54 protein-coding genes (1 of these 54 cut by a window edge) are annotated in these 57,671 nt (G+C 44.9%); 7 read left to right on the top strand and 47 right to left on the bottom strand.

Annotation, left to right across the window (positions count from 1 at the left end; translation table 11 throughout):
* Positions 1-397, bottom strand: partial view of a carboxy-terminal processing protease CtpB gene (gene ctpB, locus ACXN9U_RS16360; RefSeq protein WP_420913150.1) — the start only. Its footprint begins 962 nt before the window's first position; 397 of the gene's 1,359 nt are visible here — the first part of the coding sequence; the start codon lies at positions 395-397; its stop codon lies beyond the left edge, outside the window.
* A 209-nt stretch (positions 398-606) separates the two neighbouring features.
* On the opposite strand from ctpB, the gene ACXN9U_RS16365 reads away from it, so the two are divergent.
* Positions 607-2,013 carry a right-handed parallel beta-helix repeat-containing protein gene (locus ACXN9U_RS16365; protein WP_489201915.1) on the top strand — a complete coding sequence of 469 codons (1,407 nt, stop codon included), beginning with the start codon at positions 607-609 and terminating at the stop codon, positions 2,011-2,013.
* 46 nt (positions 2,014-2,059) lie between these two features.
* Here the strand turns inward: ACXN9U_RS16365 and ftsX are convergent, their stop codons facing one another.
* From ftsX to degS, 26 genes are all read right to left on the bottom strand, one after another.
* Complete coding sequence (ftsX, locus tag ACXN9U_RS16370) at positions 2,060-2,950, bottom strand: permease-like cell division protein FtsX (RefSeq protein WP_016937789.1); 891 nt, start codon at positions 2,948-2,950, stop codon at positions 2,060-2,062.
* On the bottom strand, positions 2,943-3,629 hold the full coding sequence (gene ftsE, locus ACXN9U_RS16375) for a cell division ATP-binding protein FtsE (protein WP_003151418.1): 687 nt from the start codon (positions 3,627-3,629) through the stop codon (positions 2,943-2,945). The genes ftsX and ftsE overlap by 8 nt, the downstream gene beginning before the upstream one ends.
* A gap of 218 nt (positions 3,630-3,847) precedes the next feature.
* The gene (gene cccB / locus ACXN9U_RS16380) at positions 3,848-4,189 is read right to left on the bottom strand and encodes a cytochrome c551 (RefSeq protein ID WP_016937788.1); all 342 of its coding nucleotides are present in this window, start codon (positions 4,187-4,189) and stop codon (positions 3,848-3,850) included.
* Between the two features lie 35 nt (positions 4,190-4,224).
* The gene (locus tag ACXN9U_RS16385) at positions 4,225-5,073 is read right to left on the bottom strand and encodes a YitT family protein (RefSeq protein WP_060964157.1); all 849 of its coding nucleotides are present in this window, start codon (positions 5,071-5,073) and stop codon (positions 4,225-4,227) included.
* Positions 5,074-5,242: 169 nt separating this feature from the next.
* Positions 5,243-6,344, bottom strand: a protein-coding gene (gene prfB / locus ACXN9U_RS16390) for a peptide chain release factor 2 (RefSeq protein WP_155816738.1) whose coding sequence is annotated in 2 segments (ribosomal slippage) — positions 5,243-6,271 and positions 6,273-6,344 — 1,101 coding nt in all. Because the reading frame shifts where the segments join, the coding sequence is not laid out codon by codon here.
* A gap of 74 nt (positions 6,345-6,418) precedes the next feature.
* Complete coding sequence (gene secA / locus ACXN9U_RS16395; protein WP_047475776.1) at positions 6,419-8,944, bottom strand: preprotein translocase subunit SecA; 2,526 nt, start codon at positions 8,942-8,944, stop codon at positions 6,419-6,421.
* Positions 8,945-9,109: 165 nt separating this feature from the next.
* A complete protein-coding gene (gene hpf / locus ACXN9U_RS16400; protein WP_489202505.1) occupies positions 9,110-9,676 on the bottom strand; it encodes a ribosome hibernation-promoting factor, HPF/YfiA family in 567 nt (188 codons plus the stop codon).
* Positions 9,677-9,870: 194 nt separating this feature from the next.
* Entirely contained in the window at positions 9,871-10,248 is a 378-nt protein-coding gene (locus ACXN9U_RS16405) for a DUF8042 domain-containing protein (RefSeq protein WP_029575299.1), read from the bottom strand.
* Positions 10,249-10,257: 9 nt separating this feature from the next.
* Entirely contained in the window at positions 10,258-10,602 is a 345-nt protein-coding gene (fliT, locus tag ACXN9U_RS16410) for a flagella biosynthesis regulatory protein FliT (protein ID WP_060964153.1), read from the bottom strand.
* Positions 10,602-11,003: a flagellar export chaperone FliS gene (gene fliS, locus ACXN9U_RS16415; protein WP_045926616.1), complete on the bottom strand. Its 402-nt coding sequence runs from the start codon at positions 11,001-11,003 to the stop codon at positions 10,602-10,604. The genes fliT and fliS overlap by 1 nt, the downstream gene beginning before the upstream one ends.
* Before the next feature lie 18 nt (positions 11,004-11,021).
* Complete coding sequence (locus ACXN9U_RS16420) at positions 11,022-12,542, bottom strand: flagellar hook-associated protein 2 (protein ID WP_489201916.1); 1,521 nt, start codon at positions 12,540-12,542, stop codon at positions 11,022-11,024.
* A 248-nt stretch (positions 12,543-12,790) separates the two neighbouring features.
* Complete coding sequence (locus ACXN9U_RS16425; RefSeq protein ID WP_438420743.1) at positions 12,791-13,945, bottom strand: flagellin N-terminal helical domain-containing protein; 1,155 nt, start codon at positions 13,943-13,945, stop codon at positions 12,791-12,793.
* Between the two features lie 144 nt (positions 13,946-14,089).
* The gene (gene csrA / locus ACXN9U_RS16430) at positions 14,090-14,314 is read right to left on the bottom strand and encodes a carbon storage regulator CsrA (RefSeq protein WP_003151402.1); all 225 of its coding nucleotides are present in this window, start codon (positions 14,312-14,314) and stop codon (positions 14,090-14,092) included.
* On the bottom strand, positions 14,308-14,739 hold the full coding sequence (gene fliW, locus ACXN9U_RS16435; RefSeq protein WP_016937778.1) for a flagellar assembly protein FliW: 432 nt from the start codon (positions 14,737-14,739) through the stop codon (positions 14,308-14,310). The genes csrA and fliW overlap by 7 nt, the downstream gene beginning before the upstream one ends.
* A 29-nt stretch (positions 14,740-14,768) precedes the next feature.
* Positions 14,769-15,338, bottom strand: a complete 570-nt coding sequence (locus tag ACXN9U_RS16440) for a DUF6470 family protein (protein WP_049627496.1) — start codon at positions 15,336-15,338, stop codon at positions 14,769-14,771.
* 90 nt (positions 15,339-15,428) lie between these two features.
* Positions 15,429-16,346, bottom strand: a complete 918-nt coding sequence (flgL, locus tag ACXN9U_RS16445) for a flagellar hook-associated protein FlgL (RefSeq protein WP_060964149.1) — start codon at positions 16,344-16,346, stop codon at positions 15,429-15,431.
* A 12-nt stretch (positions 16,347-16,358) separates the two neighbouring features.
* Entirely contained in the window at positions 16,359-17,876 is a 1,518-nt protein-coding gene (gene flgK / locus ACXN9U_RS16450) for a flagellar hook-associated protein FlgK (RefSeq protein ID WP_060964148.1), read from the bottom strand.
* Between the two features lie 15 nt (positions 17,877-17,891).
* Positions 17,892-18,374: a flagellar protein FlgN gene (locus ACXN9U_RS16455; protein ID WP_060964147.1), complete on the bottom strand. Its 483-nt coding sequence runs from the start codon at positions 18,372-18,374 to the stop codon at positions 17,892-17,894.
* Between the two features lie 14 nt (positions 18,375-18,388).
* A complete protein-coding gene (gene flgM, locus ACXN9U_RS16460) occupies positions 18,389-18,655 on the bottom strand; it encodes a flagellar biosynthesis anti-sigma factor FlgM (protein WP_016937773.1) in 267 nt (88 codons plus the stop codon).
* A 69-nt stretch (positions 18,656-18,724) separates the two neighbouring features.
* Positions 18,725-19,144, bottom strand: coding sequence for a TIGR03826 family flagellar region protein (locus ACXN9U_RS16465; RefSeq protein ID WP_489201917.1), 420 nt, complete (start codon positions 19,142-19,144; stop codon positions 18,725-18,727).
* Between the two features lie 73 nt (positions 19,145-19,217).
* A complete protein-coding gene (locus ACXN9U_RS16470; protein ID WP_489202506.1) occupies positions 19,218-19,907 on the bottom strand; it encodes a phosphoribosyltransferase family protein in 690 nt (229 codons plus the stop codon).
* Positions 19,908-19,912: 5 nt separating this feature from the next.
* On the bottom strand, positions 19,913-20,197 hold the full coding sequence (gene comFB, locus ACXN9U_RS16475; protein WP_016937770.1) for a late competence protein ComFB: 285 nt from the start codon (positions 20,195-20,197) through the stop codon (positions 19,913-19,915).
* 57 nt (positions 20,198-20,254) lie between these two features.
* Positions 20,255-21,640, bottom strand: coding sequence for an ATP-dependent helicase ComFA (locus tag ACXN9U_RS16480; protein ID WP_489201918.1), 1,386 nt, complete (start codon positions 21,638-21,640; stop codon positions 20,255-20,257).
* A 107-nt stretch (positions 21,641-21,747) separates the two neighbouring features.
* On the bottom strand, positions 21,748-22,596 hold the full coding sequence (locus ACXN9U_RS16485; protein ID WP_438420748.1) for a DegV family protein: 849 nt from the start codon (positions 22,594-22,596) through the stop codon (positions 21,748-21,750).
* 97 nt (positions 22,597-22,693) lie between these two features.
* Positions 22,694-23,383, bottom strand: a complete 690-nt coding sequence (gene degU, locus ACXN9U_RS16490; protein ID WP_003219701.1) for a two-component system response regulator DegU — start codon at positions 23,381-23,383, stop codon at positions 22,694-22,696.
* Between the two features lie 76 nt (positions 23,384-23,459).
* Positions 23,460-24,623 carry a two-component sensor histidine kinase DegS gene (gene degS / locus ACXN9U_RS16495; RefSeq protein ID WP_326351119.1) on the bottom strand — a complete coding sequence of 388 codons (1,164 nt, stop codon included), beginning with the start codon at positions 24,621-24,623 and terminating at the stop codon, positions 23,460-23,462.
* Positions 24,624-24,845: 222 nt separating this feature from the next.
* Between degS and ACXN9U_RS16500 the strand changes: the two genes are divergently transcribed.
* Together ACXN9U_RS16500 and ACXN9U_RS16505 are read left to right on the top strand one after the other, a co-directional pair.
* Complete coding sequence (locus tag ACXN9U_RS16500; protein ID WP_007614107.1) at positions 24,846-25,493, top strand: YigZ family protein; 648 nt, start codon at positions 24,846-24,848, stop codon at positions 25,491-25,493.
* A gap of 4 nt (positions 25,494-25,497) precedes the next feature.
* Positions 25,498-26,736: an LCP family protein gene (locus ACXN9U_RS16505; protein WP_060964143.1), complete on the top strand. Its 1,239-nt coding sequence runs from the start codon at positions 25,498-25,500 to the stop codon at positions 26,734-26,736.
* Positions 26,737-26,834: 98 nt separating this feature from the next.
* On the opposite strand, the gene ACXN9U_RS16510 is transcribed toward ACXN9U_RS16505, so the two are convergent.
* From ACXN9U_RS16510 to ACXN9U_RS16565, 12 genes are all read right to left on the bottom strand, one after another.
* Entirely contained in the window at positions 26,835-27,911 is a 1,077-nt protein-coding gene (locus tag ACXN9U_RS16510) for a glycosyltransferase family 4 protein (protein ID WP_060964142.1), read from the bottom strand.
* 132 nt (positions 27,912-28,043) lie between these two features.
* On the bottom strand, positions 28,044-29,240 hold the full coding sequence (gene tuaH, locus ACXN9U_RS16515) for a teichuronic acid biosynthesis protein TuaH (protein WP_060964141.1): 1,197 nt from the start codon (positions 29,238-29,240) through the stop codon (positions 28,044-28,046).
* A 19-nt stretch (positions 29,241-29,259) separates the two neighbouring features.
* Complete coding sequence (gene tuaG / locus ACXN9U_RS16520; protein ID WP_060964140.1) at positions 29,260-30,018, bottom strand: teichuronic acid biosynthesis protein TuaG; 759 nt, start codon at positions 30,016-30,018, stop codon at positions 29,260-29,262.
* 23 nt (positions 30,019-30,041) lie between these two features.
* Positions 30,042-30,722, bottom strand: a complete 681-nt coding sequence (tuaF, locus tag ACXN9U_RS16525) for a teichuronic acid biosynthesis protein TuaF (protein ID WP_060964139.1) — start codon at positions 30,720-30,722, stop codon at positions 30,042-30,044.
* Positions 30,719-32,206: a teichuronic acid biosynthesis protein TuaE gene (gene tuaE, locus ACXN9U_RS16530; protein WP_489201919.1), complete on the bottom strand. Its 1,488-nt coding sequence runs from the start codon at positions 32,204-32,206 to the stop codon at positions 30,719-30,721. The genes tuaF and tuaE overlap by 4 nt, the downstream gene beginning before the upstream one ends.
* Positions 32,207-32,273: 67 nt before the next feature.
* Positions 32,274-33,614 (bottom strand): UDP-glucose 6-dehydrogenase TuaD, encoded by a 1,341-nt coding sequence (tuaD, locus tag ACXN9U_RS16535; RefSeq protein WP_489201920.1) that lies wholly within the window; start codon positions 33,612-33,614, stop codon positions 32,274-32,276.
* A 4-nt stretch (positions 33,615-33,618) separates the two neighbouring features.
* The gene (tuaC, locus tag ACXN9U_RS16540) at positions 33,619-34,815 is read right to left on the bottom strand and encodes a teichuronic acid biosynthesis protein TuaC (protein ID WP_489201921.1); all 1,197 of its coding nucleotides are present in this window, start codon (positions 34,813-34,815) and stop codon (positions 33,619-33,621) included.
* Entirely contained in the window at positions 34,812-36,260 is a 1,449-nt protein-coding gene (tuaB, locus tag ACXN9U_RS16545) for a teichuronic acid biosynthesis protein TuaB (RefSeq protein ID WP_060964135.1), read from the bottom strand. Before tuaB ends, tuaC begins: the two co-directional genes overlap by 4 nt.
* A gap of 36 nt (positions 36,261-36,296) precedes the next feature.
* Positions 36,297-36,956: an exopolysaccharide biosynthesis polyprenyl glycosylphosphotransferase gene (locus ACXN9U_RS16550; protein ID WP_060964134.1), complete on the bottom strand. Its 660-nt coding sequence runs from the start codon at positions 36,954-36,956 to the stop codon at positions 36,297-36,299.
* Between the two features lie 218 nt (positions 36,957-37,174).
* Positions 37,175-38,665 carry an N-acetylmuramoyl-L-alanine amidase gene (locus tag ACXN9U_RS16555; protein ID WP_060964133.1) on the bottom strand — a complete coding sequence of 497 codons (1,491 nt, stop codon included), beginning with the start codon at positions 38,663-38,665 and terminating at the stop codon, positions 37,175-37,177.
* 21 nt (positions 38,666-38,686) lie between these two features.
* The gene (locus tag ACXN9U_RS16560; RefSeq protein ID WP_060964132.1) at positions 38,687-40,807 is read right to left on the bottom strand and encodes a SpoIID/LytB domain-containing protein; all 2,121 of its coding nucleotides are present in this window, start codon (positions 40,805-40,807) and stop codon (positions 38,687-38,689) included.
* A gap of 32 nt (positions 40,808-40,839) precedes the next feature.
* Complete coding sequence (locus ACXN9U_RS16565; RefSeq protein WP_016937755.1) at positions 40,840-41,157, bottom strand: hypothetical protein; 318 nt, start codon at positions 41,155-41,157, stop codon at positions 40,840-40,842.
* A gap of 181 nt (positions 41,158-41,338) precedes the next feature.
* Between ACXN9U_RS16565 and tagU the strand changes: the two genes are divergently transcribed.
* The gene (gene tagU / locus ACXN9U_RS16570; RefSeq protein WP_060964131.1) at positions 41,339-42,256 is read left to right on the top strand and encodes a polyisoprenyl-teichoic acid--peptidoglycan teichoic acid transferase TagU; all 918 of its coding nucleotides are present in this window, start codon (positions 41,339-41,341) and stop codon (positions 42,254-42,256) included.
* 30 nt (positions 42,257-42,286) lie between these two features.
* Here tagU and wecB read toward each other — a convergent pair whose 3' ends face one another.
* Positions 42,287-43,426 carry a non-hydrolyzing UDP-N-acetylglucosamine 2-epimerase gene (gene wecB / locus ACXN9U_RS16575; RefSeq protein WP_060964130.1) on the bottom strand — a complete coding sequence of 380 codons (1,140 nt, stop codon included), beginning with the start codon at positions 43,424-43,426 and terminating at the stop codon, positions 42,287-42,289.
* 229 nt (positions 43,427-43,655) lie between these two features.
* Here wecB and galU point away from each other — a divergent pair, with 229 nt between their 5' ends.
* Positions 43,656-44,540 carry a UTP--glucose-1-phosphate uridylyltransferase GalU gene (gene galU / locus ACXN9U_RS16580; RefSeq protein ID WP_016937752.1) on the top strand — a complete coding sequence of 295 codons (885 nt, stop codon included), beginning with the start codon at positions 43,656-43,658 and terminating at the stop codon, positions 44,538-44,540.
* A 39-nt stretch (positions 44,541-44,579) separates the two neighbouring features.
* Here the strand turns inward: galU and tagH are convergent, their stop codons facing one another.
* The 5 genes from tagH to tagD all read right to left on the bottom strand — a co-directional run bounded on the left by tagH (position 44,580) and on the right by tagD (position 51,445).
* Entirely contained in the window at positions 44,580-46,124 is a 1,545-nt protein-coding gene (gene tagH, locus ACXN9U_RS16585) for a teichoic acids export ABC transporter ATP-binding subunit TagH (RefSeq protein WP_489201922.1), read from the bottom strand.
* 20 nt (positions 46,125-46,144) lie between these two features.
* Positions 46,145-46,972 (bottom strand): ABC transporter permease, encoded by an 828-nt coding sequence (locus ACXN9U_RS16590; protein WP_016937750.1) that lies wholly within the window; start codon positions 46,970-46,972, stop codon positions 46,145-46,147.
* Positions 46,973-47,156: 184 nt separating this feature from the next.
* The gene (locus ACXN9U_RS16595; RefSeq protein ID WP_060964128.1) at positions 47,157-49,331 is read right to left on the bottom strand and encodes a CDP-glycerol glycerophosphotransferase family protein; all 2,175 of its coding nucleotides are present in this window, start codon (positions 49,329-49,331) and stop codon (positions 47,157-47,159) included.
* 49 nt (positions 49,332-49,380) lie between these two features.
* Positions 49,381-50,919: a glycosyltransferase family 2 protein gene (locus tag ACXN9U_RS16600; protein ID WP_060964127.1), complete on the bottom strand. Its 1,539-nt coding sequence runs from the start codon at positions 50,917-50,919 to the stop codon at positions 49,381-49,383.
* Between the two features lie 136 nt (positions 50,920-51,055).
* Complete coding sequence (gene tagD, locus ACXN9U_RS16605) at positions 51,056-51,445, bottom strand: glycerol-3-phosphate cytidylyltransferase (RefSeq protein WP_016937747.1); 390 nt, start codon at positions 51,443-51,445, stop codon at positions 51,056-51,058.
* 355 nt (positions 51,446-51,800) lie between these two features.
* On the opposite strand from tagD, the gene ACXN9U_RS16610 reads away from it, so the two are divergent.
* The gene (locus tag ACXN9U_RS16610) at positions 51,801-52,571 is read left to right on the top strand and encodes a WecB/TagA/CpsF family glycosyltransferase (protein WP_489201923.1); all 771 of its coding nucleotides are present in this window, start codon (positions 51,801-51,803) and stop codon (positions 52,569-52,571) included.
* 32 nt (positions 52,572-52,603) lie between these two features.
* Positions 52,604-53,770, top strand: coding sequence for a CDP-glycerol glycerophosphotransferase family protein (locus ACXN9U_RS16615; protein WP_489201924.1), 1,167 nt, complete (start codon positions 52,604-52,606; stop codon positions 53,768-53,770).
* Positions 53,771-53,829: 59 nt separating this feature from the next.
* On the opposite strand, the gene ACXN9U_RS16620 is transcribed toward ACXN9U_RS16615, so the two are convergent.
* Positions 53,830-56,475 carry an N-acetylglucosaminidase gene (locus tag ACXN9U_RS16620; protein ID WP_489201925.1) on the bottom strand — a complete coding sequence of 882 codons (2,646 nt, stop codon included), beginning with the start codon at positions 56,473-56,475 and terminating at the stop codon, positions 53,830-53,832.
* Between the two features lie 142 nt (positions 56,476-56,617).
* Complete coding sequence (gene manA, locus ACXN9U_RS16625) at positions 56,618-57,568, bottom strand: mannose-6-phosphate isomerase, class I (RefSeq protein ID WP_489201926.1); 951 nt, start codon at positions 57,566-57,568, stop codon at positions 56,618-56,620.
* Between the last annotated feature and the right edge of the window lie 103 nt (positions 57,569-57,671).

The raw sequence follows: 57,671 nt of genomic DNA on the forward strand, positions 1-57,671 counted from the left end.
TTAAATCTTTCCCGTTCATTGACTCGCCGTTTATACTGATGATTTCATCATTCGGCTTGAGGCCTGCCTTTTCAGCCGGAGATTGCTTAAACGGTGATACGATAATGATTTTATTCTCTTCCATACCGACTTCAGCGCCGATCCCTTCAAAAGATGAATCCAGAGAATCGGAAAACTGCTTGGCGGTCTGCTTGTCCATATAAACGGAATAAGGGTCGTTTAATGTAGACAGCATCCCCTGAATCGCTCCTTCAAGAAGCTTTTCTTTATCCACATTTTCCACATATTCGTTCGAGATCAGCTCATATGCTTTTTCGATTTTTTCCATTGCCTGGCTTCTTTCTGCTTCTGATGATTTCGGCTGTGCCGCCCCGGCAGTATGGGCTCCGCCGCACATGATGCTGACGGCCGCTATCGCTGCGATCATTTTCTGCTTCATCGTTTACCTCCTCTTAGTCCTTTTACGAAAACCTGGAGATAGTATGTGTAAACCGAAAAGAATTCATGTAACGGCAACAAAAAAACGGAACCAATAGATTGTTTCATATAAATGGGTAACGTATAATAATTTGTATGCAATTCATTAAATATACAGGAGAATGCGATATGAACATAAAATTGTCGATTTTATCCGCGGCGGTGCTGGCCGCAGGCATTACCGCCTTTGTCTGGCATAAAACAGAGGCCAATGAAAAATCACAGGCTGACGCTCTGTATGTTTCTCCCGCGGGAAACGATCAAAATGACGGAACGAAAGAAAAGCCGTTCCGCACATTGAAGCATGCGGCGGAAAAGGCGGAGGCCGGAACAACCGTATTGATTCGGGGAGGAACGTACGACGAAACATTTGAAGTAAAGCACAGCGGGACGGCGAAAAAGCCGATTACATTTCAGAACTATCAGAATGAGCATGTCGCCATCAGCGGCAAATCTGCGCCTAAAAGCGATTCTGAAACACCGTTAATTCAAATCCGCAATAAACAGTACATTACCATTCACGGCATTACGCTTGAAAACCTATCTGTCTCATCAGAAGATGCGACAGCCATAGGCATCTACGTCACCGGATCAAGCAGTCATATCGCCATTGACGGCAACCATATCCGGAATATTAAAACAATGGCTGATGAGGGAAATGCACACGGCATCGCGTTTTACGGCTCGGGCGCCATGAAGGATGTCAGCATCACAAATAACACGGTTGAAAAACTGACGCTCGGCGCAAGCGAAGCGGTCGTGCTGAACGGAAATGTTGACGGATTTAAGATCGCCGGCAATACCATCCGGGACAACAACAATATCGGGATTGACGTGATCGGCTATGAAGGAACTTCCAAGCAAAACGACTATGCGCGAAACGGCGTCATTGAAAACAATACGGTGAGCCATAACTCTTCTTACGGAAACCCCGCCTACGGCAATGAATACTCTGCTGGCGGTATATACGTTGACGGCGCAGAACATGTGGACATTAAGAAAAATACCGTTTACAACAATGACCTCGGCATTGAAGCCACTTCCGAGCATAAAGGAAAGTACGCACAAGATATACGGATTACGGATAACAAAGTGTACAACAATGCTTACACGGGTATTTCAATCGGGGGATATGACACAAAACGAGGCGGCACAATCAATTCCGTGATCGCTCACAATATCATGTACCGAAATGACACGAAGGACCTTGACGGCGGCCAGCTGCTGCTCCAGTACGATACAAAAGGGAACACCATCGAAAAGAACATCTTGACGGCAAGCGGTTCACGGATTTTTATCGCAAATGATTATACGAAAAACGAAGGCAATACTGTTAATCATAACGTCTATCACAAAGAAGCGGGAAAAGACGGCATTTGGAATTGGAAGAACAAAGAATATGATTCATTCGCAGCTTACAAAAAAGGAACGGCAAACGATTCAAATTCCATATATGCCGATCCGATGTACCGTGACGAATCGTCTTATGACTTTACATTAAAGCCGGGATCACCGGCCCTGCCCGTCATTCAATAACGGAACCATCAAAAAAAGCCAGTCTCACAAAGACTGGCTTTTGCATTTATACACGAAGGAATTTCCGGATGGAAGTCAAACTTCCCCATACTCCGATAACCGCGCCGATCAGAATGAGCACAAGTGATACTTGGAACACAAACGGACTGTACGGCAGGAGTGAAACAAATGAGCCCTGAACTTTCGGAGCCACCCAAGCGACCATTGACTGGTACGTGCTCAGCACGAGAGCGATCGGTATGACAGAACCGAATACCCCAAGCAGCAGCCCTTCAAGGAAAAACGGCCAGCGGATAAACCAGTTTGTCGCGCCGACAAGCTTCATGATTTCAATCTCTTTTCTTCTGGCGAAAATCGTGATTTTAATTGTATTTGAAATTAAGAACATCGCCGTGAACAGAAGGCCGATGATTAATGCGATCCCGATGTTGCGTGACACTCCGACGACCTTAAACAGACGGCTGACTTCTTCTTTCCCGTATGTCACTTTATACACATGATCCAGCTTCTCAATTTTTTTCGCGACTTTCGGCGTATCATGCGGATCTGTCGTTTTGACGATAAACGCGTTGTTCAGCGGGTTTTCCTGATCTTGCATTTTCATGGCCTTTCCGCTGTCGCCGAAGCTTTTGACCAATTGATCAAGCTCTTTATCTTTAGATGAAAACTCTACGCTTTGGATTCCCGAGATATCTTTAATCTCATTCTGCAGCGTATCCTGCGTTTTCTTATTTGACGTCAGATCGATTAATACTTTAATTTCCACTTCTTTTTCAGCATTTTTAGCCATGTTGTTTAAATTCAGCATAATGACTAAAAACACGCCGACCAAAATCAATGTAACGGTAACAGCGCTGATGGATGCAAATGTCATCCATGTGTTTCTTCCGAGAGATTTAAAACTCTCACGCAAATGGCGCCCGAGAATTTTAATCATAAGAACCATACTCCCCTCTTGACTCATCACGCACAATAATTCCGTCTTCGATTGCGATGACCCGTTTCTTCATGGTGTTTACTATTTCTTTATTGTGTGTCGCCATCACGACGGTCGTCCCACGGTTGTTAATCTCTTCCAGTGTCTTCATGACTTCCCATGATGTGACCGGATCAAGGTTGCCCGTCGGTTCGTCAGCTATAACGACGTCAGGATTGTTGACGATGGATCTTGCGATGGAAACACGCTGCTGTTCTCCTCCGGAAAGCTGGTCGGGAAACTGCCGCGCTTTATGCTTCAGCTGCACAAGGTCGAGCACTTCGAGCACGCGTTTTTTAATGACTGACTGCTGCTCTCCGATAACTTCAAGCGCAAACGCTACGTTTTCAAATACCGTCAATTTCGGAAGAAGTTTAAAATCCTGGAAAACAACACCTATTTTACGCCGCACGAAAGGAATCTCTTTTTCTTTCACAGCCGCGAGATCTTTATGATTAATCAATATTTGCCCTTTTGTCGGTTTTTCTTCTCTGTAAATCATTTTAATAAAAGTAGATTTACCGGCTCCGCTCGGTCCTACGACATATACAAATTCTCCGGGATGAATCATGACTGACAGCCCGTTAATCGCTTTTACACCGTTCGGATAGGATTTATATACTTCTTTCATCTCTATCATGAAATCACCTAATCTTTTATTTATGTCTTGCAGCCATAGAGTTCGCAAAAATACTGCGGTTTATGGCCGATCTACCAGGAAACAGATGAAAAATCTGAAAGTTCCTTTTCCTCAGTACACTTCATTATACGTCAAATTTAGACATATTACTATTACAGTTTCTTTTCATTCCCAGGCCGTGAAAAAACCTTGCCCCTATAACAGGCAAGGTTTTTCTGTTATTTTTTCTGTGACAGCCATTTTGCGATCTTCGCGGCTTCCTCATCATTTACAAGATGGCTCGGCATATTGCCCCGTCCGTTTTTAATGATGCTTTCAATCTTGGCTTCATCATACTTCCCGCCGACTTCTTGTAAATTCGGACCTCCGCCGCCTTCTAAATCTTTACCGTGACAGCCGATACAGCTTTGCTGATAAAGCTCTTCGCCCGCTGACGCAGATGCTTTCGATCCGCCTGAGCTGTCAGAGCTTTCTTTTTTCGATTCATTGGCTCCGCCGCATGCCGCCAGCAGGACGGACATGGTCAGAACCAGCGCCAATAGCGCCCATTTTGATTTCATATGTAAGATGCACCCCTTCGCTATTATAACCCTGTTTATGCGCGTTTGAAACCCTCGCCGAGCACCTCGCTTGCGTCTGCGACAATGACAAAGGCTGACTCATCAATTTGTTTGACGATTTGTTTCAGTTTTGTGAATTCGGTCTGGCCGACGACACACATTAAGATCGGCCGGTCATGTTCCGTATACCCGCCGACTGCGGAAATCTTCGTCACACCCCTGTCAATTTCCGTAAACACAGCCGACCTGACGGCTTCTTCATGCTGCGTAATGATTAAAGCCATTTTGGAGCGGTTGAACCCGACCTGCACGACATCAATCGTTTTGCTTGAAATAAATACTCCAAGCATCGCATACAGTCCCTGTTCCACTCCGAAAACGAGCATCGCGCTCAGCACAATTAATCCGTCCATGATGGCAAGGCACGTTCCCAGTGAAAGCCCCGTGTATTTGTGGATGATCTGCGCCGCCAGTGCCGTTCCCCCTGTGGAGCCTTTGCCGAGATACACGATGCCGATCCCCGTGCCGATCCCGACGCCTCCGAAAATCGCCGCCAGCAGTTCATGGGTCGTCGCGGCAGGCAGGTCTCTCGTTAAAAAGACGGCAAGCGGCAGAACGATGGAACCGACAAGTGTCTTCATTCCGAATTTGCCGCCGAGAATGATCACGCCGGCGATAAACAAAGGGATGTTAATGATCCACTGCACGTAAGCCGGCTCAAAACCAAATGTCTCCAAAATGGTGCTGATCCCGCTTACTCCCCCCGCTGCTATACGGTTCGGCAGCAAAAATACGTTAAACACGACCCCTGTAATCGCCGCGCCGATCACGATATATATGTAATCTTTGATCAGACGGAGCGGCTTATTGTGATTCACATCCATGCAAAATCCTCCGTTCTCCGATTTTCTCTCGATAGCATTTTAAGTCTTCCCGGCTTAGAAGTAAATAACAGCCAAATACCGTATTAATTTGCTAAAGCGCTATTGTGAAAAATGGAAAAAGAGAACGGATAAAAAAACACACCATGCCAAAGGCAGGTGTGTTCCCGGATTAAGACAGTTTAGAGCGTAAGTAGGCATCAATGAAGATATCAATATCTCCGTCCATAACCGCCTGTACGTTCCCCATTTCCGTATTGGTCCGGTGGTCTTTCACCATGGAGTACGGATGGAATACGTAAGAGCGGATTTGGCTGCCCCAGCCGATTTCTTTCTGTTCGCCGCGGATTTCGTCAAGCTCCGCCTGCTGTTCTTCAATTCTGCGCTGGTACAGCTTCGCTTTGAGCATTTTCATCGCTCTGTCGCGGTTTTTAATTTGTGAACGTTCCGTCTGACATGTAACGACTACATTTGTCGGCAAGTGGGTAATCCGAACGGCCGAATCAGTCGTGTTGACGTGCTGTCCGCCGGCACCGCTTGCCCGGTACGTATCAACTTTAATGTCTTCGGTACGAATATCAATGTCGATTTCTTCATTGAATTCAGGCATGACTTCACATGACACGAATGACGTGTGGCGGCGGCCAGATGAATCAAACGGAGAAATCCGCACGAGTCGGTGTACGCCTTTTTCCGCTTTTAAATAGCCGTATGCATTGTGGCCCTTAATGAGCAGTGTGACCGACTTAATTCCGGCTTCATCTCCTGGCAGATAATCAAGCGTTTCAACTTTGAATCCGCGTCTTTCCGCCCAGCGGGTATACATTCTGAGCAGCATGGAACCCCAGTCTTGGGATTCTGTACCGCCTGCACCCGGGTGAAGTTCTAAAATCGCGTTATTTTTGTCATATGGTTCACTGAGCAGCAGCTGAAGCTCAAATTCATTCAATTCCTTCGTTAATGACTTCAGTTCTTTCTCAAGCTCCTGCTGAAGATCCGTATCGGGTTCTTCTTTTAAAAGATCATGTGTCATTTGGAGCTCTTCATGAGACTCGCTCAGCTGATGGTAGGAGTTCACGTATTCCTTCAGACCGTTCGCTTCGTTGATGACAGTTTGGGCCTTCTGCTGGTCATTCCAGAATTCCGGTTCCGCCATCTTTTCATCTAATTCTGCAATGCGGGCTTCCTTTGATTCGAGGTCAAAGAGACCCCCTGAAGTCCGCTAAACGAGAAGCCATATTTTCGAGCTCTGCCCTGATTTCTGATAATTCCATTCCATTCACCTCATTAAAAGATCCGGGGCGCCATAAGACGCAGACCCGGTCATGTTCGATGCATACAGTCCTGACTATTCTGTCCGGCCGCAGCAATTTTTATATTTTTTTCCGCTTCCGCAATGGCAAGGTGCGTTGCGTCCGATATCTACGACTTTGCGTACCGGCGCTTTTTTCGCTTGTTTGGCCTCATCGCCGTCCTGCGGCTGGTGAGCCGTCGTTTGGCCCTGAACAACTTCTTCGCGTTCCAGATTGCTTTCAATCTCGGCCTTCATGACGAATTTCGCAACCTCGTCCTCAATGGACTCAATCATGTGCTCAAACATAGCGAAACCTTCCATTTGGTATTCACGCAGCGGATTTGTCTGCGCATAGGCGCGGAGGTGAATCCCTTGACGCAGCTGATCCATCGCATCAATATGATCCATCCATTTTGAATCGACGGCACGCAATACGATGACTTTTTCGAATTCACGCATCTGCTCTGTGCCGAAATTCTCTTCTTTTTCATTATATTTTGTCATGATGCGGTCCATGATCATCTCATGCATTTCATCCGGTTCTTTTCCGAAGATATCGCTCTTTTCAAGCGCGCCTTCATCAAGATACGTTGTATTCACGAGCTCCACGAGGCCGTCAAGATTCCATTCTTCCGGAAGCTCCTCTTTCGGCGTATAAGCGGCAATTGCACGCTCCAGTGAAGACTTGATCATGCCTTCCACAATGTCACGCAGGTTTTCAGAGTCAATGACTTCAAAACGCTGCTTATAAATGACTTCGCGCTGCTGACGGAGCACGTCGTCATATTGGAGAAGCTGTTTACGTGAATCGAAGTTGTTTCCTTCGACACGTTTTTGAGACGATTCCACGGCGCGTGACACCATTTTGCTCTGAATCGGCGTGGAGTCATCCATACCGAACCGGTCAAGCATCGCCATCGTCCGTTCAGCTCCGAAACGGCGCATCAATTCATCTTCCATTGAAAGATAAAATTGTGTGATACCTGGGTCTCCCTGACGCCCTGAACGTCCGCGGAGCTGGTTGTCAATCCGGCGGGATTCGTGGCGTTCCGTACCGACGACTGCAAGGCCGCCAAGCTCTTTTACGCCTTCACCGAGTTTAATGTCGGTTCCGCGTCCTGCCATGTTGGTTGCAATTGTGACAGCGCCTTTTTGTCCCGCTTCTTCAATGATCTGAGCTTCACGCTCATGGTTTTTCGCGTTCAGCACCTGATGCGGAATTCCTTTATTCTTCAGAAGTTTAGAAATCAATTCAGATGTTTCAACGGCAACCGTACCGACAAGAACGGGCTGTCCGGTCATGTAGCGCTGGGCGACATCCTCCGCCACCGCCTTGAATTTCCCTTCCATTGAGCGGTAGATCAAATCCGGACGGTCTTCACGGATGACCGGCTGGTTGGTCGGAATGGATACAACCTGCATGTTATAAATATTGCGGAATTCTTCCTCTTCCGTTTTTGCGGTACCGGTCATGCCGGCAAGCTTTTCATACATACGGAAATAGTTTTGGAACGTAATCGTCGCCAGAGTCATGCTTTCATTTTGAATCTCCAGGCCTTCTTTCGCTTCAATCGCCTGGTGAAGGCCTTCGCTGTAGCGGCGTCCTTTCATCAGACGGCCGGTGAAGGAATCGACGATGACGACCTGGCCGTCCTCAACAACATAATCCACGTCTTTCTGCATCGCCGCATGGGCTTTTAAAGCCTGGTTGATATGGTGATTCAACGCCACGTTTTTGACATCAAACAGGTTGTCGATGCCGAACGTTTTTTCAGCCTTCGTCATTCCTTCTTCCGTCAGCTGAACGCCCTTCGTTTTGACGTCATACGTATAATCCTGATCCTGCTTGAGTGTGCGGACAAATGCATTTGCCTGCACGTACAGTTTTGTGGACTTCTGAGCTTGTCCGGAAATAATCAATGGCGTTCTCGCTTCATCGACTAAAATGGAATCGACTTCATCAATAACGGCAAAATGAAGCGGGCGCTGCACCATTTGTTCTTTATAAAGCACCATGTTGTCACGCAAATAATCAAAGCCGAGTTCATTATTCGTTGAATATGTGATATCGGCCGCGTAAGCTTCGCGTTTTTCGTCTTTTGACAACGAATTCAGGTTCAGGCCGACTGTAAGCCCGAGAAACTCGAAAATTTCTCCCATTTGCTGGGCATCACGGCTTGCCAGATATTCGTTGACCGTTACGACGTGAACGCCTTTTCCCGTCAACGCGTTTAAATATACCGGAAGGGTGGACGTCAGCGTTTTCCCTTCCCCTGTTTTCATTTCGGCGATATTCCCCTCATGAAGGGCAAGACCCCCCATCAGCTGCACTTTAAACGGAAACATGCCGGTTACGCGGCGTGAAGCTTCACGAACGACGGCAAACGCTTCGACAAGAAGGTCATCCGTCGTTTCTCCTTTTTCAAGCCGCTCTTTAAATTCTGCCGTTTTTTGTTTAAGCGCATCGTCAGAGAGATTTTCATAATCTCCTTTTACAGCATCAATGTCATTCGCTATTTTTTCGTATTTGTTCAGCGCACGTTTGGTCGGATCAAACATTTTATTTAAAATCCCAAGCATCTATAACGCTCCTCTATGTTCACATGCAGATTTCGCATGGAATAAATGATAATTTTCTGTCCATGTATACCTCTCATTATCATAACATACCTTTTGCTATTTCCAAAGAATTTGCAGATAAAGAAAGAGAAAAACCTTCCGCGCGTTCACGGAAGGCTGGATGGTTTATTCAGTCGGTTCAATTAATCCGTATTTGCCGTCATTCCGGCGGTAAACGACATTTGTCAGATTCGTTTCCGCGTTGGTGAATACGAAGAAATTATGTCCGAGCATATTCATTTGGAGAATCGCTTCTTCATTATCCATCGGTTTTAAATTAAAACGTTTCTGACGGACAATTTTCGGGCTGTCATCTTCAATTTCGTCCTGAACCGCTACGTTTGTATCAGCTGCGCTTCCGTTCTCGAAGTAATGTTTCGGAAGACCCTGCTCGCGGAATTTTCGGTTGACTTTTGTTTTATGCTTTCGGATTTGACGTTCCAGCTTGTTTGTTGCGAGATCAATTGCATTGTACATATCCTCGTTATGCACTTCAGAACGAAGCGACAGATCAGTCATCGGAATGGTGACTTCAACTTTGGATTCCTTATCATTATAGAATTTTAAGTTGACGTTCACATCGGCATTGACGCTCTGCTCGAAATATCGTTCCAGCTTGCCGATTTTTCTTTCCACATGATCCTTTAACGCAGGTGTAACCTCAATGTTTTCTCCTCTGATATTGTAGTTCATCAAAGAACGCCTCCCTTTATCTAAGGATATGTAACTATTTCTCTTTTTCCCCTTCTGATCCCTGCTGAAACGTTAAAATAATGTGTAAATTCGGTGAACGATGACGAATGGTGTCGGCTTATATCCGCTGCTTCCGGCAGGATTATCAGTATATGCAGAAGACGCAGGCAAAAGACCTGCCGCTTGCAGCAGGTCTAGTGAAGAACATACGGTTTGATGCAGTCGTGCGTCTGCTCCATCCACACCTTATAATGCGGCAGAAAGATGGTTTTTAAAAACTCCTGAAATGGAGCGGACGGGAAATCATAATCATTTAACATGCTGAAATCCTGAAAAATCTCGTCAAATGACCGAATCGCCGTCTCCACGCATCGGCACTCAACGATAGACAAGAGAAGCGCATGAGAGGAATCGAGATGAAAAAAAGCCTGAATCAAATCGTTGTAAATCCGTTCGCCCTCCGTCTTAAAAAAATCATCCTGCGTATCCAATAGGTAGCAAAGCCCCTCATCAATGGTAAAAAGAAGCTGGTAGTATGCTGACACCAAATGGTAATCGTTCAAACTTCTCAAAACACTCACCTATTTGCGTTTGTCGTAATAACGGCCGTCACTTGTCGTTTGATGATACGGATTAAAATACGTATTATGGTACACCCGTTTTTTCTTGAGAGTTTTTATTTCATTTCGGATGCCATCCTGGAGCCGTTTCACTTCTCCGGTAATCAAGCGGTCCATCGCGGCCACCTGCTGAAGCAGCGTTTTTTCTTCTTCGGAAAAAGGCGGCTTTATGCCCGCAAGCATCTCTTCCCTTTTCTCCGTAAATGCCGTAAAGCTGCTGATGAGGCCGTCGCTTTCCGGGGCATCCTTCAGTGCGGCGTGCATGTTCTTCGTTTCGTTATACAAAGAAAGGACATTGCTGTTCATCAGGCAAGGCCGCCCGCGCCATGGCTGTTTTTCCGTTCGCTCTGCATGGCTTGTTTCCACGTATCGCGAAATTCAGTAACAAGCTTTTCCGCTTCATCTAACAATCCTTCATTATTCTGTACGTTCGCTTCAATCAGGCGGCGGCGGATGTAATCATAGATTGATGACATTTGCTCAGAAATCTCAATCTCCCGGTTTAACGTGATGCTGAGCTCTTGAATGATGTTTTGCGCCTTTACGATATTTTCATTTTTGGCTTCAGGGTTGTTTTGCTTCATCGCCTGCCTTGCCAGCTTAATGAATCGCAGGCAGCCGTTATAAAGCATAAGGGTCAGCTCTTCCGGAGCGGCTGTAAAGACGGATGTCTGCTGATAAGCAGCAAAAGGATTATTTATTGCCATTTTGTGAAACCTCCAAGATTATGATGTTGAAGATCCTAACATTGACGTGAGATATGAAGATTGGCTGTTCAATTTCTCCAATGCCGTATCCAACGCGCTGAACTTTTTATAATATCTCGTCTCGATGTCATCCAGCTTTGTTTTCATATTCGTAATATTTGTTTCTACTTCGTTCAGGCTTTTTCCGATGGCAAAGCTGGTTGATACCGAGCTTTCCGTACCGGCCTGTTTTGAAATTTGAGTCTGCATTTTGTTTAATGTGTCTTTTAATCTCCGGGCAATCCCCTGTTCTTCGGGGTTTTTGGTTTTCGCTGTATCAGGGCTGTCCGCATTAAACAGCTTAGCCACGAGAGACGGATTCTCGGTAATTTTCTGTTTCAGTTTTGCTTCATCTTTAATGACTAGCTTTCCTTGATCGGTGTAGTTATCAGACGTTTCGATTCCGAAATCCGTGAGCTGATATTTTTTTCCGTCAATCGTAACCGTCGAGTACAGATCCAGCCGCATCTCCGCCAAACCGTTCTGCAGGGTGCTGTCGCTCCGTAATAAACCGCTTTTGGCTTTTGCCTCCCACTGCTCAACCTGCTTATCGGTCATTGATTCTTTTTGTTCATCGGTTAACGGCGTATAATCACGGTATTTTGATTCCGTCACCTTCGCGTTTACGCTTTTAATTAACGTGTTGTACTTATCAACAAAATCTTTAATGTTATTAAAAATGCCGTCCGTATCAGTCGTGCTGTTGATCGTAACCGTTTTATTGCTGTCCGTCACGCTGTTCAGCGTATATTTGATGCCGTTGATCGTAAAGTTATTTGACGTTTTGGTCATTTCAAGCCCGTTGAACGTAAACTTCGCGTTTTTCCCTTTGGCATTGGCCGTAAGTTCATTCGTTGTATCATCAACGGCAAAACCGAGCTGATCTTTCAGGAAGCTTTTAGTTGCGTCATCACCTGCGGCAAGAGCAAACCCTTCTCCCGTTTTATTGGAAGTAAACGCGATCGTATCCACATAATCCGTGCCGTTGGAGATTTTCTCTTTTAAAGCCGTCACCCCGAGGCCCGAGCTGTTCAGTTTGGTGACCACATCATCAATCGTATCGGTTGCGGCGATCGTGACGCTTACCTCAGTCGGCTTCGTTTCACCCGGGTTTGTGACATTGAATTTCAATGTCTGGCTCTGGCCTGAGGTGAAATGAATTGCGCCTGAAGATTTATATGTCGTCGGCGTGGCCAGCTGCTGAACAGACATGCTTGTTGAAATATTTTGCTCAGCACTGACGGCCGTCGCGCTGACACTGGAATCCGAACTTGTTACTGTTTTTTTATTCCAGTTTGTGGACATCAGCATATTATTAAATGTAGTGGAATACATGTCGGCAATCTGGGTATTCATTTCCCGATAAGCATCGCGCTTCCATTCAAGCGTCTGCTTTTGCTGGTTTAATTTATTAAGCGGCTGCTTTTCGGCATCCATCATTTTTTTCACCAGAGAATCTACATCAAGACCGGAATTAAGGCCTGTGATTCTTGTGACCATATGTACCCTCTCCTTTTCGGCGTTTAGTCGTAGACGGCTCTATGACAACAGTGAGTTTCCGACTGTTTATCATATCACAGCTCCATAAATGTATGATCTTATTCTTATATCGGTCAGATTAAAAGGTTTTCAATAATTTAACTGCAAATTATAATGTTTCATTTTGTCAATAGTGTTCTTTGGCATGATGAGGAGAGATAGCTGAAGGAATAAAAAAAAGACCCTGGAGAACCAGGATCTTTCCGTCATTAACCTTTAAGCAATTGAAGAACTTGCTGAGGCTGTTGGTTAGCTTGCGCAAGCATAGCTTGAGAAGCCTGAGTAAGGATATTGTTTTTCGTGTACTCCATCATCTCAGAAGCCATGTCTACGTCACGGATACGTGATTCAGCAGAAGTCAGGTTCTCAGAAGAAGTACCAAGGTTGTTGATTGTGTGCTCTAAACGATTTTGAACCGCACCAAGTTTAGCGCGCTCGCTAGATACTGTGTCGATAGCTGTTTTGATTGTTGTAAGAGCTGAAGACGCAGCTTTAGCTGAAGATGAGATGTCGATACCTTTTGTAGCGTCTTTAGTTACTGTAGTAGAAGTTGTAGTGTCAGCTCCCGCAGTAGCTTTTTTAGTTAAGTCTGCGCCATCAATAGCAGTAGCTTTAACAGCCCCTGTTTTATTTAAAGAATTTAGAACGTCTTCTTGTGAAGCAGTAATAGTACCATCAGCTTTTTGCGCTAATGTTACAGTTACAGTTTTGCTAGTCTCATCATAAGACGCAGTTGTTTTATCTACATCAGAAGTTCCAGCCGCAGTGAATGAAATTTTCACGGCTTCACCTTGATCGTTTCTTACTTCGAGTTCAGAGTTTCCATCAAGTGCTGTCTTTTCGCCAACTTGGCCAATAACTTTTAAAGAATCAGCGTTCATGTTGTTGATTGAAAGGCTCATTGTTTGGCCTTCGTTAGCACCGATTTGGAAAGTCAGTTTGTCAGCCGTGCCATCAAGCAATTTCTTTGTGTTAAACTCAGTATCAGTAGAGATTCTTGTTACTTCAGATGATAATTGGTCCATCTCTTTTTGAAGCTCGTCACGGTCAGAAGTAGTGTTCGTGTCGTTCGCCGCTTGAGTTGCAAGCTCGCTCATACGCTGAAGAATGCTGTGAGTTTCGTTCAATGCACCCTCAGCCGTTTGGATAAGAGAGATTCCGTCTTGAGCGTTTTTAGACGCCATGTCTAAACCGCGGATTTGAGAACGCATTTTTTCAGAGATCGCAAGACCCGCTGCGTCATCACCAGCGCGGTTGATGCGAAGACCTGAAGATAATTTTTCCATGTTTTTTGCAGCAGAACTTGAACCTGCATTCAGCTGACGGCTAGTGTTAAGAGCCGCGATATTGTGGTTGATTCTCATTTTGTATTTCCTCCCTGAATTGTTTTTCGCACGTCCTTGTGCATTTGCGCAGCATCATTTTTGAAGAAAATTTTTCCTCTCATTGGCTACACTATATATATCGGACGGCCGCTTCTATTGTTTATATTGAAAATAAAAAAATCCTCACTTTTTTTGTGAGGATAAATTAAGTAATAAATCAGTATTAAAAGATACGGCTCTGTTATTCTCTTCCAGGATAGACAAGTATATTTCCTTCCGATGAATATCCACGTGCTGCGGCGCTTCAATTCCCAGTTTCACTTGCTCTCCTTCGATGGCAATCACCTTGATTTCAATATCCGGCCCGATCTGAATGGACTCATTCACTTTTCTCGAGAGAACTAGCATGATCCTCCTCCTATCAAATGTTTTGTTTCATAGGAAGCATCATGTAAAATGATTTGTTTCGCCTTCATTTCCTTTTTATTGACGATAATCGGCGCTTTTAAATTGGCGGTCGTGTTTTCAAAAGGCTCTTCCAGCGTTAAAATCGCCATCACTTCGACGTCCTCTATATCTTCAATGTGCAAAAGCTCCAGCGTCGATTGGTCAATGTCAAATTCGTATCCTTTAAAGAAAATAAACGGACTGGCGACAATAAAGGCAATATGCTCCTGTTTGACAGACTGCAGCGCCAAAAACGGTGAATCTTCCGACAAAGGAAGAACAACAAATTGAGTCTCGTCATTAAATCCCGGCAGCCCGTTTTCAAATGAGATAATCTGCCCTTCGTCTATTCTGATTTCTCCGTGATATTTTGTTTTAATAATCATGCTTCACAATCCTTTACCACTTTCATCTTTTATTCTGTATTACCGTCGTCAACCGAAATCGTCACTTTAGGGTCTTGCCTCATATCAATCTGAACTCTCCCCGGTGTGTAATTCCATACCGGTTTATGGGCGGTGGCTTCAATTGAAGGTTTGCGGGCTTCAATATCAACCGTAAGCTTTGAAGGAATGCAGTCAATATCAACGAGAAACTGCGCAGGCAGAAAGTCGCTGAATTCGCCGAATGGATCGGGCGGGCTGACATCCGCTGCCTGTCGGGCCATCACATTGCCGGTTTTCTTTTCGATAGCCGCCATTTCCTTCCCTTCTCTGACTGTTTTCGCAATAAACTCACTGCATGCTTGCGCACCTTTCTGGGCGGCTTCAGCGTTCAGCTTTTCAAATGATTTCAGATTTAAGTTCTCCCACGCCCTCGTCTGATCAATCGTCAGTTTGGCCGGCGTGCTTTCAATGTTCAGCTCTGCCGGCGGCTGCTCGATTTCCAGGTCAGCGGGCGGCTGTTCCATCTCGATTTCTTCCTTCTGAAAGGTTATACCGATTTTAGCAGGCACACTGTCAATAATCAATCTCGGCATCTGCATAGAGACCCCTCCTCTTTAGAGTGTTCTAGTAAAAAAAGCGATCTCCCTGTTGTGAGTCGCTTTTTTTATATATAGAAGACGTTTCATCTATTATTTCAGGAAGTCGATCAGTGACGGCTGAATGATATTCGCATTTACTGACAGCGCAGCTTTATGAACCGTCTGCTGAGATAAATAATCAACAATCACATCTTCCATTTCTACATCTTCATTATCTGACAATACTTTTTCAGCGGTAGCAGCTTGAGATTCCAACCTTGTCTTAATGAGTTCCAAACGGTTTGTTCGAGCGCCGATATTGGATTTTTCAGCATTCATTTTGTCAGTAAAACCGTCGATGTCTGACAAAATTTGATTTGAATCCGCTTCAGAAAGCGTACCTTTGCTTAAAGAAGCTTCTAATGAGTTGAGAAATTCAAATACATTATCTCCATTTTGAGCGACGCCCCCGAAAGCTGAATTCGGGTCAGAATTCACTTTCAGCACTGCCCCGTTCGAAATGTTAATGTTAACGTCCGAAGCACTCGTGTAATTTTCATAGTTGTACGTATACGTGCCGTCGGCATTTTCAGTGATCGGCGGGACATCTGAATTTGTTCCGTTAAACAGGTAACGCCCGTTCACTTGAGTATTCGCGACAGAAACGAGCTGCTTTTTCAGCTGGCCGATTTCTGTACCGATGGCTTTTAATTCCGTTTCACCGTTCGAATCACTTTTTGCCTTAATCATCAAGTCCCGGATTTTCCCCATAATATCCGTTTCTGAGTTTACGCTGGATTCCGAGTTTTCCAGCCATGTGAAACCTTGCGAAACATTCCGCTGATACTGGTTGACCTGTGCAAGCTGAGTACGGTACTGCATTCCCTTCATTGCGACGACTGGATCATCAGAAGCTTTGGTGATTTTTTTCCCCGTAGACACTTGCTGCTGAAGCCGATCGAGCTTGTCATAACTTGAGCCGATAAATCGAAGAGAATTTTTTGCGATCATCCCTTGAGTTACTCTCATTTACTTATCTCCTTATCTTCCTCCGGTGCCCATACCGTTAATAATTTTATCGAATATTTGATCCTGCATCGTTATGATTCGCGCAGCGGCATTATAAGCGTGCTGAAACTGAATCATATTTGTCATTTCTTCATCTAATGACACGGCGCTGACTGATTGTCTCCGTTGATCGGCCGAAAGGGTGTTGCTTTCAGAGTTGTTCATAAGATTGGCCGCTTTTTGTGAATTAACGCCCAGCTTGCCGATAAGGGATTCATAAAAGTCATTAATTGTAGTGGTTTCACCGTTAATTGTCAGCTTGCTGTTCTGCACGGCTGCCAGGTTTGTCGCGTTTGTGCCGTCACTTTTTTCTCCGTTTAACGACGCTGCGATATTGTCGGTAGACGCAAGGACTTTGTCACTGACTTTTATTTTCGCTGCCGCCCCTTTTACCGGCACCGCTTCATCACCGCTGAAATCAAAAAATGCTGCGCCCTGTTCGCCTGTATAGGTCTTTCCTTTTTCGTGAACCGCATTAAACGCGTCAGCAAAGGAGAGCGCCATATTATCAAGAGCAGTCATCATTTCAGGATAAAGGCCCTTTTCTTCTCCATTTGACATATAGCCGTATGACTCAATAAGACCTAAAAGTGATCCTTTGCCGGTAAATGCATCCGCATTAACCGCATTGCTGCCGACGGATACGCTTGACACAAGACCGCTGTCCTGGTCGTAGTTGATTTTCATTTCTGAAACCGTTTTTGTATTACCATCAAGCAGTGTTCCGAGAGAATTGTTGTTTCCGTTCAGCAATTCCACGTTGACCGTGCCTTCAGCAGTCGCCAAGGCATGTCCGCCCGACTTATTATATGAAACTTTTATATTTGCCATAGAAGATAGTTGGTCAATCAATCTGTCTCTTTGGTCATATAAATCATTAGGAAGCATACCGCTCGGCTCAACTGCCGCTATTTGAGTATTAAGGTCATTCAGCTGATTTAAAATTGAATTGGCCTGATCCGCTGTGTTATCCAGGTTCTTTTTAATATCCCCCTGAATGTTAGTCAAAGAGCTTGATATATAGTTAAAACTCTCGACAAGAGATTTCCCCTGCTCCTGCAAGACTGAGCGCGCTCCCGTATTTTCCGGGTTCGTCGCCAGGTCCTGAAGGGCATTCCAAAACGAACTGAATGATCCGTTTAATCCGTTATCATCAAGCTCTTTCATGACGCCTTCCATTTGCGACAATGAATTGGAACGGGCTGTATAGTAGCCTAATTTTGTATTTTCAGTTCTGTACTGATAGTCTAAAAAACTGTCTCTGACACGCTCCACTGAACCGGCTTTGACCCCGGTTCCGATTTGGCCGGCCGTCAGCTCACTGTTTTTTGATACAGCGGGGTAAGGACTCGTCGATTGTAATGTGACGCGCTGCCTTGTATATCCTTCTGTATTTGCATTTGCAACGTTATTTGAAACTGTGCTCAATGCAGTCTGCTGCGCACTCAGTGCACGTCTTGCTGTTTCGAGCCCCATAAATGTCGATGGCATTGAAAATCCTCCGTTCTAAGCTTTTGAATCGAATAATGTCAAACGGCTGACAGGCTGGCGCGCCGCTTGCGGCTCTTTATAATTCATATTCTCTTTTTCATCCGGCATGATCATATCGAATGCCCCTGAGATGAATTGCAAAGCCTGAATCGTGAGCTGCTTATTCATCTCATTCACTTCTTTCAGACGGTTAAGAAGCGCAGATAAAGAGTGAAATAATCCTTCAAGCTCCTGTTTTTCACTGCCTGAAGCTCTTGAGATACATGCAGCAATTGTGTTATCTTCACCGCGGCTGAGAAACTGGGAAGTTAACTTGATTCGCTCTTCCTCAGTCTGCCCGATTGCCTGAATATACTTTTGCTCTTTGGTCAATATGTTGGAAAGCTCTTTTGTTTTACCTGCTTTCAGCGCTTCCGTTTTCTCCTCAGACAGCGTGAGCAGATGTTCATGCAGTGCGCAAAGTCGCTTCAGTTGATCGATAATTGGCTTTGCTGACATTGGCTTTCTCCTTTTTATTGCTTTTTATAGAAATTCATTATTTTTTCAGCGATGCTGTTTGAATCTATTTTATATGTTCCGCTCTCTATATCCGCTTTTAGCTGAGCGATTTTTTCCTGACGTGTTTTAGTGACCGCATCTGACGCATTTTGAAGCTCTTTTGCATGAGAAGAAATTTCCACTTTGTCTTTCGGCTTTGCAGCCTCTTTTTGTACGGCTTGCTTTTCGTAATTTTTTTGGTATGGATTAACGGATTGTGTTCCGTACTGATTGATTTTCATTGGATTCCTCTCGCTTTCTGTTCGCAGTCTAATTCTTTTATCGACTGCGTTATCAGTTAGTTTAGGGAATCAGGTGTTTTTGGTATTATAGGCATAGTATGTGTCTTTAGTACCATTTTTCTCTTTGAATTCAGCAGCTGTTTTTCGGTTCATATGATCTAATTGCGACTCGATATCAGTCTGACAGGACTTGCAGAATTTCCCTGTCCTGATCGGATTTCCGCACCTTTCGCAAGGGTATGCCAAATTCGGAAGATGGCTGATTTGAATCCTTTTTTGTTTGATAAACTTGAGGATCAGCTCTTCTTCCACACCTGTTTCCTCAGTAATCTGCTGCATCGTCGACTGTCTGTTGATCTGCTTTCTTAAAAATTTATAGACGGTTTCAAATGCTTTTTCTTCTTCTTTAATACATGCCTGGCATACGGTCTGCAGGTTCGTTTTAAAAAATAAAGCATTGCATTTTGGACAATTTGCCAATTCACCCATCGTTTTAACTCCTATTCCTTCATTTATCTGCCTTATATTTCTATCAATTATATCGGCAGAAAAAATGAATGATTTAGCTCCTGATTAAAGTAAAAGAGGAGACCGATAACGCTTTGCCTGCTGTCAGCAGAGCTTCGGCAGCTTGATGCAGTGTGGCGCCCGTCGTATAAATATCGTCTATTAAAATGACGTTCATACCTTCGGCGGAGTTTTCAGCAGCTGAAAACTTTTTTTCTGCGGAGAGCCTTTCTGTTTTGCTTTTTTTGGATTGTTTTTCATTGTTCAGTCGGATGAGGGGGTAAATGACGGGCATTCCGAGCAGAGAGGCCAGCAGCTCGGATTGATTGAATCCGCGTTCCGCCAGCCGTTCGCCGCTCAGCGGAATAGGGACGAGGGTATGTGTATTTGACGGGTACGCCGCTTTAAAGCCGGCAGCAAAATCACGTTCAAATGCTTGAATGATTTTCGCATCACCCCGAAATTTAAACCGGGTCAATGCATCCTTCATCGCATCATTATACAAATATACCGAACGGTTCTGCCGCAGTAAAAAGCGCTTTTCCGTTTTTGATTCCCGCGATATGCAATCAGCGCATTTTTCATTTGACTCCTGAGACCTTCCGCACAAACAGCATACGGGACCTTCAATTTTTTCGAATTGATTGCTGCATGCGCTGCATACCTCTTGTTCCGGTGCAAGGGAAAATAGAGATCTCCAGGTCAGTGAACTTGAAATTGGTGAATCACACAATAAACAATTCAGAGATATTACGCTCCTTCCCGATTTTCACAGAACTCGCTTGGTTTAACTGAAACAATCGCGGCTGATTCAGCCAGAATGACAAGCAGCGCCGTATTTTTCTGTTTATCAACCATCTCTGCTTTTGCATAAGCAACTTTCTTTTTATCAGTAACATATGCCGGTTCAGCCCGGTTTAATGAAAGAGCCAGTACATCATTTTTGCATACGCGGCATGTGCATTTCATATGAAGCTGAGGCATATGGCGGTCGAGAAGTTCCCTTAATATGATTTCTTTAGAATTGACAAGCATGTTGACAGCTCCTCATAGGAAAGTATGAGTATACTGTATCACGTTTTCTGAAATTAACTAGTCCAACAATTTACTTTTTTGTGCCAATTTGTTCATATGTTCTATATGTTTTTTTGCTTTTTTCATTCCGTTTGTCATTCCGAAATGAAACATGACGACATCACCGCTGAAATGTTTATAGTGCCTTCCCGTTCTGCCTGCGATCTGCACGAGTGCGCTCTCAGTAAAGATAGGTGCTTCCGCGCCGAGGACACATGTCTGAACTTTAGGTACGGTAACTCCTCTTTCTAAAATCGTAGTTGTTACCAGCAGATCAAGCCGGCCGTCTCTGAACCGTTTCACTTTATCCTTTCTGAATGTGTCTTCCGCATGTACGCCTTCTGCGCGGATATTTAATTTCTGAAAATAATCCGTTGTCTTTTTCAATACGTGTACAGACGGAACGAATAAGAAAACCGGCAGCCGTGATTGAAGTTTTTGCCGGACCCAATCCGTTACTGAGTACGGCAGTTTTCCTTTCTCAAGCTTCTTCTTCCAATTGCCGCACCATAAAAAACGCGGCTCCGGGAGAGGTTTTCGATGATATCTGGCCGGTATGCGGACGCTTTTCAGCAAACCGGCTTCAGCCTTCTTTTTTAATGCGTCTGAAGGAGTTGCCGTTACATAAACAAGGGCGCTGTTGTTCTTTCTGGCTTTATCAACCGCGAATCTTAATGTCTCATCGGCTGAAAAAGGAAATGCATCCACTTCATCTATTATCATGACATCAAAAATGTCCCGATATCGCAGCAGCTGGTGAGCGGTTGAGATCATTAGCGGAGTTAAACTGCCTTTGTCTTCACTGCCGCCGTACAGAGCAGAAACTTCAACATTCTCAAATGCTTTTTTCAGTCTCGGCAGAAGTTCAAGCACGACATCTGTACGCGGAGTCGCGACACAGATCCGCAATCCGTGATTCAGTGCAAACTCTATACCCGGAAACAGCATCTCTGTTTTCCCTGATCCGCAAACCGCCCACACTAACAGCTCTTGTTTCTCTTTTATCGCTTTTATAAGGGCGCCGGCCGCCTGCTTCTGTCCGTCTGTCAGTGTTCCTTCCCAAGCAAGCTTTACAGGCTCCCAGCTGCTTTCTGAGATTTGATTCCAAGAATATAATGACGTCAGTTCATCAGCCCTTCCCATGACGACACAGGCACGGCAATAGGTAATATGTCTTTTGGCAGAAGGCGCCCAGAATGCGGCAAAGCAGGATTGGTCAGACTGGCCGCATCGGCGGCAGACGTAACGTTTTTTCCTGCGGATGACAGACGGCTCGGCCGTTATATATTCTTTTTCTATAAAAGGACTGATACGCTGATCTGAAAACAGTATCTCAGATCTCAACAAATGCCTGCCGTAAAAGAAATCCCGCACCCCTGAAAATTCTGAAGCATCTTCGGACATTTCTCTGCCTCCTTTCTGCTCAAAGTATGCCTGCCGGGAATTTTTTTGTCGAATCCCGAAAATTAAAAAACAAAAAAATCTCCGCCCTTGAAAACGGAGATTTCCACTTAGTTTTTAAAGCACCAGCCGATTCCGATGGCGCCTTCGCCCAAATGCGTTCCGATCACTGCACCGAAATAGCTGTTATAGAATTCGACATGAGGGTATTTACCGCTTAATTCTTGAATAATATCCGCGGCTTCTTCCTCCCTGTTTGCATGAATGACAGCTGCCCGCATCGGGATTCCTTTACTTGCATCCTCGCCAAACAGCTCGAAAATTCTAGAAATCGCTTTTTTGCGTGTCCGAATCTTCTCAAAAGGAACAATTAGTTTATTGTCAAAATGAAGAATAGGCTTTACCTTTAACAGACCGCCGATAAAAGCCTGAGCACTGCTTAGGCGCCCGCCCCTCTGCAGATGTGATAAATCATCAACCATAAAGTACGCACGGACTGTTTTCTTCATTTCTTCCAGCTCTTTTAAAATCTCGTCCGGAGAGTCAACACCGTCTTTAATAAGCTGTGCAGCTTTTAATGCATAAAAACCTTGTGCCAAACAGCTGATCTCTGAATCAAACGGATAAACTTCGATATTATCAACCATAGCGTTTGCCGAAGCGGCGCTGTTATAAGTTCCGCTGATACCGCTGGACAAGTGTATGCTTATGACCGCATCATATGTTTTGCCCAGTTCTTCGTACAATGCGATCAATTCACCGAAAGAAGGCTGTGACGTAGTCGGCAGCTCATCATGATTTTTTACTTCTTTATAAAAGCTTCTCCAGTCGAGCTCTGTTTCTTCGCGGAATGTTTTTTCACCGAAAACCACTTGAAGAGGAATCATATGAATATGATGTTCATCTCTCATCTCTTTCGGAATATATGCTGTACTGTCTGTTACAACTGCAATATTCATCACTTTACCTGCCTTATTAAGTACTTAATAAGTATTTTAATAGATATGAAGCTGTAAAAAAAGACTTGCCTATTATGGCAAGTCTTCTCATACATGACTAACGCATCTCTACCCAGCCGTTTTTAATGGCTACGACAACAGCTTGTGTCCGGTCGTTAACGTTCATTTTCTGCAAAATATTACTCACGTGGTTTTTCACTGTTTTCTCACTGATAAACAATGATTCACCGATTCCGCGGTTGCTTTTTCCGTCTGCAAGCATTTGCAGCACTTCACATTCCCGTCTCGTTAATATATGTAATGGTCTCCGAATTTCCGGATAAACCTCATGCTGAGGATGAGCGGAAACTCCGCTTGTCGCAAGACGTCGGAATTCGTTGACAAGATTGTGGGTTACTTTCGGGTGAAGGTACGAACCGCCTTCGGCTACTACTTTCACTGCCTCAATTAAAGTATCCGCGTCCATCTCTTTCAGGAGATAGCCTCTTGCGCCTGTTTTTAAAGCATGGGTCACATAGTTTTCATCATCATGAATGGAGAGGATAATCACCTTAGATTCAGGGTACAGCTCAACAAGCTGCTTAGTAGCCTCTACTCCATTTACATTCGGCATATTGATGTCCATTATGACGACATCGGGATGATAATGCTCGACGATACGAGCCGCTTCATCTCCATCGTCACCTTCTGCTACCACTTCAAAGGTAGGTTCAAAATCCAATATTCTTTTTACACCCTCACGGAATAGTTGATGGTCGTCGATAATAACAATATTTACTTTAGTCACACGCTACGCCTCCTTATCCTATTGTTCTATATACGCCGCTGTTCGGTCAATATGTCTTTTGGCTCTATTTAACAAATTATAGGCCGAGAGATAACGGAACCTTAATCATGATAAATGTCCCAAGACCTATTTTAGAGTCTATCGTTATCGTTCCTTCAAGCAGATCTACTCTTTCTTTCATTCCCAGCAAGCCGAATGACTTGTTTTTCTTTTGTTTAGCTTCCTTAATATCAAAGCCTTTTCCGTTATCCTTAATGATAAGAACGACAAAATCAGCGGTTATTTCCACTTTTACCGTAATTTCCTCTGATTCTGAATGTTTGAGAGCATTTGTGACGGCTTCCTGAGCGAGACGGAAAAGCGCCACTTCAAATTGCGGGGCAAGCCTTTTGTTCTCCGTGTCTCCGATACACTGAAAATGTATTTTCACCTTTCCGTTGTATTCTTCAGTTGTATAAAGATATTTTCTCAGTGTCGGAATCAGCCCTAAATCGTCCAATGCCATCGGTCTTAAATCATATATAATCCTTCTGACTTCGTAAAGGGCATTCCGCACATTCTGCCGAAGATTTCTGATTTCCTGAAAGCCGTCCTCCGTGCCGCGGTCGCGGAAGATCCGTTCTATCAATTCCGATCTCATCATGACATTTGCCAGCATTTGCGCGGGACCGTCATGAATTTCTCTGGAAACTCTTTTTCTTTCTTCCTCTTGGGCTTCGATAATTCTTAAACCGAAATCTTGTTTAGCCTGCGCATCGGCAAGCAGAAGCCCTACTTGGCGAAGGTCTTGATTCAGGTAATTCAGAACGACGGTTATTTGGCTGACCAATGATTCTGACCGTTCAATGATTTCCTGAAGCCCTAAAAGCCGGCGTTCCAGATCATCCCTGCGCTCCCGCAGCTGTTTTTCACGCTGCTGAATCATCGTCAGTTCCACTTGAAGTTTGTGCGCCTTTTCATAGGCGTTGCGAATTTCTTCTTCGCTGAACTTATGGAAATTCCTGCTTACTTCAGACAAACGGTTTCTTGCGTGCCGAGTATGAACTTCAAGTTTGTCGCCCAGCTCAATCACTTCGTAGACCTGCTGTTTGATCTGTTTAAGTTCTTCGACCAGCTGCTCATATTGCTGGCGCGACTGCTCTCCGATTTGAAAAACCTCGTCTTTGCTCCCGTCCACGGTTTTCAGCATTTTCATGAGTATAGAATCCAAAACTTTGGAGTCCATCTTCGATTTATTCATCAGTCTCCCTCCGTAACGGTGTTGTTATGTATTTTTATTATAAATGTAATTGAACTGCAATTTATGTCGAATTATAATGAAAGAATGCGTATATTCTAGAAAAAAACATTTTTATATAGTATCTTACTCTTTCATGATACCAAAATATGCGCAAAAATTCTAAAGTCTGTTCGAATTTGTAGAAACAAGTCTTTTAATGCTTGTCAGGAGGGTCCAGCAATCATGCTGCACAGCTATTTAACTGTTAAAGAAACGGGTGAACACGAGATTGTGATTGAAAAATCACGTTTTATCTGCCACCTGAGCCGTGCTGCTTCTGAAGAGGAAGCGCAGGAATTTATACAAAAGATAAAAAAACAGCACTGGAATGCGACTCATAACTGCTCAGCTTATCTGATCGGAGAAACGGATCATATACAAAAGGCGAATGATGACGGAGAACCAAGCGGCACAGCAGGCGTACCCATGCTGGAAGTGCTGAAAAAACGCGGCCTGAAAGATACCTGCGCGGTGGTTACCCGGTATTTCGGCGGAATAAAGCTCGGAGCAGGCGGATTGATTCGTGCATACGGGAAATCAGTGTCTGAGGGGTTAAATCATATAGGAGTTACGGAGCGGAAGCTGATGCGGATTATGCATACATCGGCGGATTATACGTGGCTCGGCAAGATAGAGAATGAATTGAGGGAGTCAGTTTTTTTACTGAAGGATATCCATTATGCAGATCACGTCGAATTTGAAACGTACGTTGAAGAAAAAGACAAAGACGAGTTTATAAAATGGATGACAGAACTGACGAACGGCAAGAGTAAGAATACAGAGGGAGAACTGACGTATTTAGAAACAGACGTCAGCCCTAAAGGAGACTAATGTAATGGCTGAACGTGTAAGAGTGCGTGTTCGAAAGAAAAAGAAAAGCAAACGAAAGATTATTTTCAAGCGAATTTTGCTGCTGCTTACCCTCGTTTTGTTAGTCGCTGCCGGGGTCGGCGGGTACAAAGTATACAAAACGATCAATGCGGCAGATAATGCATATGATGCCCTTTCCCGCGGAGATAAATCAAAGCTTCGGGATGAAGTCATAGATATGAAGAAAAAACCGTTCTCCATTTTGTTTATGGGGATCGAAAATTATGCCACTAGCGGAAAAGGCGGACGATCAGATTCTCTTATTGTCGTTACCCTTGATCCGAGAAATAAAACAATGAAAATGCTGAGTATTCCGCGTGATACGCGGGTGACGCTTGCCGGCGACACAACCGGTAAAAAATCAAAAATCAATGCGGCTTTTGCTAAGGGCGGAGCGGATGAAACCGTGGCGACCGTAGAGGACTTATTAGACATTCCGATTGATAAGTATGTCACTGTGGATTTTAACGGATTTAAGGATGTTATTGATGAAGTCGGCGGAGTCAATGTAAAAGTGCCGTTTGACTTCGACGAGATGAGTGACGTCAGTAAAAAGAAACGGATTTACTTCAAGAAAGGAAACATGCATTTGAACGGTGAGCAGGCTCTGGCTTACGCGCGGATGAGAAAGCAGGATAAGCGCGGAGACTTCGGCCGGAATGACCGTCAAAAGCAAATCCTCAATGCACTGATCGACCAAATGTCGAAGGCTGGAAATATTGCTAAAATCGATAAAATCGCTGAAACAGCGAGCAATAACGTACAAACGAATATCCGAATCACTGAAGGGCTCGCTCTTCAGCAGATTTACAGCGGCTTTACCAGCAAAAAAATTGATACACTGTCCATTACAGGATCAGATTTATATTTAGGCGGCGGCGGAACCGCATCTACGGGCGGAACGTATTATTTCCAACCGGATCCGGCCAATCTCGAAAAAGTACGGCAAACCTTGCAGAAACATTTAGATTACCCGTCCGGAAACGGCACCGCTGCCGATTCTGCTTCTGACAGCACCGGAACGGACAGTACGACTGGTTCAACTTCCGGCGGCACAGGAACAGACGACGGGACGACTGATTCGACTTCCGGCAGCACGGGAACCGGCGGCACAACTGATTCAACCAGCGGTACTCCAGGTGCAAACGGAACGGACAGCACACAGTCCGAGAGCACAAATTCAAACGGCACAACAGGCTATTAACAGCAAACCCGATCCTTTGAGAAGGATCGGGTTTTTCTATATAATAAGAGAATAGAAGAATCCATAAAAAAGCAGACCATTCGCATGATCTGCTCTTTTTAATTTTTCTTTACCAATCTCTTGTAAAACTTGGTAAATGGTTTAAATTGTTCATTTACTAACCCTGTGACCTCTGCTATGATTTGCATAAATACAATCAATACAAAAATAATAAACAGCGAAAGCCATATGGTCGCGCTTTTCAGCAGGATTGCACTGATGCTGAAAATAAAGCCGATTAAATAAATGATGATGACAGCCGTACGGTGTGAAAGCCCGAAGGCCATCAGCCGGTGGTGTATATGTGACTTATCAGGCGCTGAGATCGGCTGTTTGTTTAAAATCCGCCTGATGACAGCGAATGTCGTATCAAAAATCGGCACGCCCAAAATAATGATCGGAATGATGATACTGAATAAAGTAACGCTTTTATAAAGACCCAATAATGAGAGTACTGAGATGACGTATCCGAGAAAGAGCGATCCGGTATCTCCCATAAATATTTTTGCCGGGTGAAAATTATAAAATAAAAATCCGAGTGTGCTTCCTATCACTACGAGAGAAAGTGACAGAATCAGGATTTTGCCTCCGGACAACGCCATTACTGCAATGGTGGACAGTCCGATGACTGACAGGCCCGCAGCGAGTCCGTCCAAACCGTCTATCAGGTTCATCGCGTTCGTGATACCGACGATCCATAACACAGTCAGCGGGTAAGCGATCCATCCCAATTCTAAACGTTCCGTTAAAAACGGCACGGAGAAAAAGTCCATTTTCAGTCCCGTGCTCACAATCATAATGGCCACGGCTAACTGGACGAAAAACTTTACCTTTGCGCTTAATTGGTATTTATCATCAAGGATTCCTAAAATAACAATAATAAACGCGCCCACCGTGATAGCGGTCATCTTCGTTTCATTATATATGCCGGCCGCGAGCACCCCTGCCGCTACGCCGATAAAGATAGCCAATCCGCCCATACGGGGCATTATTTTATCATGTACTTTTCGGTTGCTGGGCTGGTCAACTGCACCTATTTTGATCGCAATTTTTTTCACGATAGGAGTTAGGATTAAAACCGTTAGCAGAGAGACAAAAAACGCAACAACTATGCGAAACATGCGTTCGTCAAGCATAAAGAAGTCTCCTTTGGAATTATATGAAGTCTTTTCTGATATTGAACCGTTCCTTCCATTATAATTCTTACTAGTTATTATAACAAGCATCATCAAAAAGAAACACGCAAATCAAAAAATGCGCTTTCCCTTTTAATGGGATTGCGCATTCTTCAATATACCCGTGCATTCGAGCATTCGGCCGAATAAAACGTTCCAATCCCGTCTCCGGGCCAATTCACGGCGCAACGCCTCATATGATCCGCTCCGTTCCGATGCCAGCAGAGCGTCGCAGGCTGCGATGAAATCTGCGGGGTCGCTGCCTTCAACGTATTCATAAACGAAAGGCCTTTTGATTTTTGCCGTAGAAGTAAGGTTGCACCCGACAACCGGTTTCCCGGCAGCTAAAAATTCAAAAAGCTTGAGCGGAAATACCGCGTCATTATAAGGAGAATTTTTATAAGGCATAATGCCGATGTCGACGAGCTGCATATAGGACGGCACTTCATTCGGCGCGGCGGGTCCCGTCCAGATAACATTCGGGCGCTCCAGAAGCGACTTGAAATCCGGGTCATCCTGAGCCGTGTTCGGGCCTACCAATAAAATCGTCCAGTCCGGCCGTAAATCTGCCGTTTCCGCCAAAAGCGCGAAATCAAGCTTCGGTTTGATTCCGCCGATAAAACCGAGAACGTTTCCGTTTCTTCCCCGTAAAATGTCTGCATCCGGCTGTTGATTTTCCCGTGAAAACAGGTCATATTCCACTCCGTTTTCAATGGTGAACACTTTCTGGCGCGGATTCTCCAGCTTTTTTCCGACCTCCTGGTGCAGAAAGTCAGATGTGCAGGTAATGGAATCCGCCCGCTGAATGATTCTCATTTCCGCCTGTTTAATGATGTTTCTTCTTACATTTGACAGCACACCGGCACGGCCGCTGATCGGAGCGGCCCACAGATCGCTGCAATCGTAAATGACTTCATCCCAAGGGTAAAGATCTGATAAAAGCGGAAAACCGGGGAAGGTGTACCATAAGCAGCAGCGGGCCCCTTCTCCTTCTTCCTTCAGCACGGCCAGCAACGGTGAAAGCTTATGCCTGTAACACATATCTGTATACCTGCCGAATCGGAATGCTTTTTGCCTGAAGAGATCCTTTACCGCGAACTGCCGGATTCCCTCGGAAATTCCGGTCATCTGTCCGTCATTTGCCCGCGGAGACGGACATACCCAAATGACGCTTTTCGTTTCTTTTTGCCGTGCGAGAAATTCAGCCAGCCGGTGCCGTCTGTATCTCAGCCGGTCATGACCCCATTCCGCCGCTCCGACGATTACGTGAACAATCGGTTCCACCTTCATCACCCAGCCCCTCTTACGCCTACAGCCTTTTCATGACCGCGTTTTTCGCATATTGCATAAAACACCATGAAGCCTTGATAAAGTGCAGGCGCTCAATTTCTCTATAGACAAACCATGTTTTTTTGGCGGCTTTCCACTTGTTGCTTGAAATCGAATTCTGCACAAGTCTGTATTCTGAAAGACACTCATTCAAGCCGTAAGCTGTAAATCCCCTTTTCAGCAGGGAAAGCCAAGTCGCCAAATCCTGCCGCGTTCTGATATCAGGCATTTGAATCTGCCCCGTCTGCTCTCTGTCAATCATGACCGTTAAACATCCGATAATCGTGTTTTTTAAAGCTTCATCATATGACAGGCTTTCAGGCGCTTGAATCGTTTTATCCGTCGGCGTTCCGTCCTGCTCCATGACGCTGTAGCCCGTGAATGAAAAGGCGCAGGACCGCTCTGACATAAACGTCAGCTGTTTCTGAAGCTTTTCCTTCTTCCATCTGTCATCGCTGTCCAAAAATGCGACATAACGCCCCTCGGCATGCTCGAGGGCTGTATTTCTGGCAGCCGCGGCTCCCTTGTTCTCGTCTAAATAAACGACGCGGATCCGCTCATCCTTTTGTTCATATTGCCGTAAAATATCTCTCGTTCCGTCCGTTGAACAATCATCCGCAATGATCATTTCCCAATGCGGATGGCTTTGATGTAAAACGGATTGAATCGTGTCTTCGATATATTCACTTGCATTATAAGACGGTGTAATGACAGATACGAAAGGTTTCCAGTTTGTCATGGTCACATCTCCATCGCAGATTTTTAAAAGGACTCTCTAAAAAACTCAGGAATGACAATGAACATAAATGCAACTGCAATGCCGATCAAAACACCCAGAACCGCTTTCTTTTTCGGCGGCATGCCTTGTCCCGCCGTTTCACTCACCGGCTCTGAATTGATGACGGCGGCTGATTTCAGGTTCAGCTGTGTATTTTTCAATTCGTATAAAAATCGTTCCTTATCCACTTTGGCATCCGCGCTGACGGTTTCTCCTTCAAGTGCATCAATGCTCTGCCGGACCACTTTTGCCCGTTTCTCAAACAGCTCCTGATCATTCTTCAGAAATGTCTTCATGACGGCCTGAAACACCGATTCGGTCTCCTGCTTGTTTTGATCGCTGTAGCTGACCGTGATCAATGAATCTGATTGTGTTTCGACAGTCAGTTTACTTTTCACGGCCGTCCTTTCTTCGTCTGTTTTGTCAGGCAGAGCCTGTTTTAAAAAAGCATCGCTCGTCAAAAGGAGCGGAATTTCTTTTGTGTTGTTATAAAGCGGATGATCATAGTTTCCTGCGGCAATCGCGGCTTCCGATGTGAAACTGCTGCTTCCGGTGATTTTTGACGGCAATAGATAACCCGCCGCCCCCAGCACTACGGGCAGCGCAATGATCCAAATGATATTCTTTTTGATACGCCGGATTATTCTTGTCAACATATCCTTCATCTCGCATCTCCCTGTTTTTCATAGTACGCCGTAACGGCAGGCTCCTTTTGTAAACGCCTCAGAATATTGACCGCCGCAATCACGAGTGAGAGAAATACCCAGTGGAAAAATAAATTTGATACGGAGCTTGGGCTGATGCTGCTTACCAAAAAACCGGCCATTGCCGTGATGAGTCCTTCTGTGATCAGTCTTGACTGATTTACCGATTTTCTTTCATGGCATTTATAAAGTGTCCAAAAAAGGTACAAATAGACTGTCAAATAGCCGAGCATCGCAAGCACGCCGAAGTTCGTCATAATCTCGACGAGCCAGTTGTGCACCTCAACTACGCCGCCCGTATCATAAACGGGCTCGGCTTTTAAATAGTACGAGACGTTTCCGGCACCCACTCCGAACCCCCAGGAATCAATCACGTAGTAAAAGGCGTTCTTTAAAAGATTCGCCCGCGCGAGGTTCGATGGAAGCGGGTGCTGTCCCGGCATCGCCTGCGGAGCTGAAAACAGATTCAAGACGGCATTTGTGATACGGCCCGCAAATAAAACCGCAAACAGCGCAGCACCCGCTCCCGCTGCGTACAGTGCGAGTTTTTTCAGCAGAGAAGGCAGCAGGATAAAGACGTATACAGCCGCCCCCGCGCATATGCCCAGCAGGCTCGCACGCGAACCGGTCAACATGATTAAATACAAAGCGCTGATCGCAAAGAGCAGGCTGACGGCTTTTACATAGCCGTTTTTCACATTTTTCACCGCCGCCGCGTACAGAAAGAAACTGATGCACAAAAACGTCGCAAAATCATTTTGATTAAAGAAAACGGACGTCGGATAATGCTGTTTGTACTGCGGCCCGTTATAAAGCGTAGAACTCGGCAGTTGGTGGTGAGTAAAATGGTTGTAAAAGCCGATCGCCATCACAAAAATGGTCATCACAAGCCATATGCCGTAAAAAACCATCAGCTGATCAAAGCGCTGAATAAACATGACGATGAGATAAATCAGAAACATGCCCATCGCCATTAAAGCTAAATATTTGATCCCGTACGTCACGGATTTTGCCCACAATAACGATATGAGACCGTATGTAAACCATAAGGCGAAGAACATCAGGATGCCTTTTACATTCACCCGATTCCATCTGTCAATATGATGACGGTTTGTCAGGATGCCGGCGATGTGAAGAGCACCCGCCCCGATTAATAACAGACGGTATATAAATAAGCTGAAAAACCCGAGATGGATCGCAAAGAAGGCCTGATTTAAAAATGTACACGCGATCAAGACATAAATGAGCCCCATAAACATCTGACCGTTTGCGGTAAAGGCGGATAGCAAAGCAAGACCGGCAATCCCGATCATGGCGGCAAGCAGCAGCACGGTGATTGTTCCGAAGCCGGCATCCGCCCTGACCGCCTCCACCATGATAAATCCTCCTGTAATGACAGCGGCAAGCAGCACAAGAACATGTGCCGCTGAACGTTTGATAATCACATGGCAAACCCCTTTCCAAAACCGGCAGCCGAGCCGGGCCGCCGAGAGCCTGAAGACAAATCTTTTTCTATCTTGCCAGTTCTTTTATTTGCCGATCGGCATGAACCGCTGGACGTCCGACGGAATGATAAGTGAATCCTGAAACCCGCATATATTCCAGCGGGAACATATTTCTGCCGTCAATGATGACCGGTTGTTTGAGCAGCTGCTTCGCCCTCTGAAGATCCATTTCCTTGACTTCCGGCCAATCGGTTGTAATCAGGCATGCATCCGCATTTTTGATGGCGCTGTACAGCTCTGTGTAATAGTCAATGCCGTCGTTTCCTAATACCGCAGACGCTTCGGGAATCGCGATCGGATCATACGCTTTTACGTGAGCGCCCTGCTCTTTAAGACGCGGAATGATATCAAGAGCCGGGGCGGAGCGGACGTCATTTGTGTGCGGTTTAAAGGCCACCCCCAGTACGGCCACGGTTTTCCCTTTTACCGAACCGATGGCGCGGTTTAATTTTTCCGTTATTAGAACCCGCTGCTTCTGATTGGTTTCTATGACGGCTTCCATCATTTGAAACGGATATCCGGCGCTGTTTGCGATATGCAATAAAGCCGTTGTATCTTTCGGAAAGCAGGACCCGCCGAACCCGATGCCCGCCTGGAGAAATTTATTCCCGATCCGGCTGTCAAGGCCGACGCCTTCTGACACGTGAGAAATGTCCGCGCCGACACGTTCGCAAATATTTGCGATATCGTTAATAAAAGATATTTTGGCGGCTAAAAAAGCATTTGCGGCATACTTAATCATTTCCGCGCTTTCAAGATTGGTCTTCACGATCTTCGTACGGAACGGCTTGTGAAGCTCTTCAATAACCGAAGCGGCATGTTCGCTTGTGGCGCCGATGACCGCCCGCTCCATCTGCATTGTATCCCGCACCGCCGAGCCTTCGCGGAGAAATTCAGGATTTGACGCGACATCAAACGGATATTTCCCCTTCGACGCTTCGCTGATGATTTGGTAAACGAGCTTTCCCGTCCCGACCGGAACGGTGCTTTTGCTGACAATGATTTTGTATCCGTTCAGCTGTTCCCCGATTGTTTGCGCGGCGGCCTTGATATAGGTCAAATCGGCTTCACCCGTCTTTGACATCGGTGTACCGACGGCAATATAGATGATATCAGCGGCTTTCACAGCCGGCCCAATCTCTGCCGTAAAGGACAAACGCCCGGCACTGACGTTTTTTTCAGCTAATTCCTCAAGCCCCGGTTCATATATCGGGATGACTCCGTTTTGCAGGCTTCTGATTTTCGCTTCATTGATATCACAGCAAGTCACATGATGGCCGATTTCCGCAAAACAAGTTCCAGATACGAGACCTACATACCCTGTTCCTAATACAGCGATTTTTTTCACAGCTTCATCCCTCTTTCGAAAGGTTCTCCTCTTGCCCGGCCCGGTTCATGACGGTCCGGTATTTCTCTTTCAGCGCTTTTGCGTTTTGGCTTGCGTCAAAATACGTGCGGACGGTTTGATAAAGTTCTTCGGCTGTTTGCGTTGTCCATGCCTCTCCTTTTTCATATTGCAGGATGGATTCCGCCAGCGTTTCGGGTGAACCCGGTCTGATCAGCAGCCCCCGGTGTTTACCGAATAAAGAAGCCACTCCTCCGACATCAGTGCAGAGCACCGGCACCTTCAGAGCAAGCGCCTCAATGACCACGGTCGGCATGCCTTCACTGTAGGACGGCAGGGCCATGATATCCGACGCCAGCAGATAGTCCTGTATCTTGTCATTCGGCACTTGCCCCGTGACGATGTGAGCGGCTTCCCGCAATGAGGATGCGGCGGGTCCGTCACCGACAAAGACGGCTTCAAATCTTTCATCCAATGACTGAACGGCTTTTGATAAGTCGAAAACGCCTTTCTCTTTGACAAGCCTGCCGATGAACACGATCAGCTTTCTATCCGGAGGAAGGCCGAGCCGTTTTCTGATGGCTTCTTTCGTCTCGTTTCTTTTTTGGAAGGCGTCAAGCGTGATGCCGATCGGAAGCACGCTGCAATCCGCTGCGCTCAGCTTCTTCATTTGTTCCCGCAGACTGCCGCTGACGGCATAAATATCGGCAGCCTCCCGCACCGCAAATGTAAATGCGCGATGAGCGCTTTTGCTGTAATGCGGATAGACATTGACATCACTGCCATGCAAGGTCAGGACATACGGAATTCCCAGGGCCTTTGACACAATGGCGGCCGCTCCGCCTGACGGCATGGCGAAATGCGCGTGAATCAGATCAGGCTTCAGACCGTTCTTTTTGATCGCAGAAAGAACCGATGCCGCCATTCTTTTATGCGGCTGCGCCCATTTCAGCTGCCCGGGGACCGCCTGATAAAACGGCCGGTGTACGGACACGCCTTTCCGCCATTCATGCGCAGGCCTTATATCCTTTTGCCGATATGTCTTTTTCAGCAGCCGGAATGGCGCGGCGAGTTTCGGCCGCGGACAGATGACGGTCATCTCCGCGCCAAGCTTTCTCAGTTCTTGCGCCTGTGTTTCATGAAAAACGCCTTCCCCCGGCTTTTCACTGCTCGGATAGACACTTGTCATCCACAATACCTTCATAGCAAACGCCCTTTTCTTAATTTACTTTTCATCTGCGGATAAGCTTTGATTAAAAGAAATAAATAACACAATGCGCCGCAGGCTACTGAGATCGCCAGACGCAGCTTTACATCAAGGCTGATCCGCTCCGTTCCGAGGCTGGCTGTAAAGGCGATGACACCCATCGCCGCCGTAAGCAGAAACGGTTTGGCCACGGCTTTGAAGTAAGCCGACAGCCGCAGCTTAATGACATATGCCAACAGCCAGCGGCCGATCAGGAAATTCAAGATGCTGATGAATGCGTACGTCCAGGCTACCGTCAAGAGATTTCCGGACAGCACGGCGGCGTACAATGATGCACCATACAGCAGCATCACCCCGGCGTCCCAATAAAACGCCAGATCGGCCCGCCCTTTTGCCAGCAGCACAGATCCGTTCGGGTTCATCAGGACCCTTAAAATCCCGACGATGGCGAGAACATTTAAGACCGGGACAGCCGCCAGCCATTTTTCTCCGAATACCGACGCCACGAATGCATCCGACACTGAAACCAAACCGAGCAAAAGCGGAAAGGATATCAGCGCGAGCATTTTGGTCATATTGAGAAAGCCTTCTCTGATGGCGCTGTTTTCATGCTTGTTTTTCGCAAAGACGGGAAACGCGACTCTTGTAATGATCGGATTAATTTTTAATACCGGAAGCGTGACTATCTGATAGGCCAGATTATAAATGCCAAGGGCCTCAGCGCCGATAAAACTGCCGATCAGAATCATATCAGTATTCGCCCCGAGCCGGTTCACAAGCCGGGAAGACAGCTGAAAGGCTCCGAAAGAAAAGAAGCCTTTCATTCCCTTCAGATCAAAAACGAACGACGGACGCCATGTTTTTCTGCAGGCCATCCAGTACAGAATCCCCTTCGACGATTGCAGCAGCACCTGTGAAATCACATATGCGAGAATCGGGTCCGTATAAAAAACCGCAGCCGCCAAGTAAACGAAGGACAGCACATTTGAAAAGATTTCAATTTTGCTTAACGTGTTAAATGCCAGCGCTTTTTGCAGCATATACTGATATTGCTGACCGATCGGTGCGATTAAAAACATGACGGCCAGCACGCGGACTAAATAGTCAAGCTCCTCCCGCTGATAAAAATCAGCAATGAGCGGGCTGCTGAAAAACAGCAGCGCAAACAGTGCAAGCCCTGTTATGATATTCAGCCAGTACAAGGAAGACATCTGTTTTTCAGTGACATGATCTTTTTGAATGAGCGCGGCGCCAAACCCCATATCAAGCGCAATTTGGGCAAACACCGCTACCGTTGTGATCATGCCGACAAGGCCGAATTCAGCCAGTGACATGACCCGCCCGAGCAGGGCGAATTGAACGATTTGAATGACCGTAATACACGCTGTCGAAATACTTGTCCATTTGGCGCCGCTCAAAATTTGATTTGTAATACTAGGCATCGTTTTCCCTACTTTTTTGTCTGCTGACCAGAATTTTTATCGTGCCCCGTCACCGGTCCAGATTACTTTGCACGTTTTGAGCATAATCTTCAGTTCCAATGAAAAGGTCAGGTTGCGGATATAATATAAGTCAAACATCAGCTTTTCCCTCGGTGTCATGTCATATCCCCCATTGACCTGCGCCCAACCGCTTAATCCCGGCTTAACAGCCAGCCGCTCCGTAAATCCCGGGATTTCTGCCTGAAACTGTTCCGTAAACACGGGCCGTTCGGGGCGCGGGCCGATCAGGCTCATTTCTCCCCGAAGCACATTTACCAGCTGCGGCAGCTCATCAATACGGGTCCTTCTGATAAAAGCGCCGACCTTTGTCACGCGGGGATCCTTTTTCAGCGCCCAGACCGCACCCGATTTTTCAGCATCTATTTTCATAGAGCGGAGCTTATACAAATAAAACGGCTTCCCGTCTTTGCCTACCCGCTCCTGCTTATAAAAAGCCGGGCCGGGCGACTCCAAACGAATCAGTATGGAGAACAGGCCTATTATCGGAAGCGCCGCCAAAAGCCCCGCAAGCGCAAACACAATATCCATGAATCGCTTAAAAGCCAAATAACGGGCCGTTCTTTCCGTTACGGCAGCGGAAGTCCCCTGCCGCACTGCATAGTTATTATTTACATTCATGCTTTTCTCTGCTCCCACTGACACACACCTCACGATTTGTTGGGATGTTTGATGACCTATGCCGTGAGTTTAGCAGATGGATGTTAATTGGAAGTAAAGGAAACGTTAATGTTTATTAGAATGTTTCGATTATTGTTTTTTTATTGTAAATCTATTCATATCCATATTTGAGTCAAACCATAATGAAAAATAAAAAAACAGACCGGTATGAATCGGTCTGTTTTAAATGGAAAATACTATCTGAAATAGGAGGAAACGCCTTGGGTGATCCCCGCCGCGAGTCTGTCCTTTTTCGTTGATTGTTTTAAAATATTGGCATCAATCGGGCTTGTGACAAAACCGGTTTCTAACAAGACACTCGGCATTTTAGAATACTTAATGACGTAAAATCCGGCAGTTTTCACACTGCGGTCACGCGTGCCGAGAGCAGAAACCATTCTCGGCTGAATATTTTGGGCAAGCCTCAGACTGTTTGCGGATTGGTAGGTTGGATCATAATATGTCTCCGTACCGTTTGCACTGCTGTTATCATTCGCGTTTGCATGGACGCTGATGAAAATATCGGCGTTCGCCTTCGCCCCTTTGCTCACTCTCTCCTCAAGCGAATCAAAGGTGTCGCCTGTCCTCGACATTACAGTAAGCGCACCCGCACCGTATAATTGATTGTTTAGGCGTGTTGCGATATCAAGGTTCACATTTTTTTCAAGCAGGCCATTGCCCGTTGCTCCTGAATCCTGGTAGCCGTGTCCCGGATCAATAAAGACCGTTTTGCCGACAACTGGATTTTTAAGCTGCGATGCCGCATTGTTGCTTAAAGATGATGCACTCCCTATGACGGTGAAGCTGGTGATGCGTTTACTTCCGATATACGTCCGGACGTCCTTTGACAGACTGTCCCCATTCGTCATGAGGTGAACTCTTCCCTGTTTGGCACTTAAAACGCCTGCGACAATGGTATCCGGCTCTTTAAAACCATTGGTAACAAACGTATAGCCTGTGCTGAGGCCTGTCTTTTTCGCAAGATTCACAGACAGGTTATAGCGGTTTTTGCCGCTGACTCTTGAAGGATTCGGCAGCTTATTGTAAAGTGAGCTGCTGATGCTGCCGGTGCCGCCGATGACAATCGTATTTTTAATCCCCAGGCTTTTGATCGCATTTGACGTGGATCCATTCAGTGTTGAATCATTGGTAAATAAAATCGGATATTTTTTCGCAGATGCATAAGAAATCGCAGCCATCCCATCTGCATCAACAAACCCGTTTACCACTAAGGCTGTAGAAGATCTTGTCATTTCACCCGCCACTTTTGCGGCTGTGGCATATCTCGTGCTTCCTGATAAACGTTTGACGCTGATGCCTAATTTAGCAATTTGATTCTCGGTATTTTTCGAAACGGCAGGTGTACCGCCTACGATAATCACATTTTTCGTTTTTAAATCAATTAATCCCTTTTTTGTGCCGGCAGACAGCTGATCTTTATTGGTAAACAGCAGCGGCGCATTTTTTTGATATGAAAGCGGCGCAGCAGCAATCGCATCGGCATATGAAGTTCCGCCGGTGATAATAACCGTTTTTGCTTCGCTCCATGATTGTTTTGCCGCCTGTACAGCCGTATCATACCGGGTGCTTCCGCCGATCCTTTTGACCGTATTGTCAGCCAAAGCGGACGGGACAAAAAGAATGACCCCGAGAATGAAGACAGGGAGACATTTTATGATGAATTTCAATCCGATCTCCTCCACAGAAGTTTAGTAGTTTGTAAGTGCTGTATTAGGATAATAGAACGCAAGAATAGAAGTATACGGCTCTCCGGCCTCCGCTCTTTCTCTCGCTCCGTATTGACTCATTCCCACGCCGTGTCCGTATCCCTTTCCTGATATCGTGATTTTCGCAGAATCAGCGGACGCACTGGCGTATGTACTTTTAAAAGATGAAGCTCCGATCATCGTTCTGAGTTCTGACGCCTTCACCTCAAAGGATGCAGTCTTGTTCATGACATAGCCTTTCGACTTGTCATTCACATGGTATGTCACCTTCACCGCGGCGTCTTCTGCCCGCTGCCCTTTTGTTTTTCCGGTGAGCGAGAGATCAGAGATGCTTGCAATTTTTATGGAATTTGCATTGGTTTCTTTATTTTTCATCAGCCAATTTTTTATTCCGTTGAGCTGCGCAGCATTTGCTTCGTTTGTTTTGGACCACCAGGATGCGGGGTTTTTCATATCCAGACCTGCTGGCAGCTGCTGTTTCTGCAATGTTAAAGACCAGCTGATTTCCGGATCTTTTGTATCCTTTTTGGCTACTAAATACGGCACTTTTGAGCCCCATACTTCATCGCCGGCTTCAGTGTAGCCGCCATTGCTTGACGAGTAGGTGGCATCTATCAATCTGCCGGAATAAGTGAGCACTTTCCCCTTTGTTCCGTCAACGGCTGCGGTGGCGTTTGGATACCAGCTGTATCCCCCGTACACCTGAAAAGCCGTTGAATCCGCAACTGTTTGTCCCGTCTTGCTGATAGAGTAGGTGCGGGCGGCAACAGCCTGAGCCTTCAGCGCTTCTGTCGGCCAGCTTCCCGGCATTTCATTCGGCAGGACACCTTTCAAATAATCCTCAAAAGGAATGTTTTCATTTACAGGTCTTACATATTTGCCGGATTCCGCAGAAAAACTCATATTCCCCAAATACGGTTTTCCGTCAATGCTGATTGTGTTCGATGTTGAATATTTTTCAGGAACCGCCTTGAAAGACGTTTTTCCGCTGTTAATACCGGCAACGCCTAGTTTGCCGCCGGATGTTTCAATGCGGTACGTTTTCCCGTTTACGAGATAAAACTCTTTTGCGTAAGCATCCTTAACTGAATCTGCAATTGAATTCGTGCTGCCTATTAATGTATAAGAATAGGTGCCTTTTGCTTTAAAAAGGCTGGCTTCGTCGGCCGGCGTTTCACTTTTTTTGATGTATACAAGCGGCATATGATTTGCGGCGGCAATATTCGAGCCGACAACGATGTCCGCTAATTTTGTCCCGTTGGCAGCAACTGCTTTGCTTACATCCATGCCCAGCGAAGTGACTGCATTTGCTGATATTTGATATCTGTTTGAACCGGTAATTCTTTTTGTCACTGAAGCTTTCTTTTTAATTTGATTCTCCACATCTTTGCTGACGCTTGAAGTGCCTCCCATGATGATCACTTTTTTAGGCAGACTGTAGCTCGGGAGGGAGTCTTTTTTCGTCAGGAGAATCGGATAGCCGTTTTGCGCGGCATAAGGTGCGATTGCCAGCGCATCCGTATAAACATCTCCGGTTACTACGATTGCCTGGTCATAGCTGCCCATTTCGGCCGCGATATTTTTGGACAGATCATATCTGTTTTTTCCGCTGATCCGTTTCGTGCGGCCGTATTTTTTCAATGTTTTTTCCGCAGCTGACGAAATACTGTTCGCCCCGCCGATGATTAAAATATTATCCGGGTTGTATTTTTTGATTTGCGCTTCCGTGCTGCTGCTGAGTTTTTTCGATTCAGTCAGCAGAACAGGCGCTTTCAGTTTATTCGCTAAAGGAATGACGGAAAGCGTGTCCGCAAAATAAGCATCCGTATTAACGACGACTACGTTGGACGGATTTTTCCAATACTTTGATGTCGCGGCGTTTGCCGTATCATATTTGGATGCGCCTCCCAATCTGACAACGGAGGACACACCGCTTCCCGTCAGTTTATAAGTTCCGGAAGGTTCGATATTCAGAGTCGATTTATTACCAATATAATTCGTCAGTTTTACTGAGATATCAGAACTGGCCGCAAAAGTGCTTTCCGGTAATAAAGCCAGGCTGAATATCACAGAAAAACAGACAGCCCATATTGTTTTCTTCAATTTTTATCCCGCCTTTTGCTGATCATGATGTATTATTTTGCTTTCTCGATTTCCTTGATCTCTTTTTGGCCTTTATCATTTGTGAAATAAGTAATGCTGACTTTGTCATTTTCGCTGAATTTATTCAGAACATCAGAGAAGTCGTCAGAAAATTCAAAGCTGACAGGCTGATCATCGACTTTTACTTCAATTGTGTGCGTATCCGCCATACCGACATAATATGCCGTTTCTTTTTGAGCCTGCGTTTCCGAAGAACCGCTTCCCTTCTTTGATTGATCCGCCGTTCCGCATGCTGCTAACACAACTGAAAAAAGCAGTATTAAGAACGAAGCTGCAACAGTTTTTTTCATTTTTTTCACCTCATCTTTATGTATCGTCTTATACTAACTTTTTTTTAAGGTAATTTTAAGGTCTTTTTGTAACCTTTTTTTTAAGAATTTCGTCTATTACACGGTTAGAAGTAAAAATATGACTGGGTTTATAAAGATTAGTAAATTGCATCGTGAAAGTTAATAGAAAAGGTGATGACAAATGAGGGCTGAACGAAAAAGAAAGAAGAAAAAAGTTCTTCTGACAATCGTAACGATCATCGGGCTGTTAGTTTTATCATCAGGAGGCTACGTCTACTACTTGTGGCACAAAGCAGCTTCAACGGTGGCAAGCATTCAGGAAGACTTAAAAAAATCGGACAAACGTGACACAGATATAGATCTCGGAAAGAAGGACCCGATTTCTGTTTTAATCATGGGCGTCGATGAACGGAAAAATGATAAGGGGCGCGCGGATACGATGATTTATATGACCGTCAACCCTAAAACGAATACAACAGAAATGGTCAGCATTCCGCGTGATACGTATACGAAAATCTCCGGCAAAGGTACGATGGATAAAATCAACCACTCCTATGCTTTCGGCGGGACGCAGATGGCCGCGGATACCGTCGAGGACCTGCTTGACGTGCCGGTAGATTATTTTGTGAAAGTAAACATGGAGAGCTTCAAAGATACGGTGGATACACTCGGCGGGATTACGGTGAACAGCACGTTTGCCTTCAACTACGACGGGCACTCTTTCGGAACGGGGAATATCAGCCTGAACGGTGAAGAAGCACTCGCCTACACGCGTATGAGAAAAGAAGATCCCCGGGGGGATTTCGGCAGGCAGCAGCGCCAGCGCCAAGTGATTGAAGGGATTATATCTAAAGGGGCAAACATCTCGTCTGTCACGAAATTCGGAGATATGTTTAAGGTCATTGAAAACAATATGAAAACAAACATGTCATTCGATGATATGTGGACGGTTATGACTGACTATAAAAACGCCCGCGGCAAAGTTATTCAGCATGAACTGAAGGGAACGGGAACGAGAATCAACAATATCTATTATTACAAATTAGATGAAGCAAGCCTCGCTTCAGTCAAAAAAGAATTAAAAGAAAGCCTGAAATAATAAAAAACTCTGCATGCGATGCAGAGTTTTTTATTCTGTAAAAGGCTGCGGACGTTTTTTTCTATAGCCGTACCGATAAAGCAGCTCCTCCGCAATCCGTTTTGACGCAGATCCGTCACCATAGGGGTTGGACGCCTTTGACATCCGTTCATATTCGGCCTGATCGGTTAAAAGCCGTTTTGTCAGCTGATACACGGTTTCCTCATCTGTGCCCGCAAGCTTTAATGTTCCTGCTTTCACTCCCTCTGGGCGTTCGGTTGTATCCCGGAGCACCAGCACCGGCTTACCGAGGGAAGGCGCTTCCTCCTGCACTCCGCCTGAGTCGGTCATAATGAAATGGGCTTTCGCAGCGAAATTATGAAAATCCACAACCTCCAGCGGCTCTATTAAATGCACTCTGTCCGAATCAGCGAAATGGGCTTCTGCGGCCTCACGTACTGCGGGATTCAAATGGACGGGATAAACGACTTGTACGTCCTCAAACTCTTCAATGACTCTTCTGACAGCCTTAAACATCTGTTCCATCGGCCTTCCTAAGTTCTCACGTCTGTGCGCTGTCAGGAGGATCATCCTGCTTCCGTCCAGTTTCTCAAAAATCGGATGAAAATAATCTTCCCGCACTGTCGTTTGAAGCGCGTCTATCGCCGTATTTCCCGTGACAAATATAGAATCCGGCTTTTTATTTTCCGCAAGCAGATTCTGTTCAGCCTGGCTTGTCGGCGCAAAATTCACATCAGCGATCACGCCCGTCATCTGCCGGTTGATTTCCTCAGGGAAAGGAGAGTATTTATTTTGCGTACGCAGACCGGCCTCCACATGGCCGACCGCGATTTGATGATAAAAGGCGGCAAGGCTTCCCGCGAAAGTTGTCGTCGTATCTCCGTGGACCAAAACGATATCTGGTTTTACTTCTTGGAACAGCTTGTCCAGTTTCAGCAAGGCGTGAGATGTAATTTCAGAAAGCGTCTGACGCTCTTTCATAATGTTCAAATCATAATCAGGCTTAATGCTGAATGCTTCAAGCACTTGATCCAGCATCTGTCTGTGCTGTGCGGTTACAGTCACCAGTGAATCAATTTCCGGATATTTTTCAAGCTCTAACACGAGCGGAGCCATTTTAATTGCTTCAGGTCTTGTACCGAATACGGTCATTACTTTTAGTTTTTTCAACGGTTTGTCTGCACCTCGTTTTATATGTCGGATATTCCCTTCATGTTAACATATTTATGCCGTTTCTTAGATATTGTAAAGCTTAACGGCAAACAAAGCAAAATCCTTTACAAGACTCTTTGAAAGCGGATTAAAAGGTGTGAATTTTAATCAATTGTGGTAAAGTGGAAAAAGACTAGGTTATAGTTCTGAAAAAAAGATTCAGCAGAAACAAGGATGGTGTTATTCAGTGAAGAAAGTACGCAAAGCCATTATTCCGGCAGCAGGTTTAGGCACACGTTTTTTGCCTGCCACAAAAGCAATGCCTAAAGAAATGCTTCCAATCGTTGATAAACCGACAATTCAGTATATTATCGAAGAAGCTGTCGAATCCGGCATCGAAGACATTATTATCGTAACCGGAAAAGGAAAAAGAGCAATTGAAGACCATTTCGACAATGCGCCTGAACTGGAGCGCAATTTGGAAGAGAAGGGTAAAATCGAACTGCTGCAAAAAGTGAAAAAATCATCAAACATCGCGGATATCCACTATATCCGCCAAAAAGAGCCAAAAGGACTCGGTCATGCGGTTTGGTGCGCACGCAACTTCATCGGCGATGAACCTTTCGCCGTTCTTCTCGGCGATGATATTGTCCAGGCCGAAAAACCGGGACTTCGCCAGCTGATGGACGAATATGAAAAAACATTGTCTTCCATTATCGGGGTTCAGCAAGTTCCTGAAAGTGATACACACCGATACGGAATAATTGACCCGTTAACAAATGAAGGACGCCGTTACCAAGTCAGAAATTTCGTAGAAAAGCCTGAAGCGGGCACAGCTCCTTCCAACTTGGCGATTTTAGGAAGATACGTTTTCACTCCTGAAATTTTCATGTATTTGGAACAGCAGGAAGTCGGTGCAGGAGGAGAAATTCAATTAACGGACGCCATTCAAAAGCTCAATGACATTCAGCGTGTCTTCGCTTATGATTTCGAAGGAAAACGTTACGACGTCGGAGAAAAACTGGGGTTCATCGAAACGACGCTTGAATTTGCCTTACAGGACAAAGATATCCGCCATAAATTAATTCCGTTTATGAAGGATCTTCTTGAAAAAGAAGAAGCTGACGAATAGAAAAAGCTGCCGAGTCCGGCAGCTTTTTCTATGTGATCTTTACTTTTTAGATGTTACGGTCAGTGTTTGATCAGCGTTGTTCACAGAGAAAGTATATTTCTGGTTTTTAAGCATGAACAAGTTCTGATTGATTTTGCTGCCGCCTTTTTCACTTAAAGCTGAGATGTCTGCGGGACGCGATAAATGAAAAATCACTTCGGAGACTGTATCATTGTCAATCACAAAATCCGTTTTCGCATCGGATACTTTTAATACTTTCCGTCCGTCATCCGTTTGCCCGTCAGCTGGATTTTTCAATTTACTCCGCACGTCGTCAAGGCTCTTATTGATATATGAGAGAAACTCTTCTGTCGTTTCGCTTGATAAACTGCTGCTTAAATCACTGAGCTGAACATCCGTCGTTCTTAAAGCGTTCACTTTATGCAAATCAGTCTTTTTCATAAAGTACTCTTTATCGTTTAATCTCACTTTGGCCGCTTGGTTATTCTCGGCTTCTACCTGCACCTTCGTACCGAAATTTACACTTGCCGAGATTTTCCCTTTTATATCTTTTCCGGCGTAAAGATCCGCTTTTTCAGCTTTTACCAAAGCAGGTTTATTCACAGACTCATAAAGGCCGGCATCGCTCTGTTTGACGTCGCCGAAAGATGCGATCGCACGCAGAGGCTTGTCTGAAAACATCGAAGCAGCCGCTCCTGCAGCCAGCAATGCAAGCAGCGTAATCTGAATCGTATTGGCAATGAATTTGGGCTTCGCTTTCTTTTGCTGCGCCTGAGTGATTTGCTGTTCCTCGGCAGCCCGCGTTCTGCCTTCAATCTGCTCATTTTGATATTTCTTTTTTTCTTTCTTTGAAAGCTTGTTGAACCAATCCACAAAAGCTTTATATTCTTTCACAACCGCTTTTGTTTCATCAAACATACGCATTTCGCCGTAATGCATCCAAGCCACCCGATCACACATTTTCTCAATCTGTCCGATTGAATGACTGACGAAAAAGATCGTTTTGCCGCGTTCTTTAAATTCCGTAATGCGGTCCACACATTTTTGATAGAAAGTCTGGTCCCCTACTGAGAGCGCCTCATCGATAATAAGGATGTCAGGGTCCATATGCGCCGATATGGCAAAACCGAGACGGGATTTCATACCGCTTGAATAGCTTTTAACAGGCTGATCTATAAAGTCGCCGATATCCGCGAATTCAACGATTTTTTCATAAAGCTCGTCTATCTGCCGATTGTTGAGACCCATCATCAAGCATTTCAAACGAATGTTGTCCTTACCGCTTAATTGATTGTTTAATCCGGCAGAAATGGCGATTAAAGACGGCTGCCCGTTCATATCAATCTCACCGCTTGTCGGCGGAATGATTTTTGCAAGCAGATTAGACATCGTTGATTTTCCCGAACCGTTGATTCCTACGAATCCGATCGTTTCTCCTTCATAGACGTCAAAAGAAACATTTCGGACAGCGAAAAAACCTTTTTGATTTCTGTTTGGGAAAAACAGCCCTTTAATTTTGTCAGACTGTTTTTTATATAGAAAATACTGTTTTGAAACATTTCTGAACGAAACTTTTAGTTTCATCGTATAATCTCCTTACTATATTAAAGAAAGTCAACAAACTTATCTCTGAATTTCATATGAAGAAGTGAACCGACTGTTAACAACAGCAGTGTGACGAACCAGAAATACAGCGTATATTTCATATCGTGGAAAAACCACTGCCCTTCCATAAAGCTGTCTCTAAAGCCCTCAATAATATAGAAAAGAGGGTTTAACTTCAAGATGGTCAACACTTCAGGTCTGTTTCCAAATTTCTCGGCAATGTCCCAGAAAATCGGCAGAAGAAAAAAGAGAAGCCTTGTAACGGCCTGAAGCAAAAACTGATAGTCCCTGATTAATACGCTGATGGTCGAATTAAACAGGCCAAAAGCAAACATAAAACTGATCATGCAAAACAAGTAATAAATATATTGCAGCCAGTGAAGCGTCGGAAACAGCCCGTTGCTCAGCAGCACAATAATATAAATCGCCATCATCACAAAATAACTGAATAAATTCGAAGCTATCACTACAGAAGGCAGTGAACTGATCGGAAAATTCATTTTCGATACTAAATTTATCCGTTTAAAAACGCTGTTAGATGCATCCAATATCGTCGGACTGATAAAGAACCAAGGAATTAAGCCGGCCAGCATCCAGACGATGAACGGTACGCTGTCTCCATTTCCAAGCACCATATCATGTCCGCCGCGAATCCCGAGACCAAATACGAACCAATAAGCCAGCATTTGAATCATAGGGTTGAGAAACTGCCACAATATACCCAAATAGTTCACTTGATACTTTGATTTCGTTTCGTACACTGCAAGCCGCATAATCAGCGGAAATGAGTTGAATTGCTCTTTCAGAATTTTTACCAATGCATTCATTCTAATCTTCCTTAGTCGTAAGTTTTGGTAATAGCTTTGACTTACAAAAGCACCGCTCATAATTGTAACAGATTACGATGTATTTTTCACTTCATAACAAGCCTGCGTCCGGTGAGCTCAACATGCCGTCTTTTAAGCAAAAAAGCATAATTAACGTGGTTAAATTATGCTTTTTTGCACTTATTTACTTGTCCCCGAAAATCACTTTTACGGCTTTTTCAGACGATTCCCCGGTCTCTAAATAACAGAACTTCTCATAAAAAGGCCCGAACGAATCCGGAAGCTTATAATTGTCTGATTCCGTTTCATTCACCCACTTGATAACGTCACCCGTTTCTTTGACCAGCGGGCCGGGCGCTTCTTTTTCAAAGTCAAAGTAAAACCCTCTGAGTTTATCCCGATACGTTTCGATATCAGGCACATAAAACAGCATCGGTCTTTTCAGATTTGCATAGTCAAAAAAGACAGATGAATAGTCCGTTATGAGTAAATCAGAGACCATATACAGCTCACGGATATCTTCGTAGCTGGAGAAATCATACGCAAATCCTTCATACGGTCCGAGATCAAAGTTTTCCGCAACCAGATAATGCATCCGTAAAATAATGACGTAACGGTCGCCGATCGCTTCTCTCAATTGGTGAAGGTCTAAATCAAGGTCAAACTTGTATTTTCCCTTCTTATAAAATTGGTCATCCCGCCATGTCGGTGCGTAGATGATCACTTTTTTATCTTGCGGAAGGTTCATTTTTTCTTTCAGCGCTTTGATGACAGAAGGACTGTTATCCGTCTGAAGGAAGTCATTCCGCGGATATCCAGATTCAATCATGGTTTTATTAAACTGAAACGCCCGAGCGAAAATTTCTGTTGAATATGCGTTCGGTGAAATCAGATAATCCCATTTTGAAGCCTCTGTCGTAAAATTGCGCTTATATTTTTCAGTGTTTGTTCCCGGCATATGCACTTCATCCATATCAACGGCAAGACGCTTTAAAGGCGTTCCATGCCATGTCTGGACATATGTCGTATGCTCGGGTTTCGGGATCCACAGCGGCATACGGCTGTTGACAATCCAGTACTCGGCTCTTGCCATGGCAAACAGCCATTTAAACGTAAAACGTTCGATATAAGGAATTCCTTTATCTTTAAATGTCTGTGTATAAGCGGGATTTACACTCCAGCACAGACGGTATTCAGGCATTTCTTTGCTCATGTATTCGTAAATTGCCCGCGGATTGCAGCTGTACTGTTTTCCGGCAAAGCTTTCAAACATGACAAATTTCTGTTTGACGGGCATTTTCCCTGCAAGCCTGAATCCTGCTTTATAAGTGTTTTGTATTCTTTTCTCAATAAACTTTTTCAGCTTATTCTTTCTTTTGCGTATAAAGGATGCGCCCCGTTTCAGCTTTCCTTTTACAAAATACTCGACGCGGGTGCTGAAACTGTAATCATTCATTCTCAGATGGAGATTTTTTGTTTTCTTTTTCGTGAAAACATGAAATCTGGCAGGTCCTTTTTCCGTTTTCAGAATCGTGAATTGGTTAGGGTTTACTTGTTCAGATTTCAGTGCCTTTAACGGCTTGCTGTTGGTGATAACCTCTTCACCCGTCCCGGCATCTTCAAAAATGAATTGAATATGGAATTGAAAGATAAGCTGCTGATTCAATTCTTTATAAATGGCATTCAAATCAATTTTTGTATCAAAGCCTATCGTGTCAAGTGCCGTTGTATCCTGAACATATTCATCAAGGTCGTGTCTCGGCACGTCATGAAGCGGATACTTCAGAATGAGAGGCTCCTCTTCTTTACCTTTTTTCATTTTCAGAATCAGGTTTTTTTCTTTTATCTTTAAGGTTTCTGCTGCATTCAGCCGGAATGCAAAACCTTTCAGATGTAAGCTGCCGTCAGATTCAAGCTCCATTTCATCAATTCGCGTGACGAACTTTCTCTGCAGCAGCTTTAAGGAGAAATTCCCTTTCTTGGTCGTGTAAGGGAAAAAGAACATATGATGAGCCTCATCTTTATAAGAAGACAGTTCAATAGGTTCAAGGCTGGATTTTAACCGTTTTTTATTGATATCACTGTCATCATTGATAAAGGAGACATAGAAATCAAGACATCCTTTGCCGTCCGTATGTTCAGAAAGCAGCTCCGTGCCCATAACAGCATGGTACTCCCCGCCTTCTCCGGGCAACCGTTTCAGAGGGACGGAAAGTTCCGCTTTTGTCTTACGATTTATAATCTGAAGAGAAGGCTCTTCCTCTAAAGCGGCATTTTCACAGGATATCGTAATACTGAATGTATCTTCCTTTATATTAAGATGTTTTAACTTGTATCTGACAGGATTTTCTATACCCATAAAATAAGTCTACTCCTCTGTTTCAATTAAACATATCCAATCACAATCATCATTTTGATACTTTCAGCGATAGGTTCTCCTTCACTGTCCGGTAGAATTGATAGTGCAGTCCGTTCGCTTCTGCAGTTACCTTTTCATCGTCTTCTCTGTTTAACATGACCCGTTCATAATCGTTATAAATGACATACATAATATAACCGCCAAGTCCGACTTTTTCAATGTCACGTAACGGGAGTTCAAGGACGTACCGCCCGTCTCCCAGTGACTGTACCGGAAACTGGTGGTATTCTTTCATTTTTTCTCTGTGCTGAAACTGAATATATTGGGCATTATTTCTGTCCTGTCCGAACAAGCGGAACGTAATGGTGAATTTATCATCGGCGAACACCGCGCTTTCCGTTTCCCCGTGCATGCGCAGTTCGACCAGTTTATTTTCTTCATCCGTCAGCGGGCTTTCTAAATAAGCCAGTCCGTCCCGGGTCACGATGTTTTTATTGGGCTCTTTTTTAGACCATCGGAACAGCTTTTCGACTTCATCATACCGTTTTTGAATCAGCAGGCGGTAGGCTGTTTTATGGATCGGATGAAAAAACGTCTCGGAAATATCGTACTTCGTCTTCTTTAATACATTCAGAATTTCATTGAATTTATTGTAGTAAGCTTCTTTATTTTCGCTTTTCAGGAAGTGCATCCGATCGAAAAGCCGCGTAATGGAATCGAATTCAATCAGACGGTTCATCGCCATCTTTTCTTTCTCAGTATCTAATTTTTTGTTCAGAATATACTTCATTACGGCTATGTTCGTATCGGTTTTTTCCATAATATTCGTCTTTTTTGTCAGCGACTCATTATTGTCCATTCTGTTCAAATAATAAACCGGTTCTGTTGACGTTGAAATATCTCCGCACGACAAAAGAACATCCATAAAAAATTGCTTATCTTCAGCAAATTTCATTTCCGGATATCTGATATCATTATCTTTTAGAAATTGTAAGCTCATCATTCTTGCCCGCGGGCCGAGATGATAGAAAATATGCCGGATTGAAAAAGGCGATACTTTCGCTCTGTTCAGTGAGGACTCATGTTTCCCGATTGTTTTTTGCCCGTTCACCTGCATTTCGATCGTTTTTCCGACCGCATAATTCACATGATCTCTTTCAAGCATGTCGAATAAAATTTTAACGCCGTTCGGCGCAAACCAATCATCCGCATCTAAAAAGGTAATGTACTTTGCATTTGCAAGCTCAATTCCCAAGTTTCTAGGATAAGCGGGAGTTCCCGTATTGTCTTTCAAAAATACGACCGTAATATTTTCATACAGCTCGGCGTATTCAGTCAGAATGTTTCTGGAATCATCAGTTGAACAATCATCGACCAGAATTAAAGAAATATGCTGAAAGCCGATATTTTGAAGGATTACTGAATCAACTGTTTTCCGTACATATTCTTCTGCATTATAAACAGGAACAACTACCGCTACCTTCTTTTCATCCGCCAATGCTTCTTTGTTTAAAATGGTATATTCACGTTCTTCTATGGACGGCTTGGACTCTTTTTTATTCAATTTAAAAAAGTTACTAAGATTCATTTTAAATTCTCCTCTTATTGTCTAGCTTTTTTAAAAAAGCGCATAACAAATATAGCGAAAATAACCTTATATTACAAGAAGTACTCCCTATCCGGAGGGAGTACTTCTTTATCATCTGCATATCCGAATGTTTCAATTACACCCCGGCAATTTCTTTTTTAATCTGAGTAGTGGAAATGCCTTCGGTTCTAGGGAGATAGATGACTTCGCATTGATCTTTAAGGAAGTCGAACTTGCCTTCCCAATCGTCTCCCATTACGAACACGTCGATGTTGTGCTCCGCTACGTCCCGGACTTTTTGATCCCAGCTGTTTTCCGGAATAACTTCGTCGACATAACGGATTGTTTCAAGAATTAACTTTCTGTGTTCATAGCTGTGGTAGGCCTTTTTTTGTTTTTGAAGGTTGAACTCATCTGTTGAGATGGCAACGACAAGATAATCTCCAAGCTGCTTCGCGCGCTCGAGCAGTTTAATATGACCCCAATGCAGTAAATCAAACGTTCCGTAAGTAATGACCTTCTTCATGAAACAAAAGCTCCTTTCTATCATCATACGTATAACAAGCAACTGCCCTGAAATGCTGTGCAGCTGTATCCTTAATCACTAAAGTGCCAATTTCGTACTCATGGAACCTCATTATATCACATAGCCCTGAAAAGGTTAAGCTAATGTAAAACGAAGTTAAATTCCACTTATTAACAAATGTTATTGCAATAGGAGTTTAGCAGGGTTTTTGCGCGTATGATTAAAGAAATTGTTATCTTATTTATATTTTTGTAAAACTATTGTTAAGTTTATCTGAAGGTATTATGTTAAAATAAAGCTTAGCTTAAGTCACGAAAAAGTGAAAGAAAATCCCGTACAAAAAGGAGGACGGCAGATGCAGACTGAAATGGTGCACAACCTTTCTTATGTTAATGGAAATTTACAGGAGTTTATTTCATATTTAGACACTTATTATATCGCACAAAAGCAAGGAGCCGTCATTGCGACGGTTAATCCAGAGATCGGATACGCTGCGGCGAAAGACAAAGGTTATCATCAAGTCATTTCTTCCGCGGATTTCGTCCTGCCGGATGGTATCGGCGTCGTGTTAATGTCACGTTTGACGCAGCACCCGCTGAAATCAAGAATTGCGGGATTCGACGTGTTTCTGTCGCTGCTCGGTCTCGCAAACCGGCAGTCTAAAAAAATATTTTTATACGGAGCTAAGCAAGACGTGCTTGACGCCGTTTTGAATCGGATCGGCAAAGAGTATCCGAATATCGAGGTTGTCGGAGCCAGCAACGGCTATGAAGCCGATAAACGCTTCGTCGCCAAACAGATTTCCCGGGCGAAACCCGATATCGTGTTTGTCGCCTTAGGATATCCGCATCAGGAGCAATTTATTTATGAATACAAACATCTTTTCCCTCAGGCTGTTTCAATCGGTTTGGGCGGAAGCTTTGATGTGTTCAGCGGAACGGTGAAACGCGCCCCTGAATGGATGATCAAAACAAATCTGGAATGGCTGTACAGACTGGTGACGAATCCGTGGAGATGGAAAAGGATGCTGAACATTCCGAAGTATGCTTTTACCGTTTTGAGAAACAATAAATCAAATAAGAGCCTGTACTCCAAGCAGGCTGAAGATCAAACGAAACAGCTTTAAACAAATAAAACAGCAAAAGAGATTGGTAATCTATGAACTTGCGATCTTTATTCGCCGCTTTCTATTCTATATATCTGTCGGTTCTCGGCGTTTTGTTCAAGCCTGTAAAGCCAAAGAATCACCTGGCCCTGCTGGTATCTTTTGAAGAAAATGCGCAGGCTCTCATCCGTTCTTACAAGGCGCACGCTGAATCGCTTTCTTATGAAGTGACGGTTCTGTATACGAGACATGCCGTCAGTCTGAAAAAGGAGCTGGAAGGTCTCGGCTCTTTTTATCTGAACGAAAAAAACCCGCTGCATCTTGTGAAGGCCGTTTTCATCCTTTTTAAGAGCAAAGTGGTCATAACGGATAACTATTTTCTCCTGACAAGCGTCTTAAGCCGCCGGCCGCAAACGACATGCATTCAAGTATGGCATGCGAACGGCTCTTTGAAAAAGTTCGGCCTTGAGGACGTGACGAACCAAAGCCGGCCGGCATCAGATATCAGCCGCTTTAAAAAAGTGTACCGTTCGTTTGATTTTGTCACCGTCGGTTCAGATGAGATGGCTGACGTTTTTAAAAAGTCGTTCGGTATACGGGATGCCCAGCTGTTAAAAACGGGAGTTCCCCTGACTGACGTCTATTATGAAGAAAACAAGCCGGAACCGGAGCGCAAATGGCCGAAAAAAATCATTCTGTACGCACCGACATTCAGGGATTATGATATGCAATCCTTTCGGCTCCCATTCACCGAAGAGCAGCTCACAAACGAATTAAACGGAGAGTATCTGCTGCTTGTAAAGCTTCATCCTGCCGTTTTGCATCATATTTCAGCTTCGTTTGAAAGTGAATCGATCAAGAACGTATCTGACATGCGTCTTCATGATCTCTTAAAAGCGGCTGATATTTTAATTACGGACTACTCTTCCGTGCCCTTTGAATTCGCGCTCTTAAATAAACCGATTTTCTTTTTCACCTATGATCTGGAGGAATACGATCAAAAACGCGGTTTGATCGACAATTATGTTTCGGTCATCCCCGGAAGAGCTTGTCATGACAGCAAAGCCCTTCTCGAGGAAATGACGAAAAAGCCATTTCATGCAGAAGAAATGAAGCGGTTCTCGGACAAATGGAATATGTATTCAAATGGGAATTCGAGTGAAGCGTTATTGAAATTTGCGGAAACAAAAATGAAAAATTGCGCTGAAGCACCTGCCTGAATCCGAGGCGGGTGTTTTTTTGCATGAAGAAAGGCTGAAGCAACAGCTTCAGCCTTTTTTTATACTTTCATATACACAGGAACATCATAGTAAAGCGTGTAGTTGTCCAGCAGTGAGTATAAGCTGTACATGCGGTTTACCTGCTTATACGCCCAGCCGATGTCTGTGGCATACTGATGGGACGCGGCTGGAGACCATCTCATTTTATACAGGGTATCCTGCTCGTATGCGGAGTTGTGAATATATGACGCACCGATAAATTGGGCTCCGCCGATAATCGCGGCTTCCGGAGTAAACCAGCCTTGATTATATGCGTATTGTGCGCCGTAATAATTCGGGTTGCTGTCATAAGCCCCGATGCCGTACATGTTATAAACCTTTTTTCCATTATACGTAATGCCGTTTGCAAGCTCTGACGTGCCATTGCCCGTTTCAAGCAAAGCATGCGAAATCAAATACACTTCATTGATGCTGTATTTTCCGGCGGCTGTAATAAAGGCCTGGCCTTTGCCTGTCAGAATTCCTTTATTGACCAGCACTTTTTGATTCAATTCAGATGCGTTCAATCCCGCTGTCTGAGAGAGCTTCAGAAATTGAAAATAATACTTGCTGTCTTGTGCGAAGTGATCGGGATTGACGTATTGCTCGACTTCATCACTGCTGGCGTTTCTCCAGCCCATGCTGAGTTTGGCCCAGCCGTTTGTCTGGCCGGTGATGCTGACTTTATCGCCTTTTTTCAATTGCCCGATAATATTGCCTGAGCTGACTTCCGGAGTTGAGCGGACGTTCAGGACGTCGGCTGTGACCGTCCCGGAAGCCGTATTGATGTAAGTAAGCGACGCGTAAGCCGAGGCATCAGTCTGCGGGCTGACTGTCATTTGTTTTTTGACCATATCTGCAAGCGAGATGTTGTAATTGGTATTCATAATTTGCGGTCCGTTTTTTATTTTCAAAATAGTCATCGTCCATCCGTACAGCTTTTTCAGCTTTTGAGAGGCGGCGTCCGCAGACTGCGCGCCCGTGAATTGATCGCGGAGATGGAGCTCATAAACCGGATGGCTTTCACTCGTATAGCCGGCCTGCAATTGTTTGGCGCTGAAATAGCTCATGCTTTTATTTAAAACGGTTTTACCGGTGAACTTTTCGGTTTTGATGACGTACTGTGAATAGGCGGTTTTCCCCGTCTCCTTTACAGTGCCGGCCGCTTTGTTTTGTTTGAAAAAGGCAGTCACGCGGTCAATGTCTTCCTTCTTAAGCAGCGGGGCCGTTTCAATCCTGAATTGTGTATACGCTGTTTCACCTGTTTTCTGTGAAGAAGCGGATACTTTTCTCCCTTTGAAGAAATCCAGCGTTCGATTGATCTTTGCCGTATCAAGCAGTGATTCAGTTGCGACTTGGTATGTTGTTCCCGTTTGCTTGGCTGCTGTTTTGGAAACGGCACTCAATTTATATCCGGCCAGAAGATTCAATCCTTTTTGAATCTTCGATTGGTCTGCCGTCTGCTGAGAAAGCAGCTGATATTGGTTTTCTGCTGTTTTTCCTGCCGCGGTTCTTGCCGTCTTTACATGCTGCTGGCGGAAAAACGCCTCCGCTTGATCTGCCTGTGCGGCGGTAAGCTGTCCTGCTGTAATCCGGTAAACGGACGCTGACGCTGTCTTTTTGACAGGCGTTGTGTCGCAATGCCATTTTTTCTTTTTAAAGAAGGATTGAACGCTTTGCAGCTGCTGAGCCGTCAGTCCGCTCATCGCGACCGTATAATTATTTTTCGTGCCGGCTTTTTGATAGCTGCCGCTGACGCCTGTATTCTTCTTGATTTGGCTGACGGCATTTTGCACGGCGCTTACTCCGTTAAAATATCCTGACCGCACGTTGTACACGGCAGCTGTTTTGCTTTGGGCATACGTTTGAACATTCCCTTTGATGCCCGTTTTCTGCTGCAGCTGTTTCGCTAAGCCTGCCGCTTTATTTGCATCCGGAATGCCGGAAGCTGTCACGGTGATATTCGGGCTTCCTTTTGTTATCACCTTCAGCGACGATTGTAATCCTGTTTCCTTTTGAAAATCAGTTTGGATTTGAGCAGCTTTTTGATCGCCGGTAATTGTTCCTGATTGGATCTGAAACTGGGCTGTTTCCCGCTTGATCGGGCGGTATGATGCCTTCACGCCCGTCTGCTTCGTCAAATCTTGAGTGAGCGTTTTCGCGTCTGCTTCGGCTGCGATCTCAGAAGTCACGACCTGCATGTACGGCTGCTTCGTTCCCGACTCCTTGACGGCGCCGGTCACACCCGTTTCTTTCGTCAATTTGGCAAGAAGGTTTTTCGTCTGCTGCCCGTCTGATAGAGCTCCTGATGTGACGGTCACGTACGGCTGTTTGCTTCCGCTTGCGCTGTAAGTGCCGGCCACACCCGTCTGCTTCGTAAAATCTTTCAGCACGGCTTTCGCGTCCGTTTCATCGTGTAAGCCTGAAACGGAGATTTGATAAGCAAGCGGCGCATTACCGGCTTTCTTTGCGTCAGCCTGCCACCCCGTATCCTTTTTCAATTTCGCTGCCGCTTGAAGCGCCTCATTCTCAGAAGCGAATTGCTGCTTCGTTTCCAGCTCATAAACGGAATAGTCGCTGTATGCAGCCTGGGCGTGCTGTGTAACGGTGCTAAAGACAAGGAAAACGCCGGACAATAACATAGGTGCAACGAATCTCTTTTTCATTCCTTCTCCTCTTTCTGATTCAATTGGTTTCTATCAAACTAGTTTATTTATCGGCCGGGTTTCTTCATATTTACAGAGAGAAATTATCCAATTATCCAAATAAAAAAACTTAATCCCATCGCTGGGATTAAGTTTCGGTGATTTATATATGAGAAACGATGATTGTGCAATCTCCGGTTATCGTAAAGTCAGGCATCTGATCCGGCAGTATGAAATGCGCGCCTTTTTCAAGCTTGGCGGACTTGCCTTCACAGATAATGGAGCCGCTTCCTTCTATAACGCTGCATAACATAAACGGAGCGTCCTGGGTCATTTCCGCCGTCCCGCTGATATCCCATTTGTAAACAGAAAAATATTCTCCCTGCACAAAGGTTTTGATGGTGATGCCTTTTCTCGTTTCAGTTGATTCATCTAAAAATCCGTCCACATGAGGAACGGTGGCGGCGTTGACGGCATCGCGGATATGCAGCTCACGCGCCTCGCCGTTTTGATCTGTGCGCCCGTAATCATATATCCGGTAGGCGGCATCTGAATTCTGCTGTATTTCCAGCACGAGCGCCCCGGCGCAAATGGCATGTATGGTTCCGCTCGGCACATAATAAAAATCACCGGGTTTGATCTTCACGCGGCGCAGCAGGCCTTCCCAATCACCGCTGTTAATCATGGTGACAAGCTCTGCTTTCGAACGGGCCGTATGACCGTATATAATCTCCGCATTTTCTTTACAATCGATAATATACCAGCACTCAGACTTCCCCGTTTCGCCCAGTCCATGCTCCTCGGCATCATAATCGTCAGGGTGGACTTTGACGGACAGGTGATGTTTGACGTCCAGTATTTTCGTCAGCAGCGGAAAGCGGTCCCCTTCCGTTCCGCCGAATAATTCTCTATGCTGATTCCACAGTTCGATCAGGGTTTTCCCTTGATACGGACCGCTTTTGACCGTGCTCATCCCATGCGGGTGGGCTGATATCGCCCAGCATTCACCGGTTGTTTCTGAAGGTATACTGTATCCGAATCGTTCGCGTAATAACGTGCCGCCCCATATTTTTTCTTTACATACAGGCTGTAAAAAAATCGGCTCTTGCGTCATGTTCGTTCCCCTCCCATTAAAAAGCGGCTCATATCCCATTCCCCCTGTACCTATTTTAAAACACGGAGGGAGCCGCAGTTAAAAACAATATGTATAAATGGCT

It is taken from the genome of Bacillus sp. BACIII (genome assembly GCF_057836745.1).

Excerpts from the sequence above, each read along its gene's own strand:
- flgM (WP_016937773.1), bottom strand. The coding sequence starts at position 18,655 with ATGAAAATCAATCAGTACGGAACACAATCCGTTAATCCATACCAAAAA.
- comFB (WP_016937770.1), bottom strand. The coding sequence starts at position 20,197 with ATGCTTGTCAATTCTAAAGAAATCATATTAAGGGAACTTCTCGACCGC.
- fliS (WP_045926616.1), bottom strand. The coding sequence starts at position 11,003 with ATGGCAATAAATAATCCTTTTGCTGCTTATCAGCAGACATCCGTCTTT.
- csrA (WP_003151402.1), bottom strand. The coding sequence starts at position 14,314 with ATGCTAGTTCTCTCGAGAAAAGTGAATGAGTCCATTCAGATCGGGCCG.
- tuaC (WP_489201921.1), bottom strand. The coding sequence starts at position 34,815 with ATGAAGGTATTGTGGATGACAAGTGTCTATCCGAGCAGTGAAAAGCCG.
- ACXN9U_RS16365 (WP_489201915.1), top strand. The coding sequence starts at position 607 with ATGAACATAAAATTGTCGATTTTATCCGCGGCGGTGCTGGCCGCAGGC.
- ACXN9U_RS16600 (WP_060964127.1), bottom strand. The coding sequence starts at position 50,919 with ATGAATCTTAGTAACTTTTTTAAATTGAATAAAAAAGAGTCCAAGCCG.
- hpf (WP_489202505.1), bottom strand. The coding sequence starts at position 9,676 with ATGAACTACAATATCAGAGGAGAAAACATTGAGGTTACACCTGCGTTA.
- flgL (WP_060964149.1), bottom strand. The coding sequence starts at position 16,346 with ATGAGAGTAACTCAAGGGATGATCGCAAAAAATTCTCTTCGATTTATC.
- ACXN9U_RS16615 (WP_489201924.1), top strand. The coding sequence starts at position 52,604 with ATGAACTTGCGATCTTTATTCGCCGCTTTCTATTCTATATATCTGTCG.
- ftsE (WP_003151418.1), bottom strand. The coding sequence starts at position 3,629 with ATGATAGAGATGAAAGAAGTATATAAATCCTATCCGAACGGTGTAAAA.
- tuaG (WP_060964140.1), bottom strand. The coding sequence starts at position 30,018 with ATGACAAACTGGAAACCTTTCGTATCTGTCATTACACCGTCTTATAAT.
- ACXN9U_RS16440 (WP_049627496.1), bottom strand. The coding sequence starts at position 15,338 with ATGCAGATGCCGAGATTGATTATTGACAGTGTGCCTGCTAAAATCGGT.
- ACXN9U_RS16420 (WP_489201916.1), bottom strand. The coding sequence starts at position 12,542 with ATGGTCACAAGAATCACAGGCCTTAATTCCGGTCTTGATGTAGATTCT.
- tuaF (WP_060964139.1), bottom strand. The coding sequence starts at position 30,722 with ATGAAGGATATGTTGACAAGAATAATCCGGCGTATCAAAAAGAATATC.
- ACXN9U_RS16500 (WP_007614107.1), top strand. The coding sequence starts at position 24,846 with ATGCTGCACAGCTATTTAACTGTTAAAGAAACGGGTGAACACGAGATT.
- tagH (WP_489201922.1), bottom strand. The coding sequence starts at position 46,124 with ATGAAACTAAAAGTTTCGTTCAGAAATGTTTCAAAACAGTATTTTCTA.
- ACXN9U_RS16485 (WP_438420748.1), bottom strand. The coding sequence starts at position 22,596 with ATGAATATTGCAGTTGTAACAGACAGTACAGCATATATTCCGAAAGAG.
- ACXN9U_RS16505 (WP_060964143.1), top strand. The coding sequence starts at position 25,498 with ATGGCTGAACGTGTAAGAGTGCGTGTTCGAAAGAAAAAGAAAAGCAAA.
- ACXN9U_RS16510 (WP_060964142.1), bottom strand. The coding sequence starts at position 27,911 with ATGCTTGACGAACGCATGTTTCGCATAGTTGTTGCGTTTTTTGTCTCT.
- ACXN9U_RS16480 (WP_489201918.1), bottom strand. The coding sequence starts at position 21,640 with ATGTCCGAAGATGCTTCAGAATTTTCAGGGGTGCGGGATTTCTTTTAC.
- ACXN9U_RS16455 (WP_060964147.1), bottom strand. The coding sequence starts at position 18,374 with ATGTCAGCAAAGCCAATTATCGATCAACTGAAGCGACTTTGCGCACTG.
- tagD (WP_016937747.1), bottom strand. The coding sequence starts at position 51,445 with ATGAAGAAGGTCATTACTTACGGAACGTTTGATTTACTGCATTGGGGT.
- manA (WP_489201926.1), bottom strand. The coding sequence starts at position 57,568 with ATGACGCAAGAGCCGATTTTTTTACAGCCTGTATGTAAAGAAAAAATA.
- ACXN9U_RS16465 (WP_489201917.1), bottom strand. The coding sequence starts at position 19,144 with ATGGGTGAATTGGCAAATTGTCCAAAATGCAATGCTTTATTTTTTAAA.
- tuaB (WP_060964135.1), bottom strand. The coding sequence starts at position 36,260 with ATGCCTAGTATTACAAATCAAATTTTGAGCGGCGCCAAATGGACAAGT.
- fliW (WP_016937778.1), bottom strand. The coding sequence starts at position 14,739 with ATGATTATTAAAACAAAATATCACGGAGAAATCAGAATAGACGAAGGG.
- ACXN9U_RS16620 (WP_489201925.1), bottom strand. The coding sequence starts at position 56,475 with ATGAAAAAGAGATTCGTTGCACCTATGTTATTGTCCGGCGTTTTCCTT.
- secA (WP_047475776.1), bottom strand. The coding sequence starts at position 8,944 with ATGCTTGGGATTTTAAATAAAATGTTTGATCCGACCAAACGTGCGCTG.
- flgK (WP_060964148.1), bottom strand. The coding sequence starts at position 17,876 with ATGCCATCGACATTTATGGGGCTCGAAACAGCAAGACGTGCACTGAGT.
- tuaH (WP_060964141.1), bottom strand. The coding sequence starts at position 29,240 with ATGAAGGTGGAACCGATTGTTCACGTAATCGTCGGAGCGGCGGAATGG.
- ACXN9U_RS16590 (WP_016937750.1), bottom strand. The coding sequence starts at position 46,972 with ATGAATGCATTGGTAAAAATTCTGAAAGAGCAATTCAACTCATTTCCG.
- ACXN9U_RS16610 (WP_489201923.1), top strand. The coding sequence starts at position 51,801 with ATGCAGACTGAAATGGTGCACAACCTTTCTTATGTTAATGGAAATTTA.
- degS (WP_326351119.1), bottom strand. The coding sequence starts at position 24,623 with ATGAATAAATCGAAGATGGACTCCAAAGTTTTGGATTCTATACTCATG.
- cccB (WP_016937788.1), bottom strand. The coding sequence starts at position 4,189 with ATGAAATCAAAATGGGCGCTATTGGCGCTGGTTCTGACCATGTCCGTC.
- ACXN9U_RS16595 (WP_060964128.1), bottom strand. The coding sequence starts at position 49,331 with ATGGGTATAGAAAATCCTGTCAGATACAAGTTAAAACATCTTAATATA.
- tagU (WP_060964131.1), top strand. The coding sequence starts at position 41,339 with ATGAGGGCTGAACGAAAAAGAAAGAAGAAAAAAGTTCTTCTGACAATC.
- ACXN9U_RS16385 (WP_060964157.1), bottom strand. The coding sequence starts at position 5,073 with ATGGATGTGAATCACAATAAGCCGCTCCGTCTGATCAAAGATTACATA.
- ftsX (WP_016937789.1), bottom strand. The coding sequence starts at position 2,950 with ATGATTAAAATTCTCGGGCGCCATTTGCGTGAGAGTTTTAAATCTCTC.
- ACXN9U_RS16425 (WP_438420743.1), bottom strand. The coding sequence starts at position 13,945 with ATGAGAATCAACCACAATATCGCGGCTCTTAACACTAGCCGTCAGCTG.
- fliT (WP_060964153.1), bottom strand. The coding sequence starts at position 10,602 with ATGAACAGCAATGTCCTTTCTTTGTATAACGAAACGAAGAACATGCAC.
- ACXN9U_RS16565 (WP_016937755.1), bottom strand. The coding sequence starts at position 41,157 with ATGAAAAAAACTGTTGCAGCTTCGTTCTTAATACTGCTTTTTTCAGTT.